Origin of the sequence: Stenotrophomonas sp. ASS1, from assembly GCF_004346925.1 — a bacterium.
Lineage (GTDB): Bacteria > Pseudomonadota > Gammaproteobacteria > Xanthomonadales > Xanthomonadaceae > Stenotrophomonas > Stenotrophomonas maltophilia_A.
On record NZ_CP031167.1, the window covers coordinates 1,795,884 to 1,852,709 of the forward strand.

General features: G+C 66.6%; 48 protein-coding genes (2 of these 48 running past the window's edge). 26 read left to right on the forward strand and 22 right to left on the reverse strand.

Features of this window, described 5'->3' with window-relative positions:
- The 3 genes from MG068_RS08615 to MG068_RS08625 all read left to right on the forward strand — a co-directional run.
- On the forward strand, nt 1-717 hold the 3' portion of the coding sequence (locus tag MG068_RS08615) for an MFS transporter (RefSeq protein WP_071229475.1). It extends 483 nt beyond the left edge of the window; the window shows 717 of its 1,200 coding nt (coding positions 484-1,200); the start codon falls outside the window, past its left edge; it ends in the stop codon at nt 715-717.
- A 594-nt stretch (nt 718-1,311) separates the two neighbouring features.
- Nucleotides 1,312-2,220 (forward strand): pyridoxal kinase, encoded by a 909-nt coding sequence (gene pdxY / locus MG068_RS08620; RefSeq protein WP_032128295.1) that lies wholly within the window; start codon nt 1,312-1,314, stop codon nt 2,218-2,220.
- Entirely contained in the window at nt 2,217-3,341 is a 1,125-nt protein-coding gene (locus MG068_RS08625) for a prephenate dehydrogenase (RefSeq protein WP_132809915.1), read from the forward strand. Before pdxY ends, MG068_RS08625 begins: the two co-directional genes overlap by 4 nt.
- Before the next feature lie 266 nt (nt 3,342-3,607).
- Here MG068_RS08625 and MG068_RS08630 read toward each other — a convergent pair whose 3' ends face one another.
- The 5 genes from MG068_RS08630 to MG068_RS08650 all read right to left on the reverse strand — a co-directional run bounded on the left by MG068_RS08630 (nt 3,608) and on the right by MG068_RS08650 (nt 7,761).
- Nucleotides 3,608-3,802, reverse strand: a complete 195-nt coding sequence (locus MG068_RS08630) for a hypothetical protein (RefSeq protein ID WP_005409247.1) — start codon at nt 3,800-3,802, stop codon at nt 3,608-3,610.
- Nucleotides 3,803-3,872: 70 nt separating this feature from the next.
- Nucleotides 3,873-5,645 carry an ABC transporter transmembrane domain-containing protein gene (locus tag MG068_RS08635; protein WP_049400111.1) on the reverse strand — a complete coding sequence of 591 codons (1,773 nt, stop codon included), beginning with the start codon at nt 5,643-5,645 and terminating at the stop codon, nt 3,873-3,875.
- Complete coding sequence (locus tag MG068_RS08640; protein WP_049400110.1) at nt 5,638-6,234, reverse strand: IMPACT family protein; 597 nt, start codon at nt 6,232-6,234, stop codon at nt 5,638-5,640. Before MG068_RS08640 ends, MG068_RS08635 begins: the two co-directional genes overlap by 8 nt.
- Before the next feature lie 40 nt (nt 6,235-6,274).
- Nucleotides 6,275-7,246: a hypothetical protein gene (locus MG068_RS08645; RefSeq protein WP_132809916.1), complete on the reverse strand. Its 972-nt coding sequence runs from the start codon at nt 7,244-7,246 to the stop codon at nt 6,275-6,277.
- Entirely contained in the window at nt 7,243-7,761 is a 519-nt protein-coding gene (locus tag MG068_RS08650; protein ID WP_229301232.1) for an RNA polymerase sigma factor, read from the reverse strand. The genes MG068_RS08645 and MG068_RS08650 overlap by 4 nt, the downstream gene beginning before the upstream one ends.
- Nucleotides 7,762-8,008: 247 nt before the next feature.
- On the opposite strand from MG068_RS08650, the gene MG068_RS08655 reads away from it, so the two are divergent.
- Nucleotides 8,009-10,849, forward strand: coding sequence for a bifunctional diguanylate cyclase/phosphodiesterase (locus MG068_RS08655; protein WP_132809917.1), 2,841 nt, complete (start codon nt 8,009-8,011; stop codon nt 10,847-10,849).
- Between the two features lie 19 nt (nt 10,850-10,868).
- Here MG068_RS08655 and MG068_RS08660 read toward each other — a convergent pair whose 3' ends face one another.
- Nucleotides 10,869-11,462: an LOG family protein gene (locus MG068_RS08660; protein WP_032128301.1), complete on the reverse strand. Its 594-nt coding sequence runs from the start codon at nt 11,460-11,462 to the stop codon at nt 10,869-10,871.
- Between the two features lie 242 nt (nt 11,463-11,704).
- Nucleotides 11,705-13,201 (reverse strand): aminotransferase class III-fold pyridoxal phosphate-dependent enzyme, encoded by a 1,497-nt coding sequence (locus MG068_RS08665; RefSeq protein ID WP_107432449.1) that lies wholly within the window; start codon nt 13,199-13,201, stop codon nt 11,705-11,707.
- Between the two features lie 210 nt (nt 13,202-13,411).
- Here MG068_RS08665 and queA point away from each other — a divergent pair, with 210 nt between their 5' ends.
- On the forward strand, nt 13,412-14,479 hold the full coding sequence (gene queA, locus MG068_RS08670; protein ID WP_032128303.1) for a tRNA preQ1(34) S-adenosylmethionine ribosyltransferase-isomerase QueA: 1,068 nt from the start codon (nt 13,412-13,414) through the stop codon (nt 14,477-14,479).
- Between the two features lie 168 nt (nt 14,480-14,647).
- On the opposite strand, the gene MG068_RS08675 is transcribed toward queA, so the two are convergent.
- Nucleotides 14,648-15,058, reverse strand: a complete 411-nt coding sequence (locus MG068_RS08675; protein ID WP_132809918.1) for a hypothetical protein — start codon at nt 15,056-15,058, stop codon at nt 14,648-14,650.
- Nucleotides 15,059-15,245: 187 nt separating this feature from the next.
- Here MG068_RS08675 and tgt point away from each other — a divergent pair, with 187 nt between their 5' ends.
- The 5 genes from tgt to fabV all read left to right on the forward strand — a co-directional run bounded on the left by tgt (nt 15,246) and on the right by fabV (nt 21,750).
- Complete coding sequence (tgt, locus tag MG068_RS08680) at nt 15,246-16,376, forward strand: tRNA guanosine(34) transglycosylase Tgt (RefSeq protein ID WP_132809919.1); 1,131 nt, start codon at nt 15,246-15,248, stop codon at nt 16,374-16,376.
- Between the two features lie 134 nt (nt 16,377-16,510).
- Nucleotides 16,511-16,855 carry a preprotein translocase subunit YajC gene (gene yajC, locus MG068_RS08685; RefSeq protein ID WP_005409257.1) on the forward strand — a complete coding sequence of 115 codons (345 nt, stop codon included), beginning with the start codon at nt 16,511-16,513 and terminating at the stop codon, nt 16,853-16,855.
- A gap of 61 nt (nt 16,856-16,916) precedes the next feature.
- Nucleotides 16,917-18,773, forward strand: a complete 1,857-nt coding sequence (gene secD, locus MG068_RS08690) for a protein translocase subunit SecD (RefSeq protein ID WP_049400105.1) — start codon at nt 16,917-16,919, stop codon at nt 18,771-18,773.
- Nucleotides 18,774-18,788: 15 nt separating this feature from the next.
- A complete protein-coding gene (gene secF, locus MG068_RS08695; protein ID WP_032128306.1) occupies nt 18,789-19,769 on the forward strand; it encodes a protein translocase subunit SecF in 981 nt (326 codons plus the stop codon).
- 721 nt (nt 19,770-20,490) lie between these two features.
- Nucleotides 20,491-21,750 carry an enoyl-ACP reductase FabV gene (fabV, locus tag MG068_RS08705; RefSeq protein WP_132809920.1) on the forward strand — a complete coding sequence of 420 codons (1,260 nt, stop codon included), beginning with the start codon at nt 20,491-20,493 and terminating at the stop codon, nt 21,748-21,750.
- A 108-nt stretch (nt 21,751-21,858) separates the two neighbouring features.
- Here the strand turns inward: fabV and MG068_RS08710 are convergent, their stop codons facing one another.
- The 3 genes from MG068_RS08710 to MG068_RS08720 all read right to left on the reverse strand — a co-directional run bounded on the left by MG068_RS08710 (nt 21,859) and on the right by MG068_RS08720 (nt 25,749).
- Nucleotides 21,859-23,928 (reverse strand): GGDEF/EAL domain-containing response regulator, encoded by a 2,070-nt coding sequence (locus MG068_RS08710; protein WP_132809921.1) that lies wholly within the window; start codon nt 23,926-23,928, stop codon nt 21,859-21,861.
- Nucleotides 23,929-24,019: 91 nt separating this feature from the next.
- Nucleotides 24,020-25,204, reverse strand: coding sequence for a BaiN/RdsA family NAD(P)/FAD-dependent oxidoreductase (locus tag MG068_RS08715; RefSeq protein WP_132809922.1), 1,185 nt, complete (start codon nt 25,202-25,204; stop codon nt 24,020-24,022).
- Nucleotides 25,201-25,749: a YaeQ family protein gene (locus MG068_RS08720; RefSeq protein ID WP_049400101.1), complete on the reverse strand. Its 549-nt coding sequence runs from the start codon at nt 25,747-25,749 to the stop codon at nt 25,201-25,203. The genes MG068_RS08715 and MG068_RS08720 overlap by 4 nt, the downstream gene beginning before the upstream one ends.
- Before the next feature lie 124 nt (nt 25,750-25,873).
- Here MG068_RS08720 and MG068_RS08725 point away from each other — a divergent pair, with 124 nt between their 5' ends.
- Nucleotides 25,874-26,767, forward strand: coding sequence for a pseudouridine synthase (locus MG068_RS08725; RefSeq protein WP_132809923.1), 894 nt, complete (start codon nt 25,874-25,876; stop codon nt 26,765-26,767).
- Between the two features lie 6 nt (nt 26,768-26,773).
- Here MG068_RS08725 and MG068_RS08730 read toward each other — a convergent pair whose 3' ends face one another.
- The gene (locus MG068_RS08730; RefSeq protein ID WP_132809924.1) at nt 26,774-27,262 is read right to left on the reverse strand and encodes a YaiI/YqxD family protein; all 489 of its coding nucleotides are present in this window, start codon (nt 27,260-27,262) and stop codon (nt 26,774-26,776) included.
- Nucleotides 27,263-27,563: 301 nt separating this feature from the next.
- On the opposite strand from MG068_RS08730, the gene MG068_RS08735 reads away from it, so the two are divergent.
- The 4 genes from MG068_RS08735 to MG068_RS08750 all read left to right on the forward strand — a co-directional run bounded on the left by MG068_RS08735 (nt 27,564) and on the right by MG068_RS08750 (nt 31,462).
- Complete coding sequence (locus tag MG068_RS08735; protein ID WP_004153307.1) at nt 27,564-27,773, forward strand: cold-shock protein; 210 nt, start codon at nt 27,564-27,566, stop codon at nt 27,771-27,773.
- Nucleotides 27,774-27,961: 188 nt separating this feature from the next.
- Nucleotides 27,962-28,651: a glutathione S-transferase gene (locus tag MG068_RS08740; RefSeq protein WP_132809925.1), complete on the forward strand. Its 690-nt coding sequence runs from the start codon at nt 27,962-27,964 to the stop codon at nt 28,649-28,651.
- A gap of 32 nt (nt 28,652-28,683) precedes the next feature.
- Nucleotides 28,684-30,249, forward strand: coding sequence for a protein adenylyltransferase SelO (locus tag MG068_RS08745; protein WP_132809926.1), 1,566 nt, complete (start codon nt 28,684-28,686; stop codon nt 30,247-30,249).
- Nucleotides 30,250-30,925: 676 nt separating this feature from the next.
- Nucleotides 30,926-31,462, forward strand: coding sequence for an adenine phosphoribosyltransferase (locus tag MG068_RS08750; RefSeq protein WP_132809927.1), 537 nt, complete (start codon nt 30,926-30,928; stop codon nt 31,460-31,462).
- 174 nt (nt 31,463-31,636) lie between these two features.
- Here the strand turns inward: MG068_RS08750 and dbpA are convergent, their stop codons facing one another.
- Both dbpA and MG068_RS08760 read right to left on the reverse strand, forming a co-directional pair.
- Entirely contained in the window at nt 31,637-33,013 is a 1,377-nt protein-coding gene (gene dbpA / locus MG068_RS08755) for an ATP-dependent RNA helicase DbpA (RefSeq protein WP_132809928.1), read from the reverse strand.
- 84 nt (nt 33,014-33,097) lie between these two features.
- Entirely contained in the window at nt 33,098-34,177 is a 1,080-nt protein-coding gene (locus tag MG068_RS08760) for a YeiH family protein (RefSeq protein WP_132809929.1), read from the reverse strand.
- Between the two features lie 102 nt (nt 34,178-34,279).
- On the opposite strand from MG068_RS08760, the gene MG068_RS08765 reads away from it, so the two are divergent.
- Nucleotides 34,280-35,155, forward strand: a complete 876-nt coding sequence (locus tag MG068_RS08765; RefSeq protein ID WP_049423688.1) for a LysR family transcriptional regulator — start codon at nt 34,280-34,282, stop codon at nt 35,153-35,155.
- 408 nt (nt 35,156-35,563) lie between these two features.
- Nucleotides 35,564-37,444 (forward strand): ATP-binding cassette domain-containing protein, encoded by a 1,881-nt coding sequence (locus MG068_RS08770; protein WP_132809930.1) that lies wholly within the window; start codon nt 35,564-35,566, stop codon nt 37,442-37,444.
- Between the two features lie 287 nt (nt 37,445-37,731).
- On the opposite strand, the gene MG068_RS08775 is transcribed toward MG068_RS08770, so the two are convergent.
- Nucleotides 37,732-38,193 carry a c-type cytochrome gene (locus tag MG068_RS08775; protein ID WP_049423686.1) on the reverse strand — a complete coding sequence of 154 codons (462 nt, stop codon included), beginning with the start codon at nt 38,191-38,193 and terminating at the stop codon, nt 37,732-37,734.
- Nucleotides 38,194-38,202: 9 nt separating this feature from the next.
- A complete protein-coding gene (locus MG068_RS08780) occupies nt 38,203-38,592 on the reverse strand; it encodes a c-type cytochrome (RefSeq protein ID WP_132809931.1) in 390 nt (129 codons plus the stop codon).
- Nucleotides 38,593-38,798: 206 nt separating this feature from the next.
- On the opposite strand from MG068_RS08780, the gene MG068_RS08785 reads away from it, so the two are divergent.
- From MG068_RS08785 to MG068_RS08795, 3 genes are read left to right on the forward strand one after another with little or no spacing between them, the layout of a single operon-like run.
- Complete coding sequence (locus MG068_RS08785) at nt 38,799-39,950, forward strand: efflux RND transporter periplasmic adaptor subunit (RefSeq protein WP_132809932.1); 1,152 nt, start codon at nt 38,799-38,801, stop codon at nt 39,948-39,950.
- Nucleotides 39,947-43,468 carry an efflux RND transporter permease subunit gene (locus tag MG068_RS08790; protein ID WP_165929931.1) on the forward strand — a complete coding sequence of 1,174 codons (3,522 nt, stop codon included), beginning with the start codon at nt 39,947-39,949 and terminating at the stop codon, nt 43,466-43,468. Before MG068_RS08785 ends, MG068_RS08790 begins: the two co-directional genes overlap by 4 nt.
- On the forward strand, nt 43,465-46,545 hold the full coding sequence (locus tag MG068_RS08795; protein WP_049423679.1) for an efflux RND transporter permease subunit: 3,081 nt from the start codon (nt 43,465-43,467) through the stop codon (nt 46,543-46,545). The genes MG068_RS08790 and MG068_RS08795 overlap by 4 nt, the downstream gene beginning before the upstream one ends.
- Before the next feature lie 224 nt (nt 46,546-46,769).
- On the opposite strand, the gene MG068_RS08800 is transcribed toward MG068_RS08795, so the two are convergent.
- The 6 genes from MG068_RS08800 to ykgO all read right to left on the reverse strand — a co-directional run bounded on the left by MG068_RS08800 (nt 46,770) and on the right by ykgO (nt 51,268).
- Nucleotides 46,770-47,990 carry a TraB/GumN family protein gene (locus MG068_RS08800; protein WP_132809933.1) on the reverse strand — a complete coding sequence of 407 codons (1,221 nt, stop codon included), beginning with the start codon at nt 47,988-47,990 and terminating at the stop codon, nt 46,770-46,772.
- A gap of 4 nt (nt 47,991-47,994) precedes the next feature.
- On the reverse strand, nt 47,995-48,525 hold the full coding sequence (locus tag MG068_RS08805) for a GNAT family N-acetyltransferase (protein ID WP_132809934.1): 531 nt from the start codon (nt 48,523-48,525) through the stop codon (nt 47,995-47,997).
- A gap of 14 nt (nt 48,526-48,539) precedes the next feature.
- Nucleotides 48,540-49,427: a carbon-nitrogen hydrolase gene (locus MG068_RS08810; RefSeq protein WP_132809935.1), complete on the reverse strand. Its 888-nt coding sequence runs from the start codon at nt 49,425-49,427 to the stop codon at nt 48,540-48,542.
- A gap of 162 nt (nt 49,428-49,589) precedes the next feature.
- Nucleotides 49,590-50,627 carry an agmatine deiminase family protein gene (locus tag MG068_RS08815; RefSeq protein ID WP_132809936.1) on the reverse strand — a complete coding sequence of 346 codons (1,038 nt, stop codon included), beginning with the start codon at nt 50,625-50,627 and terminating at the stop codon, nt 49,590-49,592.
- 39 nt (nt 50,628-50,666) lie between these two features.
- Entirely contained in the window at nt 50,667-50,996 is a 330-nt protein-coding gene (locus MG068_RS08820) for a hypothetical protein (RefSeq protein WP_132809937.1), read from the reverse strand.
- A 146-nt stretch (nt 50,997-51,142) separates the two neighbouring features.
- Nucleotides 51,143-51,268: a type B 50S ribosomal protein L36 gene (gene ykgO, locus MG068_RS08825; protein WP_005409283.1), complete on the reverse strand. Its 126-nt coding sequence runs from the start codon at nt 51,266-51,268 to the stop codon at nt 51,143-51,145.
- Between the two features lie 197 nt (nt 51,269-51,465).
- Between ykgO and cmk the strand changes: the two genes are divergently transcribed.
- The 6 genes from cmk to MG068_RS08855 form a co-directional block, all read left to right on the forward strand.
- Nucleotides 51,466-52,143, forward strand: coding sequence for a (d)CMP kinase (gene cmk, locus MG068_RS08830; RefSeq protein ID WP_032130077.1), 678 nt, complete (start codon nt 51,466-51,468; stop codon nt 52,141-52,143).
- 198 nt (nt 52,144-52,341) lie between these two features.
- Nucleotides 52,342-54,027 (forward strand): 30S ribosomal protein S1, encoded by a 1,686-nt coding sequence (rpsA, locus tag MG068_RS08835; RefSeq protein ID WP_005416230.1) that lies wholly within the window; start codon nt 52,342-52,344, stop codon nt 54,025-54,027.
- A gap of 87 nt (nt 54,028-54,114) precedes the next feature.
- Complete coding sequence (locus MG068_RS08840) at nt 54,115-54,420, forward strand: integration host factor subunit beta (protein WP_005409286.1); 306 nt, start codon at nt 54,115-54,117, stop codon at nt 54,418-54,420.
- A 77-nt stretch (nt 54,421-54,497) separates the two neighbouring features.
- Entirely contained in the window at nt 54,498-54,782 is a 285-nt protein-coding gene (locus MG068_RS08845; protein WP_010484569.1) for a LapA family protein, read from the forward strand.
- Between the two features lie 6 nt (nt 54,783-54,788).
- Nucleotides 54,789-55,967: a lipopolysaccharide assembly protein LapB gene (lapB, locus tag MG068_RS08850; RefSeq protein ID WP_005416232.1), complete on the forward strand. Its 1,179-nt coding sequence runs from the start codon at nt 54,789-54,791 to the stop codon at nt 55,965-55,967.
- A gap of 3 nt (nt 55,968-55,970) precedes the next feature.
- Nucleotides 55,971-56,826: the 5' portion of an MraY family glycosyltransferase gene (locus MG068_RS08855; RefSeq protein ID WP_132809938.1), read on the forward strand. The gene runs 134 nt beyond the window's last position; the window shows 856 of its 990 coding nt (coding positions 1-856); the start codon lies at nt 55,971-55,973; its stop codon lies off the right edge, out of view.

The following is a 56,826-nucleotide window of genomic DNA, read 5'->3' on the forward strand; positions in this document are numbered from 1 at the left end:
GCAGTGATCGTGCCGTATGGCCAGCACGCCGCATCGTGGTTTGCCGGTGCTGCCCTGATCGGCATCGCATTGCTGACCTATGTCGGCCGCTGGTACGCGTTGCATCTGGGTACGCCTCGACCGGTCAGCACGGCTGCGATGGCACCGCGGCATCCGTCTCGCACCGTGGCCAAGGTGCTGGCGATCCTGCTGGTGCTGATCTTCAGCAAGTACTTCTACATGGCCAGCATCGGCAGCTACTTCACCTTCTACCTGATCCATCACTTCGGCATTCCGGTGGCGCAGGCCCAGCTGCATCTGTTCGCGTTCCTGGTGGCGTCCGCCGCCGGCGGCTTCCTTGGTGGCCCGCTGGGTGACCGCATCGGCCGCAAGCCGATCATCTGGACCTCGATCCTGGGCGTGGCCCCGTTCGCGCTGATGCTGCCGCATGCGGACCTGCTGTGGACGACGGTGCTGGCGGTGCTGATCGGCTTCGTGCTGTCCTCGGCGTTCTCGGCGATCGTGGTGTACGCGCAGGAAATGATGCCGCACCGCATCGGCATGGTGTCCGGCCTGTTCTTCGGCTTCGCCTTCGGCATGGGCGGGCTTGGGGCGGCTGTGCTGGGCCTGCTGGCGGACAAGACCAGCATCGAGTACGTCTACCAGTTGACCGCGTTCCTGCCGCTGTTGGGTATCGTGGCGGCGTGGCTGCCACCGTCGCGGCCTGCTGCTCACTGAGGGGTTTTGGTTTGCAGGGCTTGCAGCCCTGCACCTGCCGAAGCCAAGGCAACGGCAACGGCAACGGCAACGGCAACGTCAAATTCAAAAGCTGGCTTTCCGTGGGTTGGCGGGGTGGGTCCGGTTGAGGGGGACGGCGTAAATACGTCCCTGTAGCCTCGGTCGCGCCATCCATGGCGCTCACGCCCCCTCAACCGGACCCACCCCGCCTTCGACAGATTCCCGCGGTCTGTCGGAACGGGGTACTGCTCTGGTGGGTGTCGACCTTGGTCGACACGGATGAATTCGTTCGATATCTGACAGATGTGTCGACCAAGGTTGACACCTACCAACAGCCGCGCGGAACAACAGCCGCAGTTGCCAACAGCCGCGTGAACCTGTCGAAGGTGGGGCGGTGTCGGATTGCGGGGTGTCAGCGGCATGGATGCCGCTGCCAAGCCTACAAGGACGTACTTGCGGCGTCCCCGCACTCCGACACCGCCCCGCCACCCCACGGAATGCCGCTTTGGCTTCGGCCGTTGCGGTTGCCGTTGCATTGAGCAGGTGCAGGGCTGCAAGCCCTGCCGAAAACTCCCTTGGGCGTAGAATGCGGGCATGAGCGAATCCCTTGATAACCACCTGGTCCACGGCCGCCGCCAGCGGCCCGATGGCCCGTCGCCGATCGATGTCATCTCGGTCCAGTCGCAACTTGTCTACGGCCACGCCGGCAACAGCGCCGCCGTACCGCCGATGCGTGCGCTCGGTGTGCGCGTCGCGGAAATTCCGACCGTGTTGCTGAGCAATGCGCCGTTCTACGACACCACGCGCGGTCGGGTGCTGCCCGCCGACTGGTTCGCCGACCTGCTGCTGGGCACCCACGAGCGCGGCCTGCCGCAGCGGGCGAAAATGCTGGTTTCCGGCTACTTCGGCAGCACCGCCAACGGTGCCGCCTTCGCCGACTGGCTGGACAACATCCTGCCGGTCTGTCCGCAGCTGCGTTACTGCCTGGATCCGGTGATTGGTGACACCCACACCGGCCCCTACGTGGAACCGGGCCTGGAAGCGATCTTCGCCGAGCGATTGCTGCCGCATGCCTGGCTGGTGACCCCGAACGCCTTCGAACTGAATCGTCTGACCGGTATGCCGGCACTGGCCGAGGCCGATGCCATCGCCGCCGCGCGCACGCTGCTGGACCGTGGCCCGCACTGGGTGATCGCGCACAGCGTGGGCGGTAACCCGGGTGAGCTGGTGACCCTGGCGGTCGGTCGCGAGGAAACCTGGCGCTGGACTTCGCCGCTGCTGCCGGTGGACGTGGCCGGCACCGGTGACGTGCTGATGTCGCTGGTGGTGTCGTTCCTGTTGCGAGGTGAATCGATGCAGCAGGCGATTTCGCGTGCGATTGCCGGTACCCACGCGGCGCTGGAGGCGACTCTGGACAATGGCTTCGAAGAGTTCGACGTGATCGCGGCGGCGCCTGCCGCACTGGCCGAAGGCACGCGCTTCCGCGCCGAACGCGTGGCATGAGCAGCTTGCTCGAACGCACGCCGCGCACGGTCGGCATCGTCGGCAGTGCCGGCGCCTATGGGCGCTGGCTGAGCCGCTTCTTCCAGCAGCACATGCAGCTGCAGGTGATCGGCCACGATCCGGCCGATCCGGACTCGCATACGCCGGAACAGCTGCTGGCGCAGGCCGACGTGCTGGTGTTCTCGGCACCGATCCGGCATACGCCGGCTCTGATTGCCGAGTACGTGCGGCAGTCGGCCGGCCGTGAGCAGGACCGGCTGTGGCTGGACGTGACCTCGGTGAAGGAAGCGCCGGTGCAGGCGATGCTGGCCTCTCAAGCCGAAGTGGTCGGCCTGCACCCGATGACCGCGCCACCCAAGGCGCCGACCCTGAAGGGCCGGGTGATGGTGGTCTGCGAAGCGCGGCTGCAGCACTGGCAGCCATGGGTCGATACGCTGTGCACGGCGCTGCAGGCCGAGTGCGTGCGGGCCACGCCGCAGCACCACGACCAGATGATGGCGCTGGTGCAGGCGATGGTGCATGCCACCCACTTGGCCCAGGCCGGCGTGCTGCGCCAGTACCAGCCGCAGCTGGGCGATCTGGCCGCGATGATGCCGTACCGTTCGGCATCGTTCGAGCTGGACACGGCGATCATCTCGCGCATCCTGTCGCTCAACCCGGCGATCTACGAAGACATCCAGTTCGGTAACCCGTACGTGGCGCCGATGCTGGAACGGCTGGTCGGCCAGCTGCAGGCCCTGCAGGCGCAGGTCGGGCAGGGCGACGACCGTGCGCGTGGTGAATTCCGCGAGCAGCTGCTGTCGGCCAACCGCAGTGCCTTCGGTGAGCAGGCGCTGGCGGACGGCAACTACACCTTTGAACGCGTGGGTTATCTGCTGGCTGACCTGACCGAGCGCAACGCGTTGTCGGTGCACCTGCCGGAGGACCGGCCAGGCTCACTGCGTGAGCTGCTGAACGTGTTCGAGCAGCATCGCATCAGCCTGGCTTCGATCCATTCCTCGCGCACGCCTGGTGGCGAAGTGCATTTCCGCATCGGGTTCGTGGCCGGCAGCGATGCTGCGGCGATCACCCGGGCCGCAACCGACGTGGACGCCAGCGGCATCGGGCGGGTACTGGGCTGAATTCATCCACAGGCGGTGTGGATGGTTCCTGAGCAAACGTGTGGATAACCTTGCTCAGGCCTTGGCAGCAAAGGCTGTCAAGATGCTTGGTGAAAAATTGATCACGCCTTTTGTAGCGTCGAGCCACGCTCGATTGCCCTTGGCAAAAGGCGTGTCGACCAAGGTCGACACCTACCAGAGGCAAGAAAGCGGGTCGATCAAGGTCGACACCCGCCAGAGCGGGGCGATACGAAATCCGGTAGCGCCGGGGCCATGCCCGGCGAACCTCAGATCGTCAGCCGCAGCTCGCCGCCACTGGTGGTGAACTCGCGGCCATCGCGCACCAGCGGCCGCCCGTCATCCAGTTCGTAGCGTGGCGTGGCTTCGGAGTGATGCCCGCTGCCATTCGCCTCGGGCTTGAACTCGATGATGATGTGGCTTTCGCCGTTGCTGTCGACAGCGGGGAACTGACGGAACGACATCGTGAACCTCCTTCAGCGGATGCGGTTGTTGCGCGGCCAGCTTGGCCGCGCCGATGTTAGCCGGACGTCATCAATCGATGAACTGCAGGCGCGCAAGTTCAGCGTACAGTCCACCTTCTGCCAGCAGCTGTGCGTGCGTGCCCTCGGCGACGATGCGGCCCTGGTCCATCACCACGATGCGGTCGGCCTTGAGCACGGTGGCCAGGCGGTGGGCAATGACCAGTGTGGTGCGGCCCGCCATCAGCCGCTCCAGCGCTTGCTGCACGCTGTGCTCGCTCTGCGCGTCCAGCGCGCTGGTCGCTTCGTCCAGCAGCAGGATCGGCGCATCCTTCAGCAGCGCACGGGCAATCGCCACACGCTGCTGCTGGCCACCGGACAGGCGGGCACCGCGCTCGCCCAGCTCACTGTCATAGCCCTGCGGCAACGCGCGCAGGAAGCCATCGGCCTCGGCGGCACGCGCGGCAGCCTCGACTTCGGCGTCGCTGGCCTGCAGGCGGCCATAGCGGATGTTGTCGCGCGCACTGGCAGCGAACAGCGTCGGCTGCTGCGGCACCAGCGCCAGCTGCGCACGCAGCTCGGCCGGGTCGGCCTGGCGCACGTCGATGCCGTCCACGTCGATGCGGCCGCTGGCTGGATCATGGAAGCGCAGCAGCATCGAAAGCACCGTGCTCTTGCCCGCCCCCGACGGACCCACCAGCGCCACGGTCTCGCCGGGGTGCACGTGCAGGTTGAAGTGGTCCAGTGCGGCCTGGTCCGGTCGCTGCGGGTAGTGGAACACCACGTCGTCGAACCGGATCTCGCCACGCAGCGGCTGCGGCAGCGCGTGCGGCTGTGCCGGCGCGCGGATCTCGATGTCTTCCTGCAGCAGTTCGCCGATGCGGCCCATGCCGCCGGCCGCGCGCTGCAGTTCGTTCCACACTTCGGCCAGCGCGCCCACCGAGCCGCCACCGATCAATGCATACAGCACGAACTGGCCCAGCGTACCGGCGCTGAGGCGGCCGTCGATGACGTCGTGCGCGCCCAGCCACAACACACCGACGATGGCGCCGAACACCAGCAGGATGGCGCTGGCGGTGACCAGCGACTGTGCGCCGATGCGGCGACGGGCGGCGCCGATGGCATCACCGAGTGCCTTGTCGAAGCGCCCGCGCTCGTACGGCTCGCGTGCATGTGCCTGCACCGTGCGTACCGCACCCAGGGTTTCACTGGCCAGGCTGTTGGCATCGGCGATGCGGTCCTGGCTGTTGCGTGCGACCGTGCGCAGCTTGCGCGCGCCGATGATGATCGGCAGCACCGCCAGCGGAATGCCAAGCAGCGACCATGCGGCCAGCCGCGGGCTGGTGACGAACAGCATTGCCAGGCTGCCGATGACGGTGACCGTGCTGCGCAATGCTACGGACATGGTCGAGCCGACCACGCTGCGCAGCAGTTCGGTGTCCGCGGTCAGGCGCGAGACCAGCTCTCCGCTGCGGCTGCGGTCGTGGAAGCCGGCGCCCAGCTGGATCAGGTGGGCATACAGCTGGCTGCGCAGGTCAGCCACGACCTTTTCACCCAGCAACGATACGAAGTAGAAGCGCGCGGCCGTGCCCAACGCCATGACGACCGCCACCAGCATCAGCAGGGCGAAGGCACGGTTGATCTGGCCGCCGCTGCTGAAACCGTGATCGATCATCTGCTTCACCGCCGGAGGCAGGCTCAGCGTGGCTGCAGAAGACACCGCCAGGGCCAGCAGCCAGGCGGTGAACAGGCCGCTGTGGCGGCGCACGAACGGCCACAGCGTGCGCAGGCTGCCGAGGCGCCGCAGCGGCGGGGTCGAAGCGGGGGCGTCGTCCTTGTCAGTCATCCTGGTCGTCGTCTTCTATGCGGATACGGTCACGGGTGGCGTCGCGCAGGCGGATTTTCAATGCGTCGACCTGATCGGCAGGCAATTCGATCCGCAGGCACACGCCATTGGCATCGAACTGTTCATCGCGCTTTTCGGCACCGAAGGCGGGCAGGGTGGCATGCAGGGTACCCAGGTCCTCGAAGCCGGCCAGCAGCTGCAGCCGGGCCATCGCCACCAGCGGCAGGCGCGGGGCGGTGCGCAGGCACTCGGCGGCGGCGCCGCCGTAGGCGCGCACAAGGCCACCGGCACCGAGCTTGATACCGCCGAACCAGCGCGTCACTACCACCATCACCCGGTCGAAACCCTGGCCGTCGATCGCCGCCAGGATCGGACGTCCCGCCGTGCCGGCCGGCTCGCCATCGTCGCTGGAGCGATAGTCCTGCCCATGCCGGTAGGCCCAGCAGTTGTGGGTGGCATCGGCCACCGCAACCTGCTGCAGGAACGCCATGGCCGCTGCGGCGCCATCGATCGGCGCGGCATGGGCGATGAAACGGCTGTGTTTGACTTCCAGCGTGTGGCTGACCGGCTGGGCGAGAGTATCGAGCATTCCCGCCATTCTACGGGGTTGCCGGGTATTCCCGTCCGCTTCAGTCGTCCAGCAGCGGGCGCAGGTCGCGCGGCAGGCGTGCTTCCGGGTACTGCTGCATGTAGCGCTCCAGGCTGGCACGGGCCAGATCGCGCTGGCCGTCGTCGCGTCGTGTACGGATCTTCTGCAGCCACTGCCGGCGCGGCAGTCGTGCGTCAGCGTCCACCTCGGCCTGCACGGCGTCCGCGCTCAGGCCCGCATCGCTGCCGCGGCGCATGATGCCAGGTGCGGAACGGCTGGGAGCCTCGCGCTTCATCGAGGTGATTTCTACCCGGTCCAATGCCGGGGCCTGTTCGGCCTGCACGCTGTTGGACTCTGGCGTGCCTGCCGAGCGCGCCATCAGCGACGCGGGTGCCGAGTAGGCGGTGGGAGCCGGAGGCGCAGGCGGGGCTGCTGCCGGCGCTGCGGCCGGAGCGGGCGGCAGGGCCGCAAAGGAGGTATCGGCGGCCGCATCCGCAGCCATCGATCGTGCAGCCTGGGCCGGCGCTTCAGCGGTCCCGGCCGGCGCAGGCTTGCTTGCGCGCGCGATGGCCGGTGCCGGGGCGGCAACCGGGGCTGCCTCGGGTGCTGCGGGCGCAGCGGCCGGTTCCGCAGTCGCCACCGCGCTGTCGGCTGCACTGCGCTCAGCGGCCTGATCGGCAGCCGCGACGTCTTCTGCCGCAGCCGGTGCCGCCGCAACAGCGGCCTCACCCGCCGGAACCGGTGGCGGTTCCAGACGCAGCTGCCAGGCGATGCCGATGGCGAACACCATCGAGGCGGCGATGCCGAACACCGCCGGCCAACGCGGGCGTGTGCGCTGCGTACGTGGCGCCTCGGGAGAGGCGACCGCATCGGCAGCCGGAGCGTCCACGGCAGCGCGGGCCGCGGCCAGGATGGCGGCGTCCAGTGCGGCGGGCGGTGCCTGTTCGGCGCGACGGCCGAGCAGCCGGGCCAGCTCGCGTTCTTCCGGCGTCAGCGGTTCGTCTCGGTTCATGCGTTCAATCCCGCACGCAGCTTGTCCATCGCATAGCGCAGCCGCGATTTCACGGTTTCCCGGCCTACGCCGGTGATCTGGCCGATCTCCTCCAGGCTCAGTTCCTGATCCAGCCGCAGTTGCAGCACTTCGCGCTGCTCGGGCGGCAGTTGTTCCATCGCCAGCTGGATGCGGCGACGTTGTTCGAATTCGGAAAGCTCGCCTTCCGGGGTCTGTCCATCCTCGATCGCGGCCAGGCGCAGGTCGGCATCGGCCGGGGCAGCCGGCCGGTGGCGGGCGGCGCGCCAATGGTCGTTCAGGCGGTTGTGGGCGATGCGGAACAGCCAGGTGCTGAACGCCGCGTCCGGTTGCCACCCCGCGCGGGCGCTGATCACCCGCTGCCAGACGTCCTGGAAGATCTCCTCGGCCAGCGCGTTGTCGCGCAGTTGCCGCAGCAGGAAGCCGAACAGGCGCTTGCGATGGCGCGCATACAGGCTTTCAAACGCACGCAGGTCGCCACCGGCCCAGGCCAGCATCAAGGCTTCATCGGTTGGCAGTGCGCTGGCTTCCACGGCGTACAGGGTAAGGCCTGCAGGCGATGGCGCATAGCCGGTGGCGAGGGCGGGCAGGGCGAGGGTCATGGCTAGGAAGGGGCTACGGTCAGCAGGAAAAACGTACGGGCGCACGATTCGGGGTTTACGGGCTTCCATTGCCCCCCGGGTGGCGCGCTATGCTCGGCGGCTCAGGGGAGGCGACGCACTGACGGCGCCAAGAGATTGTCATTTGTCCACGCATGCTGAACCGGCGGAAGAACCACCACACGAGGCCGTGCTGAGCACAGCGCTGGTGCGCGCGTTGCATGCGCTTCTGCCGGAAACGGCCGTGGTCCGCGTCGGCTGGGATGACCCGCAGCTTGGCCGTGGCCAGGGGGCCTGGCCGAGGGCGACTGCCGGAGGTGATGCGGCAGCGCCAGGCGTGGGCGACGGCCAGCACGGCTGGGAACATGATGGGGCGCGCCTGCGGTTGTCGGTGGAAGGCGCGGTGCCTTCGCCGGCATGGTGGGGGGTTGCCCGGCAGGCGATGGAGCTGGCGCTGCAGCGCGGCCGCCAGGCCGGCCAGATCAAGGCGCTGGAAGAGGCCGAGCGGTTGCAGCAGGCCTTGTTCCAGATTGCAGATCTGGCCGGTGCCGACCTGGAAATGCCCGAGATGCTGCGCCACGTGCATGGTGTGCTGGGCACGCTGATGTATGCCGAGAACTGCTACATCGTGGAATACGACGATGTGCGCGACCAGATCCGTTTCCTGTACTTCGCCGATCAGGTCGATGATTTCGTCGCCGATCCCACGCAGAGCCATGACGCCAGCGAGATGCCGCGCAGCCTGACCGTGGCGTTGCTGCGTCATGGCAAGCCGCTCAGTGGTCCCTCGCGCGAACTGCTGGCGCAGGTGATGGAGCAGGAGCACGACCCGCAACGCGGGCCCGAAAGCCTGGATTGGCTGGGCGTGCCGATGCTGCGCGATGGCCGCGTATGCGGTGCCATCGTGGTTCAGAGCTATGAGCAGGCGGCCCGCTATGGCGAGGCCGAGCGCGCATTGCTGGGCTTCGTTGCGCAGCACGTGCAGACCGCGATGGACCGGCGCCAGGCGCAGGTGCGGCTGGAGCAGCAGGTGGCGCGGCGCACCCAGGAACTGCAGCGCGCCAATCACAGCCTGCAGGACGAGGTGGCCGAGCGTCGACGCGCCGAACAGCTGCAGACCGCCCTGTACAACATCGCCGAGATGGCGATGTCGGCCGACAGCCTGGCGCAGTTCTACGGACAGGTGCATGGGGTGGTCGGGCGCCTGCTCGACGCTCGCAATTTCTACATCGCCCTGGTCAACCCGGCCGGCAACGGCCTGGACTTCGTCTATTCGGTGGACGAGCACAACGCCAGCCGCGCGCCGCGACCGTTCAGCCGGGGCCTGACCGAGTACGTCGTGCGCAACCGGCGGCCACTGTTGGCATCACGTGCGCAGATCGACGCGCTGCTGGCCAGTGGCGAAGTGCGTGAATCCGGTGCGCGTTCGCACTGCTGGCTGGGCGTACCGCTGCTGCGCGACGACGAAGTGGTCGGCGCGATCGTGGTGCAGAGCTACAGCGAGAACAGCATTTTCAGCGTGCATGACCAGCGCCTGCTGACCTTCGTCGCGCAGAACATCGGTACCGGCCTGGCCCGTCAGCGCGACCAGCAACGGCTGCGCTCGGCGCATGCCGAGCTGGAGAAGCGCGTGGAGGAGCGCACGCGCGAACTGGCCGAGGTCAACGAAAAGCTGCTCGGCCAGATCGGCGAGCGCCTGCGTGCCGAACAGCGCCTGACCCACCAGGCCATGCACGATGCGCTGACCGGGCTGCCCAACCGCCTGCATCTGCTGGACCGCCTGCAGGATGCGCTGGCCCTGGCCAAGCGTGAGGGCGGCCCGGTGTTCGCCGTGCTGTTCCTCGATCTGGACCGCTTCAAGCTGGTCAACGACAGCATCGGCCATGCCGCCGGCGATCGCATGCTGGTGGAAGTGGCCAAGCGCATCGTATCGATGGCCGGCACCGAGGACGTGGTGGCCAGGCTGGGCGGTGACGAATTCGCGGTGCTGCTGCAATGCCCGCAGGGCCTGGCCCAGGCCTTGGACTTTGGCCAGCGCCTCCTGCTGGCGCTGCAGGAATCGATGTGGATCGCCGGGCGCGAACTGTTCCCGTCCGGCAGCCTGGGCATCGCGCTGTGGAACCCCCGCTACCGCACCGGCGAAGAGCTGCTGCGTGATGCCGACGCGGCAATGTACCGGGCCAAGGCGCAGGGCCATGACCGCTGTGCGATCTTCGACGAAGACATGCGCGAGCAGGCCATGCGCAGCCTCGATCTGGAAGCCGACCTGCGTCGTGCGATCAACAACCGCGATTTCGTGCCGTTCTACCAGCCGATCGTGCGCCTGTCCGATGGCGAGGTGGTGGGCCACGAGGCGCTGCTGCGCTGGCAGCACGAGCGCCGCGGCCTGCTGCTGCCGGGGGCGTTCCTGGAGCTGGGCGAGGAAAGCGGCCTGATCGAGCAGGTCGACTGGCTGATCTACGAACAGGTGATTGCCGGCCTGGCCGAGGGCGGGCAGAGCTACGTCTCGGTGAACGTATCACCGCGCCATTTCCGCTCCGCCGGGTTCAGCGGCCGCCTGTTCGGCCTGCTGGATGCATGTGGTGCCGATCCGCACCGGCTGCGCCTGGAGATCACCGAGGTCGCACTGCTGGACGATGGCCCGCACACGCTGCGCATCCTGCAGGGCCTGCGCGAGCGCGGCATCCAGGTGCAGCTGGACGATTTCGGTACCGGCTTCTCGGCGCTGTCCTACCTGCACCGTTTCCCGATCAGTACGCTGAAAATCGACCAGAGCTTCATCGCCGGCCTGCATGGGCCGGAAGTGCAGAGCACGCGGGCGCTGGTCGAGGGCGTGCTGTCGTTGGCGCGTACGCTGGGCATCGAGACCATCGGTGAGGGCATCGAAACCGAGGCGCAGCGGCAGACCCTGCGCGAACTGGGTTGCGACTACGGCCAGGGCTATCTGCTGGGGCGGCCCGCACCGTGGAGCTGCGCGGCGGTCTGAGCCGCCGCGCAGGAAAGCATCAGCGCAGGGCGGCGCGACGCTTTTCGTCGATCCACTTCGAGGCCTGCGCTGGCTTGTAGTTCTTCATCCACTCCAGCATCTCTTCGATATCCGAGCCGTACCACAGGTCCTGGCGCTGGTCCGGGTGCAGGAAGCGCTCTTCCACCATGCGGTCGATCATGCCGATCAGCGGGGCGTAGAAACCTTCCACGTCGAGGAAGGCGCACGGCTTGTTGCCGATGCCAAGCTGGCGCCAGGTCAGCATCTCGAAGATCTCTTCCATGGTGCCGAAGCCGCCGGGCAGCGTGACGAAGCCATCGGCGAGGTCGAACATGCGCGACTTGCGCTCATGCATCGAACCGACAATTTCCAGTTCGGTCAGGCCGCGGTGGGCCACTTCCCAGTCGGCCAGCTGGCGCGGGATCACGCCGGTCACTTCGCCGCCGGCGGCGAGCACGGCATTGGCCACGGTTCCCATCAGGCCGACATTGCCGCCGCCGTACACCAGGCGCATCCCGTCGCGGGCGATGCGGTCGCCCAGGGCCAGGGCGCGTTCGGTATAGGCCGGCTTGCTGCCAGCGTTGGAACCACAGTACACACAGATCGATTTCATGGATCTTCCTGTCTCTTGGCCGGAAACGAAAACGCCCCGTCGCCGACCGCAGGGCGGTCAGGGACGGGGTGTCTATGGAGTATGGACCTTCGCGGTTGCTGTCTGTAGAGCCGAGCCACGCTCGGCTGCCCTTCGTTCAGACCGCGGTGGGCCCCTGTAGAGCCGAGCCATGCTCGGCTGCTCTTCGTTCAGATCGCGGCTACGGCTGAGTCGAGCAAGCTCGACTCTACAAAGAACGAGACTTACGCCGCCGCTGCCTGCTCGCGGCGCGGGCCTTCACGCAGCGCGCGGCCGACCATCCCCACCAGCAGGTCCAGCTCTTCGCTGTCCATGCCGAAGTGCGGAGTGAAGCGCAGCGAGTTCTCGCCACCGTGAATCACGTTGATGCCGTGCTGGCGCAGCCATTCCTCGGTGGAGTTGGCGCCGTAGCACTTGAACTGCGGCGCCAGTTCGCAGGAGAACAGCAGGCCGGTGCCCTGCACCTTGGTGATCAGTCCGCCCAGCTCGTTCTTCAGCTGTTCAAGCTTGCGCACGGCCTCGGCACCACGCTCGGCGATGTTGGCGCGCACCTGCGGGGTCAGCTGGGCCAGGGTGGCGCAGGCCACGTCCAGCGCACGCGGGTTGCTGGTCATCGTGTTGCCATAGATGCCCTTGCGGTACAGCTGCGCGGCATGCTCGGTCACCGCCAGCACCGAGAGCGGGTACTGCGCGGCGTTGAGTGCCTTGGAGTAGGTCTCCATGTCCGGCGGGTCCAGGCCTTCGAAGCCCGGGTAATCGACCACCGAGAGCACGCCATGCGCACGCAGGCCGGCCTGGATCGAGTCGAGCAGCAGCAGGCTGCCATGGGCACGGGTCAGTTCGCGGGCAACGGCATAGAACGACGGCGGCACCGAGCGGCCCGGGTCGCCTTCGCCCATCACCGGCTCCAGGAACACTGCCTCGATGAACCACTGGTTGCGCGTGGCATCCTCGAACACCTTGCGCAGGCCGGCTTCGTCGTAAGGCGCCACGGTGATCACCGAATCCTCGCCACGGTAGCTGGCCAGGTGCTGCATGTAGCTCTTGCGGCTGGAATCCGAATAGAGGGCAGGGCGGTCGGTGCGGCCATGGAAGCTGCCCTTGACCACCACGCGCTTGATCGCAGCACCGGCGTGGCGTGCGCCCGGGTCGGTCTGCAGCTTGGCGTTGACGTCGGCGATGCGCGCGGCCAGGCCGACCGCCTCGGAACCGGAATTCAGGCACATGAAACGGGCGAACGGGCAGCCGCCACGGCGGTGGCCGATCTCGGCGCGCAGGGCGGTGATGAAGCGCTGCTGCGACAGGCTGGGGGTCATGATGTTGGCCATCACCTGCGGGCGGGCCATCGCCTCCAGCACGGCGTCCGGGGTGTGCCCGAAGCCGAGCATGCCGTAGCCGCCGGCGTCGTACAGCACGGCGCCTTTCAGGGTGACCACCCACGGGCCGCGCGCAGCCAGTGCCACATACGGGGTCACCGCGTCATCGGCATAGAAATTGACGAAACCGTCCTGCATCGCGTCGATCTGCGCCTGTTCGTCCTGCGCCAGCAGCGGCCCCAGGTCGGCCTGCACGCGCGCGAATTCCTCGGCGGCGGCGTCCACCGCGGCGATCAGCTGCGGGTGGTTGGCGGACAGGGCGGTCAGGGTGGCGTCGTCCAGGCCGGAGGTGAGGCGGGTGCCGGGCTGGTTGCGCAGGGGGGCGAGGCGTTCGATGAAGCTCATTGCAGATCTCCTGAAACAATGGGTCGCACGGGTCTTCAAAAGCAAAACGCGCGTCATCACGCGCGCTTGGGGCAGGCTCGTGCAGCGGACTTCCGACTCGATGCTAGCACTTGTTTTTTTGCGCGATAACCCCGCAGAAACCTGCTGCATAGCAGCATTTTGCGCGACGTTCGCCGCGAAGCACGCCGGCTCGCAGACGCTGGACGTACAATGCGCGCCATTGTCGACCTGTTGCCGCCCACTGCCTTGAAGAAGTCCGATTTCAACTACGACCTGCCGGCTGAACTGATCGCGCAGGCGCCCCTGGCCGAACGTTCCGCAAGCCGCCTGCTGCTGGTGCCTCCGGCGCCCGATGCCTTCACCGACCTGCAGGTGCGCGACTTGCCGTCGCTGCTGCAGCCGGGCGACCTGCTGGTGTTCAACGACACCCGGGTGATCCCGGCGCGCCTGTTCGGGCAGAAGGCCAGTGGCGGCCGCGTGGAGATTCTGATCGAGCGCCTGCTGGGTGGCCAGCAGGCCCGCGCGCAGGTGGGCGCCAGCAAGTCGCCCAAGGCCGGCAGCCGCATCGCGCTGGATGCCGGTGGCGAAGCCGAGGTGCTGGGCCGCGATGGCGAGTTCTACGTGTTGCAGTTCCATGTGCCGGAATCGCTGGAACAGTGGCTGCTGCATGCCGGCCGCCTGCCGCTGCCGCCCTATATCCAGCGCGAGCCGGGTGTGGATGACCGCGAGCGCTACCAGACCGTGTTCGCGCGTGAAGTGGGCGCGGTGGCCGCGCCGACCGCCGGCCTGCATTTCGACGAACCGCTGCTGGCCGCATTGAAGGACAAGGGCGTGGACTTTGGCCACGTCACCCTGCACGTGGGGGCGGGCACCTTCCAGCCGGTGCGTGCCGATGACCTGAAGGACCACGTGATGCACCGCGAGTGGCTGAATGTCGGTGCCGAGCTGGTGCAGCAGGTACGGCGCACGCGCGCCGCCGGCGGCCGCGTGATCGGCGTCGGCACCACCGTGGTGCGCGCGCTGGAAAGCGCGATGCGTGACGGTGAGCTGCTGCCGTTTGCCGGCGAGACCCAGATCTTCATCACCCCGGGCTACCGCATCCGCAGCGTCGACGCGATGGTGACCAATTTTCACCTGCCGGAAAGCACGTTGCTGATGATGATTTCCGCGTTTGCCGGCAAGCAGCGCGTGTTCGAGGCCTACCAGCACGCGATCGAGCAGCGCTACCGGTTCTTCAGCTACGGCGACGCGATGCTGCTGTTCCCGCAGGCGGGGTAGGGCGCTGACCTCTGCCTGCTTGTGGTGGGTGCGCACCGTTGGTGCGCACTTGCAGATGACTGAAGGCCAGGGAAGCCACGCATGGCGTGGCTCTACTGTCTTCGGCGCTGTAGTAAATCCACGCCATGCGTGGATCATTCCTTCCGCAAGTGGGTTCCGCCGGGCTGCTCAGCCCAAATCCACCTTGCATTCGCTGAGCGGAACGGACTGGCCGTCGGAGATGATCAGGTGGTCATCTTCAATGCGGGCCAGGCTAAGGCCGAGGTTGCGTGCCCCGGCTTCCACAGCCTTCCGCCATCCATCCAGATCGCCGTGGAAGGAAAGGGCGAGGAAGCGCTGGCCGTTGGGTAGGGTTATCCGGCAGCTGTCCGATACGATGCCACCGCTGCTCGCGGTGAACTCGCAAGCAGAGGCCAGCAATTTGCGGAACTGACTTGAAGCGCTGCTGGTATGGAAATCCTCGTAATAGATGAACTCCACTCCGGCTACAGGATTTATGCCCGGGGCGATTCGATCGGCTCGTTGCTCGATTTTTCCCCCAAGAATTGCTTCTAGTACCTCGCGGTCACTTCTATTCATCTTGGGCCTGATTTCCTGGCGAAATACGTAGTCCGCCCATCTTGGAGGGGCGACCAGTCAGGGCCAAGGCCAGATGCGACAGTCCAGCAGCCGCGTCGCTCAGGTCATTGGTTCCGTTCAGGCCTGAATGGGCGGTCGACCCGGTTTTGGGAGACAATGGGCGACTATTTGCCCGAATGACCGCTCCATGTCCCGATTGCAGTTCCAGCTCCAGACCCGCGATGGCCGTGCCCGCCGTGGCCGCCTGACCTTCCCGCGTGGCACGGTGGAAACGCCGGCCTTCATGCCGGTGGGGACCTATGGCTCGGTCAAGGGCATCCTGCCGGACCAGGTGCGTGCGCTGGGCGCCGAGATCATCCTCGGCAACACGTTCCACCTGTACCTGCGCCCGGGCCTGGACATCATCGCCGACCACGGCGGCCTGCACGGCTTCTGCCGCTGGGATGGCCCGATCCTGACCGACTCCGGCGGCTTCCAGGTGTTCTCGCTGGCCCACCGCCGCAAGATCACCGAGCAGGGCGTGACCTTTGCCTCGCCCACCGACGGTGCCCGTGTGTTCCTGGGCCCGGAAGAGAGCATGAAGATCCAGAAAGTGCTCGATTCGGACGTGGTGATGATCTTCGACGAGTGCACCCCGTACCCGGCTACCGAGGATGTGGCGCGCCGCTCGATGGAGCTGAGTCTGCGCTGGGCCCAGCGCAGCCGCAACGCGCATGACGAGCTCGGCAACGACGCGGCCCTGTTCGGCATCGTCCAGGGCGGCGTGCACACCGACCTGCGCAGCCGCTCGGCCGAGGCCCTGCAGGCGATCGGCTTCGACGGTTACGCCATCGGCGGCCTGGCCGTGGGCGAACCGGAGCACGAGCGCAACGCCATGCTCGACCACCTGGACCCGGAACTGCCGGGCGACCGCCCGCGCTACCTGATGGGCGTGGGCCGGCCGGAGGACCTGGTCGAGGGTGTCGCACGTGGCGTGGACATGTTCGACTGCGTGATGCCCACCCGCAACGCGCGCAACGGCCACTATTTCACCTCGTTCGGCACCGTCCGCATCCGTAATTCCCAGTACGCGCGCGACATGGATCCGATCGAGCCCGGCTGCGGCTGCGTGGCCTGCACCGGCGGTTACACGCGTTCGTACCTGCGCCACCTGGACCGCTGCAACGAGATGCTGGCGCCGATGCTGGGCACCCTGCACAACCTGTTCTATTACGAAAAGCTCATGGCCGACATCCGTGCGGCCATCGAGGCGGGAACCTTCCTGGCCTTCCGTGAGTCTTTCTACGCGGCACGTGGGGCGGTAGAACCGCCCCTGTAACCCGAACACCCCCTGCCAAACGGCCCAAGGACGAACGCCCGGGGCCGTGGCATACTTCAAGGCTGACCCAGATCCGCGGTCGACACCCCGTGCCCGTGAAAGGGCCGGAGCGCCGCCCAACCAAAGGACCAACAATGAACCTGCTTGCCTTCCTGATTCCCGCCGCCCACGCCCAGGCCGCCGGCGGCCAACCGCAGGGCATGGGCCTGACCACGCTGCTGTTCCCGGTCATCCTGATCGCCATCATGTACTTCCTGATGATCCGCCCGCAGATGAAGCGGCAGAAGGAGCACAAGGCCATGCTGGAGAAGATCAAGCGTGGCGACGAAGTGCTGACCAACGGCGGCATCGCCGGCATCGTCACCGACATCGGCGACAACTTCATCACCATTGAAGTGGCGGACAACGTGCGCATCCGCGTGCAGAAGGGCGCTGTCGGCAACGTGCTGCCGGCCGGTACCCTGAAGTCGGCCCAGTAAGCCACTCCCTTTCCGATGCACAACCGCGGCGCCGGGGATGGCGCCGCGCGGGACCCAAGCAATGCTCGAATTTCCACGCTGGAAGTACGTCGTCATCCTGATCGTACTTGCGCTCAGCGCGCTGTACGCGCTGCCCAACATCTACCAGAAGGACCCGGCCCTCCAGATCACCGCCAACCGTGGCGGCCAGATCGACGATGCGCTGCGTGACCGTGTGCTGGCCGACCTGAAGAAGGCCGGTGTCGCCACCGTCGGTGCCGAGAAGGAAGGGGAAAGCCTGATCGTCCGCCTGCCGGACCTGAAGGCGCAGTCCGCTGCCAGCGACGCCCTGCGTGACACGGTCGGCGAAAAGTACACCGTGGCCCTGAACCTGGCCTCGACCGTGCCGGACTGGCTGGCCAACCTCGGCGGTCGCCCGATGGTGCTGGGCCTGGACCTTCAGGGTGGCGTGCACTTCGTGCTGCAGGTCGACCAGAAGGCCGCCCTGGACAAGCGCCTGGACGCCTACACAGAAGACGTGCGCAGCACGCTGCGCGACGCCCGCATCCCGTACCAGTCGGTGGAACGCCGCGCTGACAACAGCATCGTGGCGAACCTGAGCCCGTCCGCCGGTGACGACGCCGCGCAGCGTGCCCGCACTGCCCTGGTGAAGGCGCAGCCGACCCTCGGCTACGACGTCAGTGGCAATCGCATCACGGTGACCGTGCCGGAAACCGAGATCACCCAGATCGCCAACGGCGCCATCGAGCAGAACATCAACACCCTGCGCAACCGCGTGAACCAGCTCGGCGTGGCTGAGCCGATCATCCAGCGCCAGGGTGCCGACCGCGTGGTGGTGCAGCTGCCGGGCGTGCAGGACACCGCCGAAGCCAAGCGCATGATCGGCGCCACCGCTACCCTGGAATACCGGGCCGTGGTGGACGGTAATGCACAGGACGCCATCAACTCCGGGCGCATTCCGCCGGAAGCGAAGGTCTACCAGCGTCGTGATGGCGGTGGTCCGGTCCTGCTGAACAAGCGCGTGATCGTCACCGGTGACCAGATGGTCGGCGCGCAGGCGGTGACCGATTCGAACAGCGGCTCTCCGGCGGTCAGCGTGACGCTGAACAATGTCGGCGGCCAGCGCATGTTCGACTTCACCAGCGCCAACGTGAACAAGCCGATGGCGGTGGTCTACACCGAGCGCGTGCCGACCGTGACCGTCGTCGACGGCCAGGAAGTGCGTGGCTTCAAGGTCAACGAGGAAGTGATCTCGGTGGCCAACATCAACGGCGTGTTCGGCAAGAACTTCCAGACCACCGGCCTGCAGAAGAAGGAAGCCGAGGACCTGGCCAAGCTGCTGAAGTCCGGCTCGCTGGCCGCGCCGATGGACTTCGTCGAAGAGCGCGTGGTCGGCCCGAGCCTGGGCGCCGAGAACGTCAAGAACGGTATGCGCGCGGTGGTGTTCGCATTCCTGTTCACCCTGGTGTTCTTCAGCGTCTACTACCGCATGTTCGGCGTAATCACCTCGATCGCGATGCTGTTCAACCTGCTGATCGTGGTAGCGGTGATGTCGCTGTTCGGCGCGACCATGACCCTGCCGGGCTTCGCCGGCCTGGCGTTGTCGGTCGGCCTGTCGGTGGACGCCAACGTGCTGATCAACGAGCGTATCCGTGAAGAGCTGCGTGCCGGCGTGCCGGGCAAGACCGCGATCGTGACCGGTTACGAGCGTGCTTCCGGCACCATCCTCGACGCCAACCTGACCGGCCTGATCGTCGGTGTGGCGCTGTTCGCATTCGGTACCGGTCCGCTGAAGGGCTTCGCGCTGACCATGATCATCGGTATTTTCGCCTCCATGTTCACCGCGATCACCGTGTCGCGTGCGCTGGCGACGCTGATCTACGGCCGCCGCAAGAAGCTCCAGAACGTGGCCATCTGACGGGACGACACGCACATGAAACTGTTTCCGCTGCACATCCTCCCGAACGACACCAAGATCGACTTCATGCGCTGGCGCCATGTCGCGATGGTCGTCACGGTCATCGTGTTCCTGGCCTCGATCGCCATCATCGGCGTCAAGGGCTTCAACTACGCCCTGGACTTCACCGGCGGCACGCTGATCGAAGCCCGCTTCGACAAGGCGGTGGACGTCGAGCAGGTCCGCACCAAGCTCGAGCAGAACGGCTTCGAAGGCGCCCAGGTGCAGAGCGTCGGTGGCAACACCGACCTGCTGATCCGCCTGGCCCCGCATGGTGAGCACGCTGCCGGTACCGGCGACGCCGCGCACGAGGACAAGGCCACCGCCGCCGCCGTGGTGAAGGCGCTGTCCACCGCCGACAACCAGGCTACCGTCCTCCGCAACGAGTTCGTGGGCCCGCAGATCGGCAAGGACCTGGCGATGAATGGCCTGTACGCCACCATCTTCATGCTGGCCGGCTTCCTGATCTACATCGCGGTGCGCTTCGAATGGAAGTTCGCGGTCACCGCCAGCATCGTGGCGATGTTCGATCTGATCGTGACGGTTGCTTACGTGTCCCTGCTGGGCCGTGAGTTCGACCTGACCGTGCTGGCCGGCCTGCTGTCGGTGATGGGCTTTGCGATCAACGATCTGATCGTGGTCTTCGACCGCGTCCGCGAGAACTTCCGCAGCCTGCGCGTGGACTCGATGGAAGTGCTGAACCGTTCGATCAACCAGACGCTGTCGCGTACGGTGATCACCGCGGTGATGTTCTTCCTGTCGGCGCTGGCCCTGTACATGTACGGCGGCAGCTCGATGGAAGGCCTGGCCGAGACGCACATGATCGGCGCGGTGATCGTGGTGCTGTCCTCGATCCTGGTGGCGGTGCCGATGCTGACGATCGGTTTCCTGCGCGTCAGCAAGCAGGACCTGCTGCCGAAGGCGAAGGACATCGAGGCCCTGGCCCGTCGCCCGTAAGCACCCGCTGCACGCAACACACAGAGAACCCCGCGCAAGCGGGGTTTTTTGTTGGCAGGGCTTGCAGCCCTGCACCCGCGGTAGTGCCGGCCGCTGGCCGGCAACAGCAATAGCAACAGCGGGCATTCCGTGGAATGGTGGGGCCATGTGGATTGGCAGGACACGCCGTAAACCCATCCATGGGGGCTCGATGGCGCCATCCATGGCGCCAACGGTCCTGCCAACCCACATGGCCCCACCTCTGACAGATTCCTGCGGCTGTTGGATCGCGCGGCTGTTGGTAGGTGTCGACCTTGGTCGACACATCTGTCAGATATTGAATGAGTTCATCCATGTCGACCAAGGTCGACACCTACCAGAGCAGGATGCCGTTCCGACAGATCGCGGAAATCTGTCGAAGGCGGGGTGGGTCCGGTTGCGGGGGTGTCCGCGGCATGGATGCCGCGGCCAAGCCTCCATGGACGGATTTACGGCGTCCCCCGCAACCGGACCCACCCCGCCAACCCACAGGAACCCAGCTTTTGAAATTGCTCCGGCTCCGGCCGTTGCTCCGGCCTCTGCGGGTGCAGGGTGCAATCCTGCAGAACAAACCCCACCCTACGCCGCCGTCGGTTGTGCAATCTTCCCCCGCGCACTACGATCCTGCGGTTCGCGCGCGCAGGCGCGCGCCCGTATTCCTGCTGAGCGCCCCGCGCGCCGCATCTGCCAACCCGAGGTATCCATGGTCATCAAACCGCGCGTCCGCGGCTTCATCTGCGTCACCACCCACCCGACCGGCTGCGAGGCCGCGGTCAAGCAGCAGATCGACTACATCCGCGCGCGTCCGCCGATCCAGAACGGTCCCAAGCGCGTGCTGGTGATCGGCGCCTCCACCGGCTACGGCCTGGCTGCGCGCATCACTGCCGCCTTCGGCAGTGGCGCCGCCACCCTTGGCATCTTCTTCGAACGCCCGGGTAGTGAAACCAAGCCGGGCACCGCGGGCTGGTACAACTCAGCCGCGTTCCACAAGTACGCCGACGAAGCTGGCCTGTACGCGAAGAGCATCAACGGCGATGCCTTCTCCGATGAAGTGAAGGCCAGGACCATCGAGATGATCAAGGCCGATCTCGGCCAGGTCGACCAGGTCGTCTACAGCCTTGCCGCGCCGCGCCGCAAGCACCCGAAAACCGGAGAGATCATCAGCTCCACGCTGAAGCCGATCGGCGAGCCGATCACCCTGCGTGGCCTGGATACCGACAAGGAAGTAATCACGGAAACCACCCTGCAGCCGGCTACCCCGGAAGAGATCGCTGGCACCGTCGCGGTGATGGGGGGCGAAGACTGGCAGATGTGGATCGACGCGCTGGCCGACGCCGGCGTGCTGGCCAACGGCTGCACCACCACGGCCTTCACCTACGTGGGCGAAGAGATCACCCAGGCGATTTACTGGAACGGCTCGATCGGCGCCGCCAAGAAGGACCTGGACACCAAGGTGCTGGGCCTGCGCGAGAAGCTGGCGAAAATCGGCGGCGACGCGCGCGTGTCGGTGCTGAAGGCCGTGGTCACCCAGGCCAGCTCGGCCATTCCGACCATGCCGCTCTACCTGTCGCTCCTGTTCAAGGTGATGAAGGAAAAGGGCACCCACGAAGGCTGCATCGAGCAGCTGGACGTGCTGTACGACATCCTCTACGGCGGCAAGGCCGACGGCGTGGCGATCGATCGCCTGCGCCACGACCTGGTCGATGGCGATGGCCACACCGTCGCGCTGGTCGATGACGAAGGCCGCCTGCGTGCCGATTACAAGGAAATGGCCGCGGACGTGCAGGGCAAGGTGGTCACGCTGTGGCCGCAGGTGACCAACGAGAACCTGTACGAGATCAGCGATCTGGCCGGCTACAAGGCCGATTTCCTGCGCCTGTTCGGTTTTGGCGTGGAGGGTGTCGACTACGAGGCCGACGTCAATCCGGACGTGAAGATCGAAAACCTGGTCGACATGACCTGATCAACGAAGAGGCCGGCGAAAGCCGGCCTTCTCTTTGGGTGGTGCCGGCCGCTGGCCGGCAATGCCGGCTACCTGCAGCTGCTGGCCAGCGGCCGGCACTACCATCGGTCATCCGAACTCGAAACCCATCTCCGGCAGCGCCGGGCCGACGAAGTCGCCCTGCACGTAGTCCACGCCGGCACTGAACAGCAACGTCATCGAATTGGCATCGCTGACGAACTCGGCGATGGTGCGGATGCCGGCTTCCTGCGCGCGCGCGGTGATCTGGCTGATGCGGGCGATGTTCTCGCGGGTGGCTGCCAGGTCGCTGGTGAAGCCACGGTCCAGCTTGAGGAACTGCGGCTGGAAGTGGGCCAGCAGCTGGAACGAATCCAGCCCCGAACCGAACTGCTCCAGGCCGATGCGGCAGCCCAGCGGTGCTACTTCGGCAAGGAACTGCTGTGCACTGCGCAGGTGAGTGAACACCTTCGCTTCCGGCGCATGCAGCCACAGCCGTTCGCCGGGTACACCCTGAGCCTGCAGCTCGCGGCGCAGGGTAGCGATCATCTGCGGGTCGTCGAAGGATTCCGGCGTCACTTTCACCAGCATCTGCGTGGCATGGCCTTCGCGTGCACGCTGGCCCAGCACCGCGATCGCCCGTGACACCACCCAGCGGTTGATGTCGGCCAGCAGGCCGTGCTCCTCCGCGATACCGAGGAACGCGGTCGGGCTCAGCAGTTCGCCATTGTGCTCCAGGCGCAGGTAGGCCTCATACAGCTCCAGCGACTCGCCCTGCAGGTTCAGCACCGGCTGGTAGTGCAGCTGGAAGCCGTCACCGGCCAGCGCTTCACGGATACGGGCGACCCAGCGCAGCACGCGTTCTTCCTCCACGCGGTCGGCGGCGGCCGGGTCGAAGATGCGGCAGGTATTGCCCAGTTCTGCGGCGGCCTGCGTGCATTCGCTGGCGCGTGCCAGCACCTGGCCGATACTGGCGATCTTCTCGCCCACCTGCACGCCACCGATGCTGACCGTTACCGTGGCCGAGCGTGCGCCGATGCTGAAGACGTGCGCGGCGTAGGCTTCGCGGATGCGCTCGGCCAGTGCCACGGTCTGCGCGTACGGCCCGGCCTGCAGCACGGCGAAATTGTGTTCGCCGAAGCGGGCCAGCTGCGCGTCTTCGCCAACGACTTCGGCCAGCAGCGCGGCGAGCGCGCCGATCAGGGTGTCGGCCGAGGCCAGGCCAATGTCCGGCAGCAGGCGCGCGTAGTGGTCCGGCTCGATCAGCAGCAGGCCGAACTGGCCTTCGCTGCGCCCGGCCTGGGCCACCGCGCTTTCCAGCTGCAGCATGAAGGTCGGGCGATTGAGCAGGCCGGTGACCTGGTCGCGCTGGCGCAGGTCCTCGACCTCACGTGCCAGCTCGGGGTCGAATTCCATGCGGCGGCGGAGCACCACCTGCAGGCAGGATTCGCCTTCGTAGGTGGCAGCGGCAAACTCCATCGTCGCCGGGAACGCGCTGCCATCCTCGTGGCGCGCGTCGAGCTGGTACTGCGGCGGCGGCGCCTCGCCACGGCTCAGCCCCTTCAGCAGCTGCTTGAAGCCCTCCACGTGCTGGGCGGCGACCATGTCCAGCAGCGAGATGCCTTCGATGTCGTCGAAATGCTCGTAACCGAACATCTCCAGATAGGCATCGTTGGCGCGGATGTGCATGCCTTCATGCACGTAGGCGATGGGGTCGCGCGAGGAGGCGATCAACGCATCGCAGCGGCGCTCGGTTTCGCGCATCTGTGCTTCGATGCGGCGCAGGCCGCGACGCGCCTGCAGATCCACCCACTGGTCGCGGACCACGGCGAGCAGATGCTCCGGACGTTGGCGCAGGGCGAGGGCGCGGATGCCGTGGCTGCTGGCCTGCACCAGTTCGTCTTCGTCGATGCGCTCGGCCAGCAGCACCAGCGGAATATCCTTGCCGCTGGCAGCAATATGCTGGGCCACCAGTGGCAGCGGGATGCCCTGGGAGGGCGAAGCCAGCACCAGGTCGATGGCCTGGCTGGCCAGCACCTGGGCCAGCTCGGCTGCATCCTGCGGACGCCACGGGCGTACCGCGATGCCGCTGTTGCGCAGGGTGCTGACGATGGCTTCGGCATTCTCGCCGCTGTCATCGACGATCAGCAGGCGGATGGTGATGTCGTTCGCGTTCTGCATGCACTGCTCCCCAATCTGCAAATCTAGATACACGATGCGCGGCGAACCGTCCATGCGCGCACCCCTTGCACGCATCGAACGGCGATGTGGTTCACACCACGCCACCGGCTGCGTGGCCGCTGGCCCAGGCCCACTGGAAGTTGTAGCCGCCCAGCCAGCCGGTCACATCCAGCACCTCGCCGACGAAATGCAGGCCGGGTACGCGCTTGGATTCCATCGTCGAGGACGAGACCTCGGCGGTATCCACGCCGCCCAGGGTGACCTCGGCGGTGCGGTAGCCCTCGGTACCACTGGCCACCAGCGGGAACGCGCCCAGCAGCTGTGCGGCCTGGCGCAGCACCGGCTCGTCCAGCTGGCGCACGGGCCGGTCGGGCAGCCAGTGTTCGCACAACCGCTGTGCCAGCCGCTTCGGCAGTACCTCGCCCAGCACCGTGCGCAGCTCGGCGGCAGGACGTTCGCGCTTCATCTGGCGCAACCACTCGCCGGCATCCTGGCCGGGCAGCAGGTCCAGCTCCAGCGCGTCGCCGGGTTGCCAGAACGAGGAGATCTGCAGGATCGCCGGGCCACTCACGCCGCGATGGGTCAGCAGCATGAAATTCTGGAAGCTCTTTCCGTTGCAGCGCGCCTCGATGGGCAGAGCGACGCCGCTGAGATCGGCCAGCCGTTCCTGGTGCTTGCCGCTGAGCGTCAGCGGCACCAGCCCGGCGCGGGTCGGCAGCACCTGGTGGCCGAACTGTCGGGCCACTTCATAGCCGAAGCCGGTGGCGCCCATGCTGGGAATGGAGAGGCCGCCGGTGGCCACCACCAGCGAGGCGCAATGGAACAGGCCCTGCGTGGTGTGCACGCGGAAACCATCGCTGCCATGCTCGATGCGCTGCACGCTGCAGTCGGTACGCACCTGCACGCCTGCCGCCTGGCATTCGTCCACCAGCATCTTCACGATCTGCTTGGACGAGACATCGCAGAACAACTGGCCCAGCTCTTTTTCGTGATACGCGATGCCGTGCTTGCTGACCAGCTCGATGAAGTGCCAGGGCGTGTAGCGCGCCAGTGCCGACTTGCAGAAGTGCGGGTTGGCCGACAGGAAGTTGGCCGGGGTGGTGCCGGTGTTGGTGAAGTTGCAGCGGCCACCGCCGGACATCAGGATCTTCTTGCCGACCTTGTTGGCATGGTCGATCACCTGCACCTGGCGGCCGCGCTGGCCAGCCGTGATCGCGGTCATCAGCCCGGCCGCACCGGCGCCGATGACCACTACGTCGCAACGGATCGTGCTCATGCCTTGGCGCGCTTGCGCCAGTTCGGGATCACGTCGAGCTGGATCTGGTCGTTGAGCAGCTGCACTTCACCGTCCTGGATCAGCACGCTCCAGCGCATGGCGCGCTGGATCTGCTGGCCCCAGCGCTCGACGAATTCACCGTCCAGATCAACCACCGAGAGATTGTCGAAGCGTGCCAGGCCCTTGCTCTGCTTGCCCCACCAGATCTCCGAGGCGTTGCCGCCGTAGTTGATCACCTGCACCTGGCGGCTGCGATTGCTGGCCTTGCGGATGCGCGATTCGTCCGGATGGCCCAGGTCGATCCACTGCAGGATGTCGCCGGTGTAGTCGTGTTCCCACAGATCGGGCTCGTCATCGGTGCTCAGGCCGCGGCCGAATTCCAGGCGGTCGCCGGCGTTCAGCGCGAAGGCGAGCAGGCGCACCATCAGGCGATCGTCGGTCTCGGACGGATGCTGGGCCAGGGTCAGGTTGTGGGTCGCGTAGTAGCCGCGATCCATGTCGCTGATCTGCAGTTCGGCCTTGCGGATGGTGGCGGTGAGGGCCATGGGGGGTCCGTGGACTAAAGACGACAATGATAGAGGTTTGCTCCAGGGGTGTCCGTTGCCGGTCTGTCTGCGCAGCGTCAACGGTGGCACTCTTGCGCTCTTTCCCGTGGCCGGAGTGGACGCCATGACCTTGCCCAGCCGCCTGCAGCTGCCACCCGGCCACTGGTCCAGCCTGCTCGATGGCCTGTGCGCGCGTTTCCCGCGCATCGGTCGCGCGCAATGGCAGGACCGCTTCGCCCGAGGCCGTGTGCAGGATGCGCAGGGCAGGGCACTGGCGCCGGACATGCCTTGGCAGGTGGGGCTGGAAATCCAATACTTCCGCGAGGTGGCCGACGAGCCGGTGATTCCGTTCGCCGAGACCATCCTGCATCTGGATGCGCACCTGCTGGTGGCCGACAAACCGCACTTCCTGCCGGTGACGCCGGCCGGTGGGTATGTACGGGAAACCCTGCTGTCGCGCCTGGTCGCCCGCACCGGCAACACCGAGCTGGTGCCGCTGCACCGCTTGGACCGGCTGACCGCCGGCCTGGTGCTGTTTTCCACCCAGGCAGCCACGCGTGATGCCTACCAGCGGCTGTTCCGCGAGCGGCGCATCGGGAAGACCTACGAGGCGCTGGCACCGGCGCTGCCGGGGCTGGAGTTTCCGCTGCAGCGGGACAGTCGTCTGGTGCCGGGGGAGCCGTTCTTCCGCATGGCCGAAGTGCCGGGCGAGCCCAATGCCCGCAGCCGGATCGAGCTGATCGAGGCCGAGGGGCCGGTCTGGCGCTACCGGTTGCGGCCGGAAACCGGCCGCAAGCACCAGCTGCGCGTGCATATGGCGATGCTGGGCGCCCCCATCGAGGGCGATGACCTGTATCCGCAGCTGAGGCCGCGCCCGGATGAAACGGTCGAGTCACCCCTGCAGCTGCTGGCGCAGGGGCTGGCCTTCGACGATCCATTGAGTGGGGAGCCCAGGCGGTTCAGCAGTCAGCGTCGCCTGTGCCTGCCCGGCCAGAGCGGGTCCGGCCAGAGCGGGTAAGGCCGTTCAGCGAACCGGGCGTCGCGCCAGCCAGCGGTCCAGCTCGGCCGCGAACAGCTGCCGGTCGCGCGGGCCCAGCGGCGGCGGGCCGCCGGTCTGCACCCCGGCGCCGCGCAGTTCTTCCATGAAATTGCGCATCGACAGCCGCTCGGCCATGTTGTTCGGCGTGTACAGCTGGCCGCGCGGGTTCAGCGCCACAGCCTTCTTCTCCAGCACCAGCGCGGCCAGCGGGATGTCCTGGGTGACGACCAGGTCTCCGGCAGCGACCCGTTCGACGATGGCGCTGTCGGCCACGTCCAGGCCCTGGGGCACCTGGATCGAACGCAACCAACGCGACGGCGGGGTGCGGATCCACTGGTTGGCAACCAGGGTCAGTTCGATCCCGACCCGTTCAGCGGCCCGGAACAGGATGTCGCGGATGACAGTGGGGCAGGCGTCCGCGTCCACCCAGATGCGGGTGAGGGCGGGTTCAGCTTGGGTTTCAGCTTCAGTCATTTACCCAGTGTAGGGTAGGAAAATCCTGAATGGGGACTCGGGGTTAGCCTTGATCGGCTGCCAGCCCTTGTCACGTCTAGCGGGCGGGGCCAGCCGATGAACGTCCGGGCTATCGCTTTTTGCAGAAAACACGCGTATCGTTCGTCCCACTGTGTTTGCTAGGGTCACCGTGAATCGTGGCCTGGTGCAGTTGATCTCACGATCCGCTCATCGATCCGCTTTACCAACGCCTGCAACTCAGTCTCGGCCCCGATACCCGGTGGCTGCGATTTTTTCAACATGTGTTTCAGGAGTTAGTCAAATGTCTGATCGTCAGACCGGCACCGTCAAGTGGTTCAACGACGCCAAGGGCTTCGGCTTCATCACCCCGGAAAGCGGCCCGGACCTGTTTGTGCACTTCCGTGCCATCCAGGGCACCGGCTTCAAGACCCTGCAGGAAGGCCAGAAGGTTACCTTCATCGCCGTCCAGGGTCAGAAGGGTATGCAGGCTGACCAGGTGCAGGCGGTCTAATCCGTCTGCTACCGTTTGGTAGCCAGAACGCCGGAAGCGAAAGCTTCCGGCGTTTTTTGTTGCCCGCTGTTTTGTAGAGTCGGGTTTGCTCGACCGCGTTTGAAAGCAGTCGAGCAAGCCCGACTCTACAAAAGGCATGCAGCCGGGCGGGCTAAGATCAGATGCATCCTCCCATCGCGGAACCGCCCATGCGCATCGTCCACCACCTGGAAAACTCCCGTTCCCTGCGTGTGCTGTGGATGCTGGAGGAGCTGGGGCTGGACTACGAGCTGCGCCGTTATCCCCGCGATCCGAAGACGCTGCTGGCACCGCCCGAACTGCGCAACGTGCATCCGCTGGGCAAGTCGCCGGTGCTGCAGGATGGCGAGCTGGTACTGGCCGAATCCGGCGCCATCCTCGATTACCTTGCCGACCGCTACGACACCCAGCGCCAGCTGTCGCCGTCGCCGACGCCCGCCGAGGGTGCCGAGCGCATCGCTTACCGCTACTGGCTGCACTACGCCGAAGGCTCGGCGATGCCGCCGCTGCTGCTGACCCTGGTGATGGGTCGCATCCGCAGCGCACCGATGCCGTTCTTCGCGCGCCCGATCGCACGCAGCATCGCCGACAAGGCCGAGCGCGGCTTCATCGGTCCGCAGCGGCGCCTGCACCTGGACTGGATGGAGCGCCGCCTGGCCGAAAGCCCGTGGTTTGCTGGCGAGCGCTTCAGTGCGGCCGACATCCAGATGAGCTTCCCGATCCAGGCCGCTGCCGCGCGCGGTGGTGGCCTCGACGACAAGCCGGCACTGCGTGGCTTCCTCAAGCGTATCGGTGAGCGCCCGGCCTACCTGCGTGCCGAGGCCCACGGCGGCCACCTGCAGGCGCTCAGCGGCAATTGAGGCGGGCGGCCGTCGTCCCCATCTTCAGCACCATGGATACCGACAGCCCCCGTTTCGACAACCGCCTGCTGCATACCCTGCCGGGCGACCCCGAATCCGGCCCGCGCCGGCGCGAAGTGCTGGGCGCAGCCTGGTCGCCAGTGATGCCGACCCCGGTGACGGCGCCCACGCTGCTGGCCTGGGCACCGGACGTCGCCGAAATGCTTGGCTTCGATACCGCTGAGGTCGAGAGCGAAGGCTTCGCCCGTGTATTCGGTGGCAACGCACTGTATGCAGGCATGCAGCCATGGGCGGCCAACTACGGTGGCCATCAGTTCGGCCATTGGGCCGGCCAGCTCGGCGACGGCCGTGCGATCTCGCTGGGTGAACTGGTCGCGCCGGATGGCCGCCACTGGGAGCTGCAGCTGAAGGGGGCCGGCCCCACGCCTTACTCGCGCGGCGCCGATGGGCGCGCAGTGCTGCGCTCGTCCATCCGCGAATTCCTGTGCAGCGAAGCGATGCACCATCTGGGGGTGCCGACCACGCGCGCGTTGTCGCTGGTCGGTACCGGCGACGACGTGGTGCGTGACATGTTCTACGACGGTCATCCGCGCGCCGAGCCGGGTGCCATCGTGTGCCGGGTATCGCCGTCGTTCCTGCGCTTTGGTTCGTTCGAGCTGCCTGCGTCGCGTGGTGAAACCGCCCTGCTGCAGCAGCTGGTCGATGCCTGCATCGCCCGTGATTTCCCCGAGCTGGAAGGGGAGGGCGAGACGCTGTACGGCGACTGGTTCACGCAGATCGCGGTGCGCACCGCCGAGATGATCGCGCACTGGATGCGCGTGGGTTTCGTGCATGGCGTGATGAACACCGACAACCTGTCCGTGCTCGGCCTCACACTTGATTACGGCCCTTACGGCTGGGTCGAGGATTTCGATCCGGACTGGACGCCGAACACCACCGACGCGCAGGGCCGCCGTTATCGCTTCGGTACCCAGCCGCAGGTGGCGTACTGGAACCTGAGCCGATTGGCCCAGGCGTTGTCGCCGTTGTTCGCCGATGTGGCGCCGCTGCAGGCCGGTCTGGCGGCCTACCAGTCCACCTTCGTGGCCTGCACCCGTCGCGATGCCGCAGCCAAGCTGGGCCTGGCCGCGGCCGACGATGACGACCTGCAGCTCTACCTGCGCTGGCAGCAGTTGATGCAGGACGGTGCCATGGACATGACCCTGGCCTGGCGCGCGCTGATGCGCCTCGATCCGGCGACACCGGATGCGGCGCTGCTGGACGCGGTGTACTACGACGAGGCGCGCCAGCAGGCGGTGCAGGCGCCGTTGCAGCAGTGGCTGCAGGACTACGCGGCACGGTTGCAGGCCGATCCGCTGTCGGCCACTGAGCGCACGGCGAAGATGGCCGCGGCCAATCCGCTGTACGTGCTGCGCAACTGGTTGGCGCAGGAAGCCATCGACCGCGCCGAACAGGGCGACCTCAGTGGTGTTCATGCGTTGCAGGACGTACTGCGTGATCCGTACACCGAGCGTGCCGGGCTGGAGCATTTCGCCGGCAAGCGCCCGGCCTGGGCCGACAATCGCGCGGGCTGCTCGATGCTGTCCTGCAGCTCCTGAGGGTGGGTTTCGGCAGGGCTGCGCCCTGCACCCGCAGAGGCCAGATCAAAAGCCAAGGCAAGAGCTGGCTTCCGTGGTTTGGCGGGGTGGTGTCGGAGTGCGGGGACGCCGCAAGTACGTCCCTGTAGGCTTGGCAGCCGCATCCATGCGGCTGACACCCCGCACTCCGACACCGCCCCACCTCTGACAGATTCCGGCGGCTGTTGGTAGGTGTCGACCTTGGTCGACACGGTAGATCCACGCCATGCGTGGATGCTCTTCGTTCAATTCTCGAAACATTCGATTTCGATAGAGATCCATCCACGCATGGCGTGGATCTACAGAAAGCAATGCCCGACAGATCGCAGAAATCTGTCGAAGGCGGGGTGGGTCCGGTTACGGGGGCGTGAGCCGCATGGGCCCGAGGCATGCCTCGGGCGGGTTGGGGAGGACGCCCAACCCCGGTCTTGCCATGTGCGCAGGACAGCGCACACGAGCAAGCGGCGACCGAGCTTACAGGGACGTACTTGCGGCGTCCCCGCACTCCGACACCGCCCCGCCAGACCACGGAATCCGCTTTTGCTCTGGCGTTTGATCTGGCCTCTGCAGGTGCCGGGCGCAGCCCGGCCGATACCCCCAACAGGCAGGCGGCGCCCGGAACAGGTACCCTATGCCGCCATCAGATAGCCAACGTGACATGACCGACGCCATCGTCGCTCCGCAGTGGGCCTCCCGCCTGCGCGACATCGCCGACTTCCCCAAGCCCGGCATCCTCTTCAAGGACATCATGCCGCTGCTCGCCCACGGCGAGGACTTCCGCGGTGCCATCACCGCGATGGCCGACCGCTGGCGCGACCAGAAGCTGGACGCGGTGATCGGTATCGAATCGCGTGGGTTCATCCTCGGCGCCGCGATGGCGCTGGAACTGGGCGTCGGCTTCGTGCCGGTGCGCAAGCCGGGCAAGCTGCCGGGCCAGGTGCTGCGCGAGGAATACACGCTGGAATACCGCAGCGACTGCATCGAAGTGCACGCCGACGCGCTGTCGGCCGGCGCCCGCGTGGCGATCATCGATGACGTGCTGGCCACTGGTGGCACGCTGGTCGCCGCGCTGTCGCTGGTGCGCCGCCTGGGCGTTGACGTGGTCGGTGCCGGCGTGCTGGTCGAACTGGACGGTCTCGGCGGCCGCGCCCGCTGGGAAGCGGACCTGCCGCTGCACACCGAACTGGTGTTCTGATCGAAGGGTGGGTGCCAACCAAGGTTGGCATCTACCAGAGCGAATGGCCTGGAGCCGGTAGTTGCCAACCTTGGTTGGCAGCGCCTTTCGCGACTGGCGCCACGGATGGGCCAACCAAGGTTGGCCCCTACCAGGTCAGGTCGTTGCCAACCGAGGTTGGCAACGCTGCTTCAATCACATCATCCGCACGCGGAAACGTCGGCCCTTGATCTTGCCGGCTTCCAGCTTGGCCACGGCCTTGTTGGCCTGCTCTCGCGCGATCGCCACATAGGAGCGGGTTGGGAAGATCGCGATCTTGCCGATGAACTTGCTCGACAGGCCGGCGTCGCCGGTCAGTGCACCGAGAATGTCGCCCGGGCGCAGCTTGTCGGTCTTGCCGCCGTCGATCCGCAGCGTGCGCATCGCGGCCTGCGGCAGCTCGGCCGGGCGCGAAGTCGCCAGCGGCGTCTTCTGCCAGTCCAGCGGCTGACCCATCTGCGCTTCGATGGCTTCGGCGCGGGTCTTCTCGCGGCCGGCCACCAGGCTGATCGCCAGGCCGCTGGCACCGGCACGGCCAGTACGGCCCACGCGGTGCTGATAGCTCTCCACGTCGGTCGGCAGCTCGTAGTTGATCACCGCCGCCAGCTCTTCCACGTCCAGGCCGCGTGCGGCCACATCGCTGGCCACCAGTACGTTGCAGCTGCGGTTGGCCAGCAGCAACAACACTTCCTCGCGATCGCGCTGTTCCATGTCGCCATGCAGGGCCAGTGCGGAGAAGCCGAACTGCTGCAGTGAGTTGGCCACTTCGTCCACGTCCTTGCGGGTGTTGCAGAAGACCACCGCCGATTCCGGCGTGTACTTCAGCAGCAGGCCGGCCAGTGCCTTCTGGCGATGTGCCGGTTCCACCTCGCAGAACAGGTGGCGGATGGCTGGGGCCTGGTCGGCGCCTTCCACGGTCACTTCCACCGCGTCGCGCAGCAGGTCACGCGCCATGGCGCGGATGCTGTCGGGGAAGGTGGCCGAGAACAGCAGGCTCTGGCGATCCCTGTGGGTGCGGCCGGCGATCTCGCGGATCGGCTCTTCGAAGCCCATGTCGAGCATGCGGTCGGCCTCATCCAGCACCAGCATGCGCACCGCGCCCAGGTTCAGCGCACGCTTGCGTGCCAGTTCCTGCACGCGGCCGGGCGTGCCGACCACCACATGCGGATCGTGGCCTTCCAGCGATGCCAACTGCGGTCCCAGCGGTACGCCGCCAACCAGCAGCAGCAACTTCAGGTTGGGGATGCCGGTGGCCAGCTTGCGGATCTGCTTGCCGACCTGATCGGCCAGTTCGCGGGTCGGGCACAGCACCAGCGCCTGCACACGGATCAGGCTGGGGTCGATGGACTGCAGCAGGCCCAGGCCGAAGGCGGCGGTCTTGCCGCTGCCGGTCGGCGCCTGTGCGATCACATCGCGGCCATCCAGGATGGCCGGCAGGCTCTGCGCCTGCACGGGGGTGAGGGTGGTGTAGCCGAGGGCGTCCAGGCCGGGCTGCAGGGCCGGGCTCAGCGGCAGAGTCGAGAAGTCAGTCATGGTGCATTGTACCCGTCCGCGCGGCCGGCCCCGTCCTGGGGCCTTCATCCATGTGGGTGCCGACCTTGGTCGGCACGCTCCTGCTCAGCCCAGCACCGCCAGCACACCCTGGTGGATCGCCAGCCCGCCGAACAGCAGCCAGCCGAACAGGATCAGCGCCAGCAGCAGCGGCTTCAGGCCTGCCTGGCGCAGCGCCGAGACGTGGGTGGTCAGGCCCAGCGCGGCCATCGCCATCGCCAGCAGCACGGTGTCCAGCTGCACCAGCCCCGCCTGCAGGCTGGCCGGCAGCAGATGCAGCGAGTTGAAACCGGCCACCGCCACGAAACCGAACGCGAACCACGGCACCACGATGCGCGCCTTACTGCCATCGGCGCTGGCCTTGCCGCCACGCGCCAGCCACAGCGACAGCGCCACCAGGAACGGTGCCAGCAGCATCACCCGCACCATCTTGGTGATCACTGCGGTATCGGCCGCCGCTTCGTTGACCGCGCGGCCAGCGGCCACCACCTGTGCCACTTCATGCACCGTCGCACCGGTGAACAGGCCGTACTGCTGCGCGTCCATCGCCAGCCAGCCGTGCGACTGCACCAGCGCATACAGGGCGGGATACAGGAACATCGCCAGCGTGCCGAACACCACCACCGTCGACACCGCCACCGTGACCTGCGCCGCACGGCCGCGCACTACCGGTTCGGCGGCCATCACCGCCGCCGCGCCGCAGATCGCGCTGCCGGCACCGATCAGCATCGCCGCCTCGCGTTCCATCTTGAACACGCGCATGCCCAGCCAGCAGGCCAGGCCGAAAGTGCTGGCGACCACCAGCACGTCCATCAGCACGCCGGTGACGCCGACATGGCCGATGTCCTGGAAGGTCAGGCGCAGGCCGTACAGCACGATGCCGGCACGCAGCAGCCAGTGCTTGGAGAAGCCAACACCGGCCGCGCTGCTCGGCGCCAGCCGCGGGTAGAACGTATTGCCGACCACGATGCCGGCGACGATGGCCACAGTCAGCGCACTCAGGCCATGCGCCTGCAACCAGGGAAGCTCGGCCAGGTACAGCGACGCCGCCGCGATCAGGCCCACCAGCAGAAGGCCGGGCAGGCGCGGCTGCCAGCGTTGGCGCAGGGCGGGCAGGGACCAGGAGGAGAGAGCGGGGGCGTTCATGGCAGGGGCAGGGCTGGAGGGATGGGGCAAGCGTGCGCCTGCTTGATCGACCTGTAAAACGAATAATATTGGTGAAACCTACCTATCAAGCGGGTAACAGCCATGCGCCTCACCTTGCGCCAGCTTCAGGTCTTCGTCGCCATCGCCGATCACGGCAGCACCACCGCCGCCGGCCAGGCCATCGCCCTTTCACAGTCGGCCAGCAGTGCCGCGCTGCAGGAACTGGAGGCGCACTTCGGTACCCCGCTGTTCGACCGCATCGGCCGCCGCCTGGCCCTGAATGGACATGGCCGCGCGCTGCTGGAGCCGGCGCGCACCCTGCTGGTCAACGCCGCCGATCTGGAGCGGCAGCTGGCCGCCGGCGGCGACCCGTCGCAGGGCGCACCGCTGCGGTTGGTGCTGGCCGCCAGCACCACCATCGGCAATTATCTGCTACCGCCGCGCATTGCCGAACTGCTGCGGCAGGCGCCGCAGGCGGAAGTCGACCTGCGCATCGACAACAGTGCCGGCGTGGTCGCCGCCGTGCAGCGACTGGACGTGGACGCCGGCCTGATCGAAGGCCCGTGCCACGAGCGCGGCCTGCAGGTCACGGCCTGGCAGCAGGACCCGCTGGTGATTGTGGCGGCCGCCGAGGCCCCCGCACGCTGGTCGCTGGATGAACTTCGCGGCGCACGCTGGCTGCTGCGCGAACCGGGCTCCGGCACCCGCGAAGCGGTGGAGCAGGCCTTGTTGCCGCACCTGCGCGGCTTCGCGCAGACCCTGCAGCTGGGCAATACCGAAGCGATCAAGCAGGCCGCCATCGCCGGACTGGGTCTGGCCTGTCTTTCTCGTCATGCGCTGGAAGAGCCGCTGGCCCTCGGCCGCCTGCGCGTGCTTGAGACCCCGTTGCCCGCCCTGCAGCGCACCCTGTGGCTGGTACGCCACCCCGGCAAGCAATGGTTGCCGGGGTTGCAGGCGTTGTTGGGGGAGGTGCAGTAGCAGGGATCCGTCTTGCACTGCGCGAATTCCACGAAGGGGTCAGAGCCCGTTGCGCAGCAACGGGATCCGACCCCGACCGATCGACAGTTCTTGCAGCGCTCAACCACGCATGGCGTGGATCTACCGTGTCGACCAAGGTCGCCACCCACCAGAGCAGAATGCCGTTCCGACAGATCGCAGAAATCTGTCGAAGGCGGGATGGGTCCGGTTGCGGGGGCGTGAGCCGCATGGATGCGGCGACCGAGCTTACATGGACGTACTTGCAGCGTCCCCCGCAACCGGACCCACCCCGCCATCCCACAGGAAACCAGCTTTTGACGTTGCTGTTGAGGTTGCCGGCCAGCGGCCGGCACTACCGCGGGTGCCGGGTGCAACCCGGCCGACGCCCCCAACCCGTACAATATCCGGATGCCTCTGATTACCCTACAGAACGTCGACTTCAGCGTCGGCGGCCCGTTGTTGCTGGAAAAGGCCGAACTGTCGATCGAGCCGGGCGAACGCATCGCCCTGATCGGCCGCAACGGCGCCGGCAAATCCACCCTGCTCAAGCTGCTGTCCGGCGACCACAAGCCCGATGACGGCGAAGTCCGCGTGCAGCAGGGGGTGCGCGTCACCCGCCTGGAGCAGGAAGTGCCGCATGGCGCCGCCGGCTCGGTGTTCGATGTTGTGGCCGACGGCCTCGGCGAACTGGGCCAGTGGCTGGCCGAATTCCACCACCTCAGCCATGCCGAAGTATTCGATGGCGAAGCGCTCGGCAACGTGCAGGCCAAGATCGACGCCGCCAACGGCTGGGGCCTGGACCAGCGCGTCAGCGAAACCCTGACCAAGCTCGACCTGGACGGCGAGGCCGAGTTCGGCCGCTTGTCCGGTGGCATGAAGCGCCGCGTGCTGCTGGCCCGCGCGCTGGTGTCCAGCCCCGACGTGCTGCTGCTGGACGAACCGACCAACCACCTGGACATCGAGGCCATCGACTGGCTCGAAGCGTTCCTGAAGGGCTGGAGCGGCAGCGTGGTGTTCGTCACCCATGACCGTCGCTTCCTGCGCGCACTGGCCACCCGCATCGTCGAGATCGACCGCGGCCAGGTCACCAGCTGGCCGGGCGACTGGGCCAACTACGAGCGCCGCCGCGAGGAACGCCTCAACGCGCAGGCGCAGGAGAACGCCCGCTTCGACAAGCTGCTGGCGCAGGAAGAAGTCTGGATCCGCCAGGGCATCAAGGCCCGGCGTACCCGCGATGAAGGCCGCGTGCGCCGCCTGAAGGCGATGCGCACCGAACGCTCGCAGCGCCGCGACCTCAGTGGCAATGTCAAGATGGAAGCGGCCCAGGGCGTCAGCTCGGGCAAGAAGGTCATCGACGTCAAGGACATTTCGTTCGCCTTCGGCGAGCGCACCATGGTCCGTGACTTCAGCACCACCATCCTGCGCGGCGACCGCATCGGCCTGATCGGTCCCAACGGCAGCGGCAAGACCACGCTGCTGAAGCTGCTGCTGGGCGAATTGCAGCCGCAGAAGGGTGAAGTCAATCCCGGCACCAATCTGCAGATCGCCTATTTCGACCAGTACCGCGCGGTGCTGCGCGAAGACTGGAGCGCCATCGAGAACGTGGCCGAGGGCCGTGATTTCCTCGAATTCAACGGCAAGCGCAAGCATGTGCATGCCTACCTGCAGGACTTCATGTTCACGCCGGAGCGCGCGCGTGCGCCGATCACCCGCCTGTCTGGCGGTGAGCGCAACCGCCTGCTGCTGGCCAAGCTGTTCGCGCAGCCGTCCAACCTGCTGGTGATGGACGAACCGACCAACGACCTGGACGTGGAAACCCTGGAGCTGCTGGAAGAGCTGCTGGGCGAGTACACCGGCACGCTGCTGCTGGTCAGCCACGACCGTGACTTCATCGACAACGTGGTGACCTCCACGCTGGTGATGGAAGGCGATGGCGTGATCGGTGAGTACGTCGGTGGTTACAGCGACTGGCAGCGCTATGCGGCCAGTCTGGCGACGCCTGCTGCGGCCCCGGCAGCCAAGCCGGCGGCCGCTGCACCGGCCGCCACGGCCGCTGCTCCGGCTGCGCCCAAGCGCAAGCTGGCCTACAAGGAAGCGCGCGAACTGGAGCAGTTGCCGAAGACCATCGAGAAGCTGGAAGGCGATGTCGAAGGGCTGACCTCTGCGATGAACGACCCGTCGTTCTACACCCGCAGCAGTGCCGAAGTAACCGCGCACACCCAGCAGCTGGCCAAGGTGCAGGCCGAGCTGGATGCCGCGTACGCTCGCTGGGAAGAGCTGGAAGGCTGAGCGTCTGCCACGGCCGTCTCGCCCGGCGGGCGGCTGTGGCTTTTGATCTGATTCCGCCTTGAAGCGAGCCGAGCACCGCAGGTCCGGCGAGGGCGAAGAGGCGCGGGTGTCTGAGCGCAGCGAGTTCCCGCGCCGTCCCTCGGTGGGCCGAGGAGCGCAGGGTACCGGTGCGCAGCATCGGCTCGCGGACGGCGGAGCGTTTCTTTTGGTTACTTTTCTTTGCGCGCAAAGAAAAGTAACGCCCATGAACGCCTCAGATTGCAGAAGTCATGATCCGCGCAGAGCGGTCATTTAACCCCGTGCAGATCCCGCAGCTGGCTCGGCCGGCTGCCGAAATACGCCGCCAGATCAGCGATGTCCTGATCACTCAGGTCCTTCGCCTGTGGCGTCATCAGCGCATGCTGGCGGTCACCGGCACGGTAGGCCTGCAGCGCATGCGCCAGGTAGTCACCGTACTGCCCACCCAGCTTCGGGTAGGTCGCATCGATCGGCGCGTTGCCGTCGGCGCCGTGGCAGTCGAGGCAGCTCTGGTTGGTGGCCTTGCTCTTCACCTTGGCGCGGGCTTCACCGGCGGCCTCGCGGCCTGGTGGCAGGCCGGCAGAGGATGAAGAACCGTGTTCGCCGCTGGCATGGCCCGGGTCGGCGGCGGATTTCTCGCTGTTTTCCACCTGCGACTGTGAACAGGCGGCCAGCAGCAGGGCAACGGACAGGGCGATGGCGTGACGCATCGGATGCGCGGCTTTCGACATGGGCGGGCCTTACTTGACGGTGGACAGGTAAACAGAGAGATCGGCGATCTCCTGTTCGCTGAAACTCATCGACTGCGCCTGCATCGTCGGATGCCTGCGCTTGCCCTGGCGGTACTCGGTCAGGGCCTGGGCCAGGTACTGCTGGGTCTGGCCGCCGATCTTCGGCACCCGGTAACTGGGGTAGGCGTTCTTGTAGCCGGTGATGCCATGGCACCCCTGGCAGGTGTAGGCCAGGACACGGCCATTGTCGAAGTTGCCGGTGGGGGCGGCAGGCGCCGGGGCAGCGGCGGGAGCCGGGGCCGGGGCAGGTGTGGCAGGAGCAGGAGCGGGCTGTGCGGCGGCCCCAAAGGGCAGGAGGACGGCCAGAGCGAGACAAGCGGCGAGCGGCTGCGGGCGCATGGTGTCGTTTCCGGGGATTCGGGTCTGGTCGTTCCGGCGTGGGGTACGGAACGACCCGAGTATAGCCCCAGGTTTCATCTAGCTGAAATGGGGGGCGGGCCGACCAGTGGCACGAAGACACCATGACCTTTGGGATATGGTGTTGCCGTGAAGTGGTGCATTACTTTGCTACCACACCTGTCCACGCATCCTCCAGGGATCTGACGATGTCGCACCCAACCTTCCTGTCCGGCCGTCGCAGCGGAATCTGCGCTGCCGCACTGCTGATCTCCACCTCCCTGCTGCTGGGCGGTTGCGCCGCAGGGCCCAATTCCGAAGCCAAGGCCGCCGACACCAAGGAGGAGAAGAAGGTCGATGCGGTCCCGGTCGAAGTGGCCGTGGCCAGCCACCGTGCTGTCGCGGCCAGCTACACCGGTACCGCTGCGCTGGAACCACGCGCCGAGTCCCAGGTGGTGGCCAAGACTTCCGGCGTGGCGCTGGCGGTGCTGGTTGAAGAAGGCCAGCGGGTCACCGCCGGCCAGCCGCTGGTACGTCTGGACCCGGACCGCGCTCGGCTGGCTGTGGCGCAGAGCGAAGCGCAGATGCGCAAGCTGGAAAACAACTACCAGCGCGCGCAGAAACTGGTGGGCCAGCAGATGGTCAGCGCCGCCGACGTCGACCAGCTGCGTTACGACCTGGAAAACGTACGCGCGCAGTACCGCCTGGCCACGCTGGAACTGTCCTACACCACGGTGGTGGCGCCGATCTCCGGCGTGATCGCGTCGCGCTCGATCAAGACCGGCAACTTCGTGCAGATCAACACGCCGATCTTCCGCATCGTCGACAACTCGCGGCTAGAAGCCACCCTCAACGTGCCCGAGCGCGAGCTGGCCACCCTGCGCGCCGGCCAGCCGGTGACGCTGGCTGCCGATGCGCTGCCGGGGCAGAGCTTCACCGGCACCGTCGACCGCATCGCACCGGTGGTGGATTCGGGCAGCGGTACGTTTCGCGTGGTCAGTGCCTTCGATGGCGCCGCGCACGCGTTGCAGCCCGGCATGTTCGGTCGCATCCGCATCGATTACGACCAGCGTGCCGATGCGCTGGTGGTGCCGCGCCTGGCGCTGCTCGACGATGGTGAGCCGGCGGTGTTCCGGGTGCGCGAAGGCAAGGTCGCACGCGTTCCGGTCAAGCTGGGTTACGCCGAGGGCCCGTGGGTGGAGATCCGTGATGGCCTGGCGGCCGGTGATCAGGTGGTCACCGCTGGCAAGGTCGCCCTGCGCGACGGCACCGCAGTGCAGGTGATCGCTGATCCGAAGGCAAAGGCGAAGACGGTCGCAGCGGCCGCCAAGCCGGCAGACAAGGCCGGGAGCACGCAATGACCGCCCCGGGCCACGACCACGGTGCCTCGCCGGCGAGCGACGGCGCCGCCGCCAGCATGCGCGGCGGCCTGGTGGAATTCGCCACCCGCCGTCGCGTGACCATCGCCATGTGCACGGTCACGCTGCTGCTGTTCGGCCTGATCGCGCTGGGCAACCTCAAGGTCAACCTGCTGCCCGACCTGAGCTACCCGACGCTGACCGTGCGCACCGAGTACACCGGTTCGGCGCCGACCGAAATCGAAACCCTGATCACCCAGCCGGTTGAAGAAGCGGTCGGCGTGGTCAAGAACCTGCGCAAGCTGAAGTCGGTCTCGCGCACCGGCCAGAGCGATGTAGTGCTGGAGTTCGCCTGGGGCACCAACATGGACCAGGCCAGCCTGGAGGTGCGCGACAAGATGGAAGCGCTGAACCTGCCACTGGAGGCCAAGGCCCCGGTGCTGCTGCGCTTCAATCCGTCCACCGAGCCGATCATGCGCCTGGTGCTGTCGAACAAGGTGGCGCCAACCAGCGATGCCGATGCGGTCCGCGAGCTGACCGGCCTGCGCCGCTATGCCGATGAAGACCTGAAGAAGAAGCTGGAGCCGGTCAGCGGCGTGGCGGCGGTCAAGGTCGGCGGAGGCCTGGAAGACGAGATCCAGGTCGACATCGACCAGCAGAAGCTGGCCCAGCTGAACCTGCCGATCGACACCGTCATCAAGCGCCTGAAGGACGAGAACATCAACATCTCCGGCGGCCGCCTGGAGGAGGGCTCGCAGCGCTTCCTGGTGCGCACCGTCAACCAGTTCGCCGACCTGGAGGAGATCCGCAACCTGCTGGTCACCACCCAGGCGTCGAACGGCAGCGCGGCCGACTCGGCGTTGCAGCAGATGTTCAACATCGCCGCGTCGACCGGTTCGGCGGCGGCCATCGCGGCGGCATCGGCGGCGCAGAGCGCATCGTCCGGCGGTGGTTCCAGCGTGGTCGCCAACGGTGTGCCGGTGCGCCTGAAGGACGTGGCCACCGTTCGCCAGGGCTACAAGGAGCGCGAAGCGGTGATCCGCCTGGGCGGCAAGGAATCGGTCGAACTGGCGATCTACAAAGAGGGTGACGCCAACACCGTGTCCACCGCCGAAGCGCTGCGCAAGCGCCTGGAGCAGATCAAGGGCACGTTCCCGTCCGACGTCGAGATGACCACCATCGAGGACCAGTCGCGCTTCATCGAGCACGCCATTGCCGACGTCAAGAAGGATGCAGTGATCGGCGGCCTGCTGGCGATTCTGATCATCTTCCTGTTCCTGCGTGATGGCTGGAGCACGTTCGTGATCAGCCTGTCGCTGCCGGTCTCGATCATCGCCACGTTCTTCTTCATGGGCCAGCTCGGCCTGAGCTTGAACGTGATGTCGCTGGGCGGTCTGGCACTGGCCACCGGCCTGGTGGTGGATGACTCGATCGTGGTGCTGGAGAGCATCGCCAAGGCCCGTGAGCGTGGCCTGGGCATCCTGCAGGCGGCCATCGCCGGTACCCGCGAAGTGAGCATGGCGGTGGTCGCCTCCACCCTGACCACCATCGCGGTGTTCCTGCCGCTGGTGTTCGTCGATGGCATCGCTGGCCAGCTGTTCCGCGACCAGGCGTTGACCGTGGCGATCGCCATCGCGATCTCGCTGCTGGTGTCGATGACCCTGATCCCGATGCTGAGCTCGCTGAAGGGACGGCCGCCGCTGGCGTTCCCGGAAGAAGCGCCGAACGAACCGTGGCAACCGCAGAACCGCTGGCAGAAGCCGGTTGCGCTGGGCCGTCGTGGCGCCGTGGCGACCGCGCGCTGGAGCTTCTACGCGCTGGCCTGGCTGGTCGTGCGGGCGTGGCGTGGCGTGGTGGCGGTGGTCGGCCCGGTGATGCGCAAGGCCAGCGATCTGGCGATGAAGCCCTACGCCGGCGCCGAGCGTGGCTACCTGCGCCTGCTGCCGAGCGCACTGGCGCATCCGGGCAAGGTGCTGGGTGTTGCCTCGATCATCTTCGTGGCGACCATGGCGCTGGTGCCGATGCTCGGTGCCGATCTGATCCCGCAGCTGGCGCAGGATCGTTTCGAAATGACGGTGAAGCTGCCGGCCGGCACGCCGCTGAAGCAGACTGATGCACTGGTACGCGAGCTGCAGCTGGCACACGGCAAGGGCGAGGGCGTGGCGTCGCTGTACGGTGTCAGCGGCAGCGGCACCCGCCTGGATGCCAGCCCCACCGAGAGCGGCGAGAACATCGGCAAGCTGACCGTGGTGATGGAAGGCGGTGGCAATGCACGCACCGAGGCCGAGATCACCGAGCGCCTGCGTGACACCATGGGCCAGCATCCGGGGGCACAGGTCGATTTCGCGCGGCCGGCGTTGTTCAGCTTCTCCACGCCGCTGGAAATCGAGTTGCGCGGGCAGGACATGGCAACCCTGGAAGTGGCCGGCCAGCGCCTGGCGGCGATGCTGCGCGGCAATGCGCACTACGCCGATGTGAAGTCGACGGTGGAAGAGGGCTTCCCGGAAATCCAGATCCGCTTCGACCAGGAGCGTGCCGGTGCGCTGGGCCTGACCACGCGCCAGATCGCCGACGTGGTGGTGAAGAAGGTGCGCGGCGATGTCGCCACCCGCTACAGCTTCCGTGACCGCAAGATCGACGTGCTGGTGCGTGCGCAGGAGGGTGACCGCGCCAGCGTGGAGAGCATCCGCCGGCTGATCGTCAACCCGGGCAGCACCCGTCCGGTCACGCTGGACGCGGTGGCCGAAGTGGTCGCCACCACTGGCCCCAGTGAGATCCACCGTGCCGACCAGACGCGGGTGGCGGTGGTGTCGGCCAACCTGCGCGACATCGATCTTGGCGCGGCCATGCGCGAGGTGCAGCAGATGGTCGCCGAGCAGCCGCTGGGTGCGGGCGTCGGCCTGCACATCGGTGGCCAGGGCGAGGAGCTGGCGCAGGCGGCGAAGTCGTTGATCTTCGCCTTCGGCTTGGCGATCTTCCTGGTCTACCTGGTGATGGCCTCGCAGTTCGAATCGCTGCTGCACCCGTTCGTGATCCTGTTCACCATCCCGCTGGCGCTGGTCGGTGCGATCCTGGCGCTGATGCTGACCGGCAAGCCCATCTCGGTGGTGGTGTTCATCGGCCTGATCCTGCTGGTCGGCCTGGTCACCAAGAACGCGATCATCCTGATCGACAAGGTCAACCAGCTGCGCGAGGCCGGCGTGGCCAAGCACGAGGCGCTGGTGGAAGGTGCGCGCTCGCGCCTGCGGCCGATCATCATGACCACGCTGTGCACGCTGTTCGGCTTCCTGCCGTTGGCGGTGGCGATGGGTGAGGGCGCTGAAGTGCGCGCGCCAATGGCGATCACCGTGATCGGCGGCCTGCTGGTGTCGACCCTGCTGACCCTGCTGGTGATCCCGGTGGTGTACGACCTGATGGACCGTCGTGGCGATGCGTATTACCGCGAACGTGGCCGCAAGCATGCCGGTGAGATCGAGCCGGGTGCAGTGGGCAGTGCGGCGGGTACGGAGGAACCGGCATGAGTGTGGCCGAGTTCTCCATCCGCCGCCCGGTCACCACCATCATGTGTTTCGTGTCGCTGGTGGTGATCGGCCTGATCGCTTCGTTCCGGTTGCCGCTGGAAGCGCTGCCGGACATCTCCGCGCCGTTCCTGTTCGTGCAGATTCCGTACACCGGCTCCACCCCGGAGGAAGTGGAACGGACCATCATCCGTCCGGTCGAGGAGTCGCTGGCGACGATGACCGGCATCAAGCGCATGCGCTCGTCGGCCACCTCCGAAGCGGCGCTGATCTTCATCGAGTTCAGCGACTGGGACCGCGACATCGCCATCGCCGCCTCCGATGCACGCGAGCGCATCGACGCGATCCGCAGCGACCTGCCCGACGACCTGCAGCGCTACAACGTGTTCAAGTGGTCCAGCAGCGACCAGCCGGTGCTGAAGGTGCGCCTGGCCAGCACCACCGACCTGACCACCGCGTACGACATGCTCGACCGCGAGTTCAAGCGGCGCATCGAGCGCATCCCCGGCGTGGCCCGTGTCGACATCACCGGTGCGCCGCCGAACGAGGTGGAAATCGCCATTGATCCGAACCGCCTCAACGCGCACGGCTTGAGCATCAATGAACTGAGCGAGCGCCTGCGCACGCTGAATTTCTCGATCTCGGCCGGGCAGATCGACGACAACGGCCAGCGCGTGCGCGTGCAGCCGGTGGGTGAGATCACCGACCTGCAGGAAATGCGCGATCTGGTGATCAACGCCAAGGGCCTGCGCCTGGGCGATATCGCTGATGTGCGCCTGAAGCCGGCGCGGATGAACTACGGGCGCCGCCTGGACGGCAACCCGGCGGTCGGCCTGGACATCTTCAAGGAGCGCAGTGCCAATCTGGTGGAGGTGTCGCGCGCGGCACTGGCCGAGGTTGAATCGATCCGTGCCGAAGCGTCGATGCGCGACGTGCAGATCAAGGTGATCGACAACCAGGGCAAGGCGGTGACCTCCTCGCTGCTGGAACTGGCCGAGGCCGGTGCGGTCGGCCTGATCCTGTCGATCACGGTGCTGTTCTTCTTCCTGCGCCATTGGCCGTCCACGCTGATGGTGACCCTGGCCATTCCGATCTGCTTCACCATCACCCTGGGCTTCATGTACTTCGTCGGGGTGACGCTGAACATCCTGACCATGATGGGCCTGCTGCTGGCGGTGGGCATGCTGGTCGACAACGCCGTGGTGGTGGTGGAGAGCATCTACCAGGAGCGCGAGCGCATGCCCGGACAGCCGCGCCTGGCCTCGATCATTGGCACCCGCAACGTGGCCATCGCGCTCAGTGCCGGTACGCTGTGCCACTGCATCGTGTTCGTGCCGAACCTGTTCGGCGAGACCAACAACATCAGCATCTTCATGGCGCAGATCGCGATCACCATCTCGGTCTCGCTGCTGGCCTCGTGGCTGGTCGCGGTCAGCCTGATCCCGATGCTGTCCGCGCGCATGGCCACGCCGAAGCTGGTGCACTCGCAGACCGGCGTGATCGCGCGCCTGCAGCGGCGCTACGCGACACTGCTGGACTGGTCGCTGCGCCATCGTGGCTGGAGCCTGCTGGGCATCGTGCTGGTGGTGCTGGTCAGCCTGGTGCCGATGAAGCTGACCAAGGTCGACATGTTCGGTGGCGACGGCGGCAAGGACATCTTCATCGGCTACATGTGGAAGGGCGCCTACACCTACCGGCAGATGTCCGAGGAAGTGGCGCGTGTGGAGAACTGGATCGACGCCAACCGCGAGCGCCTGCACGTCAAGCAGGTGTATTCCTGGTACAGCGAGCAGGAAGGGAGCTCCACCGTGGTCACCCTGGACGAGAAGTACGCCAAGGACATCAAGGCGCTGCAGGAAGAACTGCGCAAAGGCCTGCCGAAGTCGGCCCGCACCGACTACTTCGTCGGCAACCAGGGCGGTGATGGCGGCGGTGGCGGCAACCAGGGCGTGCAGGTGCAGCTGGTCGGCGACTCCAGTTCGATGCTGCAGGAGATCGGCCAGGAAGTGGTGCCGCTGCTGGCCCAGCGTGCCGAGCTGCGCGATGTGCGCATCGACAACGGCGAAAAAGGCGGCGAGCTGAAGGTGCGCGTCGACCGCGAGCGCGCCGCCGCATTCGGCTTCAATGCCGAGCAGGTAGCCAGCTTCGTCGGCCTGGCCCTGCGCGGTGCACCGATGCGCGAGTTCCGCCGCGGCGACAACGAAGTGCCGGTATGGGTGCGCTTCGCCGGTGCCGAGCAGAGCAGCCCGGAAGACCTGGCCGGTTTCAGCGTGCGCACCGGCGATGGCCGCAGCGTGCCACTGCTGAGCCTGGTCACCGTCGACGTTGGTTCGTCCGCCACCCAGATCGGACGCACCAACCGCCAGACCACGCTGACCATCAAGGCCAACCTGGCCGAGAAGGTCACCGCGCCGGATGGCCGCAAGGCGATGGAGTCGGTGCTCAAGCCGATGAACTTCCCGGCCGGCTATGGCTTCACCTTCGATGGCGGTGACTACGGCAACGACGACGAAGCGATGCAGCAGATGGTGTTCAACCTGCTGATCGCGCTGGTGATGATCTACGTGGTGATGGCGGCGGTGTTCGAGTCGCTGCTGTTCCCGGCGGCGATCATGAGTGGCGTGCTGTTCTCGATCTTCGGTGTGTTCTGGTTGTTCTGGATCACCGGTACCTCGTTCGGAATCATGTCCTTCATCGGCATCCTGGTGCTGATGGGCGTGGTGGTGAACAACGGCATCGTGATGATCGAGCACATCAACAACCTGCGGCGCGGCGGCATGGGACGCACCCAGGCGCTGGTGGAGGGCTCACGCGAGCGATTGCGGCCAATCATGATGACCATGGGCACGGCGATCCTGGCGATGGTGCCGATCTCGCTGACCAGTACGCAGATGTTCGGCAACGGCCCGGAGTACGCGCCGATGGCGCGCGCGATTGCCGGCGGCCTGGCGTTCTCGACCGTGGTCAGCCTGCTGTTCCTGCCGACGATCTATGCAGTGCTGGATGACCTGCGCAGTGCGGTCACGCGACTGATCCGCCGCGCCCGCGGTCTGGAGATCGTGCCGGGTACCCCGGTGTAGTGGTCGAGCTTGCTCGACCGTAATGCGCGCCAACGTGTTGTGGTGTGGGGGAGGCCGGTCGTAGTGGGGCGGCCTCCCCCTTTTTTTGATGTTCTGCGCAGAGCATGCTCGGCCGATCTTTACGGTCGGCGTAAAGCGTGCCAACCAAGGTTGGCACCTGCCGGTCGCGCGCACAGACGCCGTGCGGCCGGTAGCGCCGGGCCATGCCCGGCGGGGCGTTGCAATCAACCGGCGACCTTGCCCCACACCTTGAACGTGGTCAGCCACAGGCCCAGCATGCTGCCGATGTTGGTCAGCATGAAGGTCAGCACCACGCGGGTGACGCGGTTGCGATACCAGCCCTTCAGGCTCTGCGCATCGTCGCGCAGCTTCAGGAAGTCCTCATACGCCGGCTTGCGCAGGCGCGCTTCCACCAGGGCCGAGAATGCGCCGGTCGGGATGCTCAGGCGGAACGGCTTGAACGGCGCCACCGCGATCGCGGTGAGGATGCTCAGCGGATGGCCGCCGGCCAGCAGGCAGCCCAGGCCGGCCAGGCCGCCGGTATACATCGCCCAGGTTGCCAGCAGCTCGGTGCCTACGCCCAGGCCGCCGCGGTAGAAGCCTACGCCGATGCCGGTCGCCACGATCGCCAGGATGCCCAGCGTGAACCACGGGATGTTGCGCTTCTTCGGCACCGCCTCCAGCTCGGCGCGCAGCGGCGCCGGTGCCTCGGTGTCGGTTTCCAGGTGGCGTGCCAGACCCGCCAGGTGGCCGGCACCGACTACGGCCAGTACTTCGCGCTGGTGCGGGTCGTGTTCCTCGCGCAGGCGGGTGGCCATGTAGCGGTCGCGCTCGCCGATGATGGTCTCGTACAGCGCCGGGCTCTCGCTGGCGAACTCGCCGAAGCTCGACTCCAGCATGTCGCCCTGCTTGAGCTTCTCGATCTCGTTTTCGCCCACTTCCTCGGATGAGAACAGACCGGCGCCAAGCCCGGCAACCAGCTTCAGCTTGCCGAAGAAGCCCAGCCGCTGCGAGGCGCGGCGGAAGGTCAGGCCGACCTCGCGATCGATCAGGTGCACCGGCAGGTCGCGTTCGCGCGCCAGTTCCACCGCGCGTTTCAGTTCCGCGCCCGGCTCGATGTCGAGCTGTTCGGCCAGGCGACGCTGGTAGGCGGACAGGGCCAGGTTGGCGGCGAACAGGGCGACGCGGCCCTTGCGGATCACCTCGACCAGGTCGAGCTTGGCCAGCGTGTCCGGGTCGCTCAGCGCCTGCAGGCGCTGCGGGTCCAGTTCAACGGCCACCGCGTCGAATCGACCGCTGTCGATGGCTTTCTCCACCGCCTCGACGCTGGCGCGTGAGACATGGGCGGTGCCCAGCAGGGTGTAGCGCACGCCGTCGCGTTCAACAACGCGTACCGGCTGGCCGGCGAACAGGTCGTCGCCGGTCTCGGGAAGGGTTTCGGTCATGGGTTCATTCATTGGAAGGTGCAGTGTCGGCGCCATCGCCGAGCGCGCGCTGCATCTGCACGGTATCCAGCCAGCGGCCATGCTTGCGGCCGAGGCCACGGAACACGCCGACCAGCTCGAAGCCGAAGCGTTCGTGCAGCTTGATTGAAGCGGTATTGGTCGGTTCGCCGATCACCGCCACCATCTGCCGGTAGCCACGCGCCACGCAGGCATCGATCAAGGCCTGCAGCAGGCCGGTGCCCACGCCCTGGCCCTGGAACGCGGCATCGACGTAGACCGAGTTCTCCACGGTCCACTGGTAGGCAACGCGGGTGCGGTAGGTGTTGGCGTAGGCATAGCCGGCCACCTGGCCGTCAATCTCGGCGACCAGGTAGGGGAAGCCGCGGTCGATGATGTCGCGCATGCGGCGCAGCATCTCGGACGCGTCCGGGATGTCGTACTCGTAAGTGTTGACGAAGTCGGTCACTTCCACCGCGTAGATCGCGGTGATCGCGGCGATGTCGGCCGGGCCGGCATCACGGATGAGGACGGCCATGCGCGGGCTCCGGCTCAGTCGATGTAGCGCTTGAGCAGGTCGCCGTAGGCATCGATGCGGCGGTCGCGCAGGAACGGCCAGATGCGGCGCACATGCTCGCTGCGCTGCAGGTCGACATCGCACAGCAGAACCGTGGCATCGGTGCCGGCTTCGGCCAGGAACTCGCCCTGCGGGCCCAGCACGTGGCTGTTGCCCCAGAACTGGATGCCGGAGGCGCCCAGCGGCGAGGCCTCGTGGCCGACGCGGTTGCAGCTCAGCACCGGCAGGCCGTTGGCCACGGCGTGGCCACGGTGGCTCAGCACCCAGGCGTCGCGCTGGCGGGTCTTCTCGTCCTGCACGTCGTCCGGGTCCCAGCCGATCGCGGTCGGGTAGAGCAGCAGCTCGGCGCCGGCCAGCGCCATCAGGCGTGCCGCTTCCGGGTACCACTGGTCCCAGCACACCAGCACGCCGAGGCGGCCCACCGAGGTATCGATCGGCTTGAAACCGATGTCGCCCGGGGTGAAGTAGAACTTCTCGTAGAAGCCCGGGTCGTCCGGGATATGCATCTTGCGGTACTTGCCGAGCAGCGTACCGTCCTTCTCGAACACCACGGCGGTGTTGTGGTACAGGCCGGCAGCACGGCGCTCGAACAGCGAGCCGACCAGCACCACGCCATGCTTCTTCGCCAGCGCGCCCAGGCGCTCGGTGCTCGGGCCCGGGATCGGCTCGGCCAGGTCGAACTCGTCCACCGATTCGTGCTGGCAGAAGTACGGGCCGTTATGCAGTTCCTGCAGCAGCACCAGCTTGGCACACTGCGCAGCCGCCTCGGCCACGCGTGCTTCGATCACCGCCAGGTTGGCGGCGGCATCACCGTGGTTGCGCTCCTGGATCAGGGCGACGGTAAGGGGGCTGCGCGAGTTCATGCGGGGCGTTCCTGCGGGGGAAAACCTGCATGTTAGCGCGGATGGGCGGCGACGGCGTGTCGCGCGCTGAATGGGTGCTGGTAGTGCCGGCCGCTGGCCGGCAACCCCGTCAATCCATCAGGTATTGCATGGTTGCCGGCCAGTGGCCGGCACTACCCATCCTCAGGCCTTCAACAACCCGGCCGGCAGCTGCATGGTGATGCAGTGCAGGCTGCCGTTCTGCCAGATCAGCGAGCGGCAGGGCACCTGCACGATCTCGCGGCCCGGGTGCGCCTGCGCCAGCACATCGCGGGCCAGGTCGTCGGCCGGGTCGCCGTAGGCCGGCATCAGCACCGCGCCATTGACGATCAGGTAGTTGGCGTACGACGCCGCCAGGCGGCGGCCTTCGTCGATCACCGGCTGTGCCCACGGCAGCGGGAACAGGCGGTATGGCTGGCCATCCTTGGTACGCAGCGCGGCCAGCTCATTGCCCATCGCCTGCAGTTCGGCGTAGTGCGAGTCGCTCTCGTCGTCACAGGCCTGGTAGACAATGCTGTCAGCCGAGGCGAAGCGGGCGAGGGTGTCGATGTGGGCGTCGGTGTCGTCGCCTTCCAGGTAGCCGTGGTCCAGCCACAGCACGCGGTCCTGCTGCAGCCAGTTGGCCAGGTCGGCGCTCAGGCTGGCGCGGTCGCGGTCCGGGTGGCGCTCGTGCAGGCACTTCCAGGTGGTCAGCAGGGTGCCTTCACCATCGGTTTCGATGCCGCCGCCTTCCAGCGCGAACGGAATGCTGCGCACCGGTGCGTCGTTGAACACGCCGGCCTGGTCGAGCACGCCCACCAGCTGGTCATCCAGGGTGGCGTCGAACTTGCCGCCCCAGCCGGTGAAGCGGAAATCCAGCAGCTGGAAGCCGCCGTCGGCGCGGCGCAGGGTGATCGGGCCGGAGTCGCGCAACCAGGTATCGTCGTAGGCCGCCGTGGTGAAGTGGACCTTGTCCATGTCGATGCGGTTGGAGCGCAGCCGCATCTCGGCATAGGTCTCCACATCGTCGTCGGCCACGCAGATCAGCACCGGCTGGAAGCGGGTGATGGCCGCGACCAGCGCGATGTAGGTCTCTTCCACCTGGCCCAGGCGGTCGGCCCAGTCGGTGTCGGCGGTGGGCCAGGCAATCAGGACGCCGCTCTGGGCTTCCCACTCGGCAGGAAAACGAAGGGTCTGGTTCATGGTCTCGCTACACAGGCCCGCCCACGGCGGGTAAAGGGATCAACGGATCGGCGGTTTCGGGCCGATTTCGTTCGGGTCCGCCTGGTTGGCCACCACGTCGATCACCTTCTGCTTCTCGAAGTAGACGGTGAACTGCGGGTACACCCAGCGGTTGATGGTCGGCCATTGCCGCTTCTGCCCGCCACGCGGCTGCAGCTGCTCGCTTGGCGCGCCGAACTGCGCCTGTACCTGCTGCATGCTCTGGCCGCGCAAGGGCAGGGCACCGGCCGGCTTCTCGCGGGCACGGTCGACAAGCAGGGTATCGGCCAGCGCCGGCGTGGCGACGGCCAGGGTGGCCATCACGGCCAAGGCGGACAGGTAACGCTTCATCTCGATCTACTCCCCAGTGGTCAAGAAAGGCGATTACAGCAAAAACGGCAGGAAAAAGCCGCATAAACAAAAAACCGCCCGAAGGCGGCTTTTTGCATCGGGTCGGCCCCGCGTAGGGCCAGCCGCAGCCGCGAAGGCTGTTGGGCTTAGCGCTGACGCGCCTTGAAACGCGGGTTCGACTTGCAGATGACGAAGATCTTGCCACGACGACGCACGACCTTGCAGTCACGGTGACGGGCCTTCGCCGACTTCAGGGAGGACAGGACTTTCATGGCATACCTCGGCGTAAACAGTAGTTGTTCGGGTGGAGCGTGGCCGCGATATGCGAAAGACAATCGGCAGTTGACGCTCGTTCAAGCCCGCCATTCTACCGGGCTTTTCCTCGTGGTTTCAAGTGGTTGCACAAAAGATCCCATTGGGGGCGGCTGACAGGGGCTAGAATGACCCCTTCACACGCTCTGGGAACCCCATGAATCCACTCGCTCCCGTCCTGACCATCGACGGCCCTTCAGGGGCTGGCAAGGGTACCATCAGCCGCATCATCGCGCGCCGGATGGGCTGGCATTACCTGGATTCGGGCGCGCTGTACCGGGCAGTGGGCGTGGCCGCGAGCTGGGCAGACATCGACACCTCCGACGCCTCGGCGCTGGTCCGCTGCACCTTTGATACCCACGTTCAGTTTGTCGAGCAGGGTGAAGCCATGCGGGTCATGGTGAACGGGACCGATGCCACCGACGAGCTGCGCCTGGAGACCACCGGCGCGCTGGCCTCGGCCATCGCCGCCATTCCCGAGGTCCGGGCTGCCCTGAAGGAGCGCCAGCGCGCATTCAGGGAGCTGCCCGGCCTGGTCGCCGATGGCCGCGACATGGGCACGGTGATCTTCCCGGACGCCTCCTACAAGGTCTTCCTGACCGCCAGTGCCGAGGAGCGCGCCGAGCGCCGGCATAAGCAGTTGAAAGACAAGGGGGTTTCTGTTAACTTTGATGACCTCCTGCGCGAGATCATGGCCCGCGACGCCCGTGATGCTCAGCGTACCGTGGCGCCCCTGAAGCCGGCAGACGATGCTGTCCTCATCGACACCACAGGCATCGGCATCGCAGATGTCGTTGCCAGAGTGATGGATCTGCTTCCGGTTCCGGCTGCCTGATCCGTTCGCGCGGGAGCGCTGCCAGCAGCATCGGTGGTGGTCGCGCATAGCAGTGCTGTACCAGCCCCGTCGCGCAATGATGCGTGGCGGTTTTCCTACTACACACGACCTGCGTTTCCGGGGTCGACCAACAGGCGGGCGGTCGCCATTCCCCTGAAGGGGACGCCACCGACCCATGTGTCCAACAGAGTAAATCTAATGACCGAATCATTTGCCGAACTGTTTGAAGCCAGCCAGGCCAATCTGGCCAAGCTGAAGCCGGGCGCCATCGTCAGCGGTACCGTTGTTGAAGTCCGCGGCGACGTCGTGGTGATCAACGCTGGCCTGAAGTCCGAAGGCATCGTGCCGATCGAACAGTTCCGTAACGACGCTGGCGAAATCGACGTCGCCGAAGGCGACATCGTCAAGGTCGCCCTCGACTCGATCGAGAACGGCTTCGGCGAAACCGTCCTGTCGCGCGAGAAGGCCAAGCGCGCGATGGTGTGGGACGAGCTGGAAGAAGCGTTGGAAAAGAACGAAACCATCACCGGTCGCATCAGCGGCAAGGTCAAGGGTGGTTTCACCGTGGACATCAAGGATGTCCGCGCCTTCCTGCCGGGTTCCCTGGTCGATGTGCGCCCGGTGCGCGATCCGGCCTACCTGGAAGGCAAGGAACTCGAGTTCAAGCTCATCAAGCTGGACCGCAAGCGTAACAACGTCGTGGTCTCGCGCCGCGCTGTCGTCGAAAGCGAGCACTCGGAAGAGCGCGAGCAGCTGATGGACAAGCTGCAGGAAGGCGCGATCCTGAAGGGTGTCGTCAAGAACCTGACCGATTACGGCGCGTTCGTGGACCTGGGCGGTATCGACGGCCTGCTGCACATCACCGACATGGCGTGGAAGCGCGTGCGTCACCCGTCGGAAGTCGTGAACGTCGGCGACGAGCTGGACGTCCGCGTGCTGAAGTTCGACCGCGAGCGCAACCGCGTTTCGCTGGGCCTGAAGCAGCTGGGCGAGGATCCGTGGGACAACATCGGCCGTCGTTACCCGGCCAACAGCCGCGTCTTCGGCAAGGTCTCCAACGTCACCGATTACGGTGCGTTCGTTGAGATCGAGCCGGGCGTCGAAGGCCTGGTGCACGTCTCCGAGATGGATTGGACCAACAAGAACGTCAACCCGTCCAAGGTTGTCCAGGTTGGTGATGAAGTCGAAGTGATGGTGCTGGACGTCGATGAAGAGCGTCGCCGTATCTCGCTGGGCATGAAGCAGGTTGCCGCCAATCCGTGGGAAACCTTCGCTGCCACCCACAAGAAGGGTGACAAGGTGTCGGGCCAGATCAAGTCGATCACCGACTTCGGCATCTTCATCGGCCTGGACGGCGGCATCGACGGCCTGGTCCACCTGTCCGACATCAGCTGGAACACCACCGGCGAAGACGTCGTTCGCAACTTCAAGAAGGGCGATACCCTGGACGCCGTCGTCCTGGCTGTCGATCCGGAGCGCGAGCGCATCTCCCTGGGCGTGAAGCAGCTGGAGCAGGATCCGTTCGGCCAGTACATGGCTGCCAATCCGAAGGGCTCCAAGGTCGAAGGCGTGGTGAAGGAAGTCGACGCCAAGGGCGCGATCATCGAGCTGGCTGACGGCATCGAAGGTTACGTCTCGGCACGCGACATCGCCAACGAGCGCGTTGACGATGCCACCCAGCACCTGAAGGTCGGCGACAAGGTCGAAGCCAAGTTCGTGGGCATGGACCGCAAGGGCCGTACCCTGCAGCTGTCGATCAAGGCCAAGGACGACGCTGAAATGCGCGAAGTGCTGGAGGAATACCAGTCCTCTTCGGCTTCCAGCGGCACCACCCAGCTGGGCGCGCTGCTGCGTGCACAGCTGAACGGCAACAAGTCCGAGTAATCGGCCTTACGCTGTTCGTTGTTTCCTGGACGGCCCGGGCATTGCCCGGGCCGTTTCAGGCTGAGATACCCCTGATGTGAGCCGGTAATGACCAAATCCGAACTGATCGAAATCCTTGCGCGCCGCCAGGCGCACCTGAAGGCCGATGATGTCGATCTGGCGGTGAAGTCGTTGCTGGAAATGATGGGCGGATCGCTGTCCGCCGGGGATCGCATCGAAATCCGTGGTTTTGGCAGCTTCTCGCTGCACTATCGTCCGCCGCGCCTGGGTCGCAACCCGAAGACCGGCGAATCGGTTGCCCTGCCGGGCAAGCACGTCCCTCATTTCAAGCCGGGCAAGGAACTGCGTGAGCGGGTCAGCAGTGTGCTGCCGCTGGACGCCGATCCGGCCTGAGCCTCCCGTCGCGCCACCGCGTGCGAATCCAGCCGCGAGTCGGATAAGCTACGGACTCCTGCCACTGGAGCTGTCGCATGAAGGTTTTTCGTCTGCTGGTCCTGCTGGCGGTTCTGATCCTTGGATTGATCATCGGTGCGGTCAACATGACCGCGATGTCGATCAACCTGCTGTTTACCCAACTGCATACCTCGGTGGGCGTGGCCCTGATCGCCGCGCTGCTGGTGGGTGTCATCGTCGGTGCCGGCCTGGTGCTGGTGAGCGTGGTCATTCCGCTCTACAGCCAGTTGCGCCGCGCCAACAAGTCCGCTGTCGCCACGCCGGCACCGGTTGCTTCCCCCCAATCTTTTGATGGACGCTGATCGAAGATGGATTTCGTCACCGAGTGGTTCTGGTTCTTCCTGTTCGTTCCGCTGGCCGCACTGGCCGGGTGGGTGATCGGACGGCGTGGTGGTCAACGCCACGGTGACAGCCAGGTCAGCCGCCTGTCCAGCACCTACTTCCGCGGCCTGAATTACCTGCTCAACGAGCAGCCGGACAAGGCCATCGAGCTGTTCCTGCACATCGCCGAGCTGGACAAGGAAACCTTCGAGACCCAGGTCGCGCTGGGCCACCTGTTCCGCCGCCGCGGCGAAGTCGACCGCGCCATCCGCCTGCACCAGGGCCTGGTCAACCGCCACGACCTCAGCGATGCGCAACGCGTGCAGGCGCTGCTGGCACTGGGCGAGGACTACATGAAGTCCGGCCTGCTGGACCGCGCCGAGACCGTGTTCACCGAACTGGCCCAGCTGGATCAGCGTGCTCCGCAGGCACTCAAGCACCTGATCGGTATCTACCAGGCCGAGCGCGACTGGGAAAAGGCGATCGACAACGCGACCCGTTTCGAGGACGTCACCGGCGAGCCGATGGGCAAGCTGATCGGGCAGTTCGAGTGCGAACTGGCCGAACGCTTCCGCGGTGCTGGCAAGCTGGAAGAGGCGAGGGCAGCGATTGCCCGGGCCTACCAGGCCGATGCGATGTCGGTACGTGCCGGCATCATTGAAGGACGCTTGGAAACCGATGCCGGCAATCCGGAAGCGGCCGTGCGCGCCTTCGAGCGTGCCGCGCGCAACGACCCCGAATACCTGCCGGAGCTGCTGCCGGCGCTGATGCAGAACTACCGCAAGGTCGGCGATCTGGCAGGCGCACGCGCGTTCCTGTCGGAGATGACCGAGCACTACCGCGGCATCGCCCCGGTGCTGGCGCTGACCCGCCTGATGGAAGAGCAGGAGGGCGTGGCCCCGGCCCGTGCCTACCTGGGCCGCCAGCTCAAGGATCGCCCGTCGGTGCGTGGCGAGTCCGCGCTGATCGACCTGACCCTGGCTGAAGGCGCCGATTCCACGGCGACCCTGCACGACCTGAAGCACATCACCGACCAGTTGCTGGTGCGCAATCCGGCCTATCGCTGCACCCGTTGTGGTTTCGGTGCGCGCACCCACCACTGGCAGTGCCCGAGCTGCAAGGAGTGGGGTACGGTCAAGCCGCTGCTGAACTACGCGGTGCTCTGATCCATGCAGTGGCTCGTGATGGGCGCGCTGCTGGGCCTGGCCCTGCTGAGTGCGGCACTGACCTGGGCGGCGCGGGGTTACGCGCTGCGCCGGCAACTGTTTGACCAGCCGGGCGAGCGCCGCAGCCATAGCGTGGCGACACCCCGCGGCGGCGGCATCGCCATTGTCATCAGCCTGCTGGTGACCGCCGGTGTTGCCATGTGGGCCTGGCCCGAAGCGCGTCCGAGCCTGCTGGTCGCCAGCCTTGGCCTGGCGCTGGTGGCGGGTATCGGCTGGTGGGACGACCACCGGCCGCTGCCGGCCATGCGCCGCCTGATGGTGCACTTCATCGCCGCCGCGCTGCTGGCCGCGCTGGTCAAGGTCCACGGTGGCAGCTGGCTGCTGGCCGTACTGGTCCTGCTGTTCACCGCCTCGCTGATCAACATCTGGAATTTCATGGATGGGATCAACGGCATCGCGGCCAGCCAAGCCATCGTGGTCGCGCTGGGGCTGGCGCCGCTGCTGCCCTGGCCGTACTCGCTGGTGGCGGTCGCGTTGGGCCTGGCCTGCCTGGGCTTCCTGCCGTTCAACTTCCCGCGGGCCCGGATCTTCATGGGCGATGTCGGGAGTGGCGCGCTGGGCTACGCGGTGGCGGCAGTGCTGGCACTGGCCAGCGTCAAGACCGACATCCACTGGATCCTGCTGCTGGTGTCGGCATCGCCGTTCCTTGTGGACGCAGGCTTCACACTGCTGGCGCGCATCATTTCCGGACAACGCTGGATGGAACCCCATACCCAGCATGTCTACCAGCGCGCGGTGCAGGCAGGAGCCAGTCACGCCCAGGTAACAGGGATGTACTTTGCTTTGGGCCTGTTCAGTA

What these genes read in the sequence shown, in the direction of transcription:
- pdxY (WP_032128295.1), top strand. Translation starts at nt 1,312, where the DNA reads ATGAGCGAATCCCTTGATAACCACCTGGTCCACGGCCGCCGCCAGCGG.
- MG068_RS08625 (WP_132809915.1), top strand. Translation starts at nt 2,217, where the DNA reads ATGAGCAGCTTGCTCGAACGCACGCCGCGCACGGTCGGCATCGTCGGC.
- MG068_RS08630 (WP_005409247.1), bottom strand. Translation starts at nt 3,802, where the DNA reads ATGTCGTTCCGTCAGTTCCCCGCTGTCGACAGCAACGGCGAAAGCCAC.
- MG068_RS08635 (WP_049400111.1), bottom strand. Translation starts at nt 5,645, where the DNA reads ATGACTGACAAGGACGACGCCCCCGCTTCGACCCCGCCGCTGCGGCGC.
- MG068_RS08640 (WP_049400110.1), bottom strand. Translation starts at nt 6,234, where the DNA reads ATGCTCGATACTCTCGCCCAGCCGGTCAGCCACACGCTGGAAGTCAAA.
- MG068_RS08645 (WP_132809916.1), bottom strand. Translation starts at nt 7,246, where the DNA reads ATGAACCGAGACGAACCGCTGACGCCGGAAGAACGCGAGCTGGCCCGG.
- MG068_RS08650 (WP_229301232.1), bottom strand. Translation starts at nt 7,761, where the DNA reads ATGCTGGCCTGGGCCGGTGGCGACCTGCGTGCGTTTGAAAGCCTGTAT.
- MG068_RS08660 (WP_032128301.1), bottom strand. Translation starts at nt 11,462, where the DNA reads ATGAAATCGATCTGTGTGTACTGTGGTTCCAACGCTGGCAGCAAGCCG.
- MG068_RS08665 (WP_107432449.1), bottom strand. Translation starts at nt 13,201, where the DNA reads ATGAGCTTCATCGAACGCCTCGCCCCCCTGCGCAACCAGCCCGGCACC.
- queA (WP_032128303.1), top strand. Translation starts at nt 13,412, where the DNA reads ATGCGCGCCATTGTCGACCTGTTGCCGCCCACTGCCTTGAAGAAGTCC.
- MG068_RS08675 (WP_132809918.1), bottom strand. Translation starts at nt 15,058, where the DNA reads ATGAATAGAAGTGACCGCGAGGTACTAGAAGCAATTCTTGGGGGAAAA.
- tgt (WP_132809919.1), top strand. Translation starts at nt 15,246, where the DNA reads ATGTCCCGATTGCAGTTCCAGCTCCAGACCCGCGATGGCCGTGCCCGC.
- yajC (WP_005409257.1), top strand. Translation starts at nt 16,511, where the DNA reads ATGAACCTGCTTGCCTTCCTGATTCCCGCCGCCCACGCCCAGGCCGCC.
- secD (WP_049400105.1), top strand. Translation starts at nt 16,917, where the DNA reads ATGCTCGAATTTCCACGCTGGAAGTACGTCGTCATCCTGATCGTACTT.
- secF (WP_032128306.1), top strand. Translation starts at nt 18,789, where the DNA reads ATGAAACTGTTTCCGCTGCACATCCTCCCGAACGACACCAAGATCGAC.
- fabV (WP_132809920.1), top strand. Translation starts at nt 20,491, where the DNA reads ATGGTCATCAAACCGCGCGTCCGCGGCTTCATCTGCGTCACCACCCAC.
- MG068_RS08710 (WP_132809921.1), bottom strand. Translation starts at nt 23,928, where the DNA reads ATGCAGAACGCGAACGACATCACCATCCGCCTGCTGATCGTCGATGAC.
- MG068_RS08715 (WP_132809922.1), bottom strand. Translation starts at nt 25,204, where the DNA reads ATGAGCACGATCCGTTGCGACGTAGTGGTCATCGGCGCCGGTGCGGCC.
- MG068_RS08720 (WP_049400101.1), bottom strand. Translation starts at nt 25,749, where the DNA reads ATGGCCCTCACCGCCACCATCCGCAAGGCCGAACTGCAGATCAGCGAC.
- MG068_RS08725 (WP_132809923.1), top strand. Translation starts at nt 25,874, where the DNA reads ATGACCTTGCCCAGCCGCCTGCAGCTGCCACCCGGCCACTGGTCCAGC.
- MG068_RS08730 (WP_132809924.1), bottom strand. Translation starts at nt 27,262, where the DNA reads ATGACTGAAGCTGAAACCCAAGCTGAACCCGCCCTCACCCGCATCTGG.
- MG068_RS08735 (WP_004153307.1), top strand. Translation starts at nt 27,564, where the DNA reads ATGTCTGATCGTCAGACCGGCACCGTCAAGTGGTTCAACGACGCCAAG.
- MG068_RS08740 (WP_132809925.1), top strand. Translation starts at nt 27,962, where the DNA reads ATGCGCATCGTCCACCACCTGGAAAACTCCCGTTCCCTGCGTGTGCTG.
- MG068_RS08745 (WP_132809926.1), top strand. Translation starts at nt 28,684, where the DNA reads ATGGATACCGACAGCCCCCGTTTCGACAACCGCCTGCTGCATACCCTG.
- MG068_RS08750 (WP_132809927.1), top strand. Translation starts at nt 30,926, where the DNA reads ATGACCGACGCCATCGTCGCTCCGCAGTGGGCCTCCCGCCTGCGCGAC.
- dbpA (WP_132809928.1), bottom strand. Translation starts at nt 33,013, where the DNA reads ATGACTGACTTCTCGACTCTGCCGCTGAGCCCGGCCCTGCAGCCCGGC.
- MG068_RS08760 (WP_132809929.1), bottom strand. Translation starts at nt 34,177, where the DNA reads ATGAACGCCCCCGCTCTCTCCTCCTGGTCCCTGCCCGCCCTGCGCCAA.
- MG068_RS08765 (WP_049423688.1), top strand. Translation starts at nt 34,280, where the DNA reads ATGCGCCTCACCTTGCGCCAGCTTCAGGTCTTCGTCGCCATCGCCGAT.
- MG068_RS08770 (WP_132809930.1), top strand. Translation starts at nt 35,564, where the DNA reads ATGCCTCTGATTACCCTACAGAACGTCGACTTCAGCGTCGGCGGCCCG.
- MG068_RS08775 (WP_049423686.1), bottom strand. Translation starts at nt 38,193, where the DNA reads ATGTCGAAAGCCGCGCATCCGATGCGTCACGCCATCGCCCTGTCCGTT.
- MG068_RS08780 (WP_132809931.1), bottom strand. Translation starts at nt 38,592, where the DNA reads ATGCGCCCGCAGCCGCTCGCCGCTTGTCTCGCTCTGGCCGTCCTCCTG.
- MG068_RS08785 (WP_132809932.1), top strand. Translation starts at nt 38,799, where the DNA reads ATGTCGCACCCAACCTTCCTGTCCGGCCGTCGCAGCGGAATCTGCGCT.
- MG068_RS08790 (WP_165929931.1), top strand. Translation starts at nt 39,947, where the DNA reads ATGACCGCCCCGGGCCACGACCACGGTGCCTCGCCGGCGAGCGACGGC.
- MG068_RS08795 (WP_049423679.1), top strand. Translation starts at nt 43,465, where the DNA reads ATGAGTGTGGCCGAGTTCTCCATCCGCCGCCCGGTCACCACCATCATG.
- MG068_RS08800 (WP_132809933.1), bottom strand. Translation starts at nt 47,990, where the DNA reads ATGACCGAAACCCTTCCCGAGACCGGCGACGACCTGTTCGCCGGCCAG.
- MG068_RS08805 (WP_132809934.1), bottom strand. Translation starts at nt 48,525, where the DNA reads ATGGCCGTCCTCATCCGTGATGCCGGCCCGGCCGACATCGCCGCGATC.
- MG068_RS08810 (WP_132809935.1), bottom strand. Translation starts at nt 49,427, where the DNA reads ATGAACTCGCGCAGCCCCCTTACCGTCGCCCTGATCCAGGAGCGCAAC.
- MG068_RS08815 (WP_132809936.1), bottom strand. Translation starts at nt 50,627, where the DNA reads ATGAACCAGACCCTTCGTTTTCCTGCCGAGTGGGAAGCCCAGAGCGGC.
- MG068_RS08820 (WP_132809937.1), bottom strand. Translation starts at nt 50,996, where the DNA reads ATGAAGCGTTACCTGTCCGCCTTGGCCGTGATGGCCACCCTGGCCGTC.
- ykgO (WP_005409283.1), bottom strand. Translation starts at nt 51,268, where the DNA reads ATGAAAGTCCTGTCCTCCCTGAAGTCGGCGAAGGCCCGTCACCGTGAC.
- cmk (WP_032130077.1), top strand. Translation starts at nt 51,466, where the DNA reads ATGAATCCACTCGCTCCCGTCCTGACCATCGACGGCCCTTCAGGGGCT.
- rpsA (WP_005416230.1), top strand. Translation starts at nt 52,342, where the DNA reads ATGACCGAATCATTTGCCGAACTGTTTGAAGCCAGCCAGGCCAATCTG.
- MG068_RS08840 (WP_005409286.1), top strand. Translation starts at nt 54,115, where the DNA reads ATGACCAAATCCGAACTGATCGAAATCCTTGCGCGCCGCCAGGCGCAC.
- MG068_RS08845 (WP_010484569.1), top strand. Translation starts at nt 54,498, where the DNA reads ATGAAGGTTTTTCGTCTGCTGGTCCTGCTGGCGGTTCTGATCCTTGGA.
- lapB (WP_005416232.1), top strand. Translation starts at nt 54,789, where the DNA reads ATGGATTTCGTCACCGAGTGGTTCTGGTTCTTCCTGTTCGTTCCGCTG.